Genomic DNA, 57007 nt, shown 5'->3' with positions numbered 1-57007 from the left:
TGACGTCACGCTGGATATTGTGGAGGATTTGCCACATGCCATCGACGATCGCAGTATGGAACTGGCGTTGAATCATCTGCGCTATACCGTGCCGCGTCGCTACTTTGACGAAGCGCTGAGCGGTGCGAAACCCGGCGATGATGATGTGGTGATGATGGTGTAACTCATGGTCCCGTAGCGGTGCGATTTCTCGCGCGGTTTGGTGCGTGATGCGGGAAAAAACTGCGCGATAAATCGCGCCGCTACGATGGTGCCAGATGTTATTTCTTTTTGGGCCAGTCGTCGTCATCGTCCCACTTGTCGTTGAAATCACGATGTGGCGGCAGATCCGGTTTGTTTTCCATAAATTTTTTATGGTCGATACGTTTCAGGTCTTTGTAGACGTTCATCAAAATACCGACCATCAGCAGGATCACCAGGATCCACCAATACTCTTTCAACCATTCCATTTGCCCACTCCTTATGCGTGTCTCAGGCGATCAGCTGTTCCATGATGCGCTGATACATACGGCTCAGCATCTGCAAATCTGACGCCTTCACGCATTCATTGATTTTATGAATGGTGGCGTTCACCGGGCCGAGTTCCACCACCTGCGCTCCCACGCGGGCGATAAAACGTCCGTCGGAGGTGCCGCCGGTGGTCAGCAACTGCGGCTTGATTTCATTATAGTGTGCCACCGCGTTCACCACGGCATCCACCAGCTTGCCGCGTGATGTCAGGAACGGCTGACCGGAAAGATTCCACTCCAGCGTGTAGCGTAACTGGTGGCGATCCAGCAGAGCGGCAACACGCTCACGGATCATCTGGTCGGTCAGTTCGGTACTGAAGCGAAAGTTGAACTGAACGAAAAATTCGCCAGGAATCACGTTGTTGCTGCCGGTGCCTGCCTTGACGTTGGCAATCTGCATGCTGGTTGGTGGGAAGAATTCATTCCCCTGATCCCACTCGGTGGCCACCAGTTCATTTAACGCAGGCATGGCGCGATGCACCGGGTTGTCCGCCAGATGCGGATAAGCCACATGCCCCTGCACGCCGTGAATGGTCAGATTGGCGGTGATGGAGCCGCGACGGCCATTTTTCACCACATCGCCGACCACTTCGGTGCTGGATGGCTCACCCACCAGGCAGTAGTCCATGCGTTCATTGCGCGCCATCAGGCGTTCAACCACCTTCACCGTGCCGTTAACGGCGCTGGCTTCTTCATCGGAGGTGATCAAAAAGGCCAGACGCCCCTTATGATTGGGATGGGCCGCAACAAAGCGTTCTGCCGCCACCACCATCGCCGCCAGCGATCCTTTCATATCGGCGGCACCGCGACCAAACAACATGCCGTCACGAATGGTGGGTTCAAACGGGGGGTTAATCCAGCGGTTAGCATCACCGGGCGGCACCACATCGGTATGACCGGCAAATGCCAGAGTTTCACCCTCACCACGCGTTGCCCAGAAGTTAAGGGTATCACCAATGTGCATTGGCTCCACCCGGAAGCCAATCGCCTCCAGTCGGGCAATCAGCAGCGCCTGACAACCCGCATCATCCGGGCTGAGGGAAGGGCGGCGAATCAGCTGCTGAGCCAGCTCAATAACCGGACAAAACATGTTATGACTTCTCCTGGATAAACGCGTGATAAAGGGATTCATTAAAGCCCACCAGCAGGTCGCCATTGGCCGCGGCCAGCACCGGGCGCTTGATGATGGCAGGTTGCGCCAGCATCAGGGCTTTGGCGCTGTCAGCATCCTGTACCGCTTCGCGTTCTGCTTCTGGCAGTTTGCGCCAGGTGGTGCCACGGGTATTGAGCAACGGCTCATAACCCAGCGTGTCAATAAACGACTGCAACAGCGCATCGTCCACGCCATCTACCCGATAATCATGGAAGCGATAATCAATGCCAGAAGCCTCTAAATATCGGCGGGCTTTTTTAATGGTGTCACAATTTTTAATGCCGTAGAGCTGGAACATAGTATTTGACTACTCTTTTAGCGTGAAGATGGATTGCGTGGTCGGCCAGGGATTGTAACAAGGTTGCCAGACGGGATAACAGCGATCTTGTATCCTCACTGGCAATTAAGCGCAGGCCCACTATTGTATAAAGATAATAACTATCAAATCGTTTGATCTAAATGAGTATTACCTATCAATTGAGGTGTTTTAATCTAGTCGCAAATTAAAAAAGCGGAGAGCAACATGAGCAATTCAAACGAAACAAACCCGACAGCAGCCAAATGCCCCTTTCATCAGGGTGCAGACCTGCCTGCTGCGGGGGGCGGAACCAACAACCGTGACTGGTGGCCCAAGCAGTTGCGTGTCGATTTACTGAATCAGCATTCCAATCGTTCGAATCCACTCGGTGAAGACTTCAACTATCGTGAAGCCTTTAGCCAGCTTGACTATTTTGCCCTGAAAGCCGATCTGAAAGCGCTGCTCACCGACTCTCAACCCTGGTGGCCTGCCGACTGGGGTAACTATGCCGGTTTGTTTATTCGTATGGCCTGGCATAGCGCGGGGACTTACCGTATGACCGACGGGCGCGGTGGTTCCGGTCGCGGTCAGCAGCGCTTTTCGCCGCTGAACTCCTGGCCGGATAACGTCAGCCTGGATAAAGCGCGCCGCCTGCTGTGGCCGGTAAAACAAAAATATGGTCAGAAAATTTCCTGGGCTGACCTCTATATCCTCGCCGGTAACGTGGCGCTGGAAAATGCGGGTTTCCGCACTTTCGGTTTCGGTGCCGGACGTGAAGATGTCTGGGAACCGGATCTGGATGTGAACTGGGGCGATGAAAAAACCTGGCTGGCCCACCGCCATCCAGAAGCGCTGGCAAAAAATCCCCTCTCTGCCACCGAAATGGGTCTGATTTACGTCAACCCGGAAGGTCCAAACGCCAGTGGCGATCCAGCCTCGGCGGCCCCGGCTATCCGTGCCACCTTCGGCAATATGGGTATGGATGATGAAGAAACCGTGGCGTTGATCGCCGGTGGTCATACGCTGGGTAAAACCCACGGTGCCGGTGCTGCCAGCCATGTCGGTGCTGAGCCGGAAGCGGCTCCGCTGGAATCTCAGGGTTTTGGCTGGCAAAGCAGCTACAACAGCGGTGTCGGTGCGGATGCCATCACCTCGGGCCTTGAAGTGGTCTGGACGCAAACGCCGACCCAGTGGAGCAACTACTTCTTCGAGAACCTGTTCAAATATGAGTGGGTGAAAACCCATAGCCCGGCGGGGGCGATTCAGTACGAAGCCGTGGATGGACCGGATATCATTCCAGATCCCTTTGACCCGGCGAAAAAACGTAAGCCGACCATGTTGGTGACTGACCTGACGCTGCGTTTTGATCCAGAGTTCGAGAAGATCTCGCGTCGTTTCCTGAACAATCCGCAGGCATTTAATGAAGCCTTTGCCCGCGCGTGGTTCAAACTGACTCACCGCGATATGGGGCCGATTGCACGTTACTTAGGCCCGGAAGTGCCGAAAGAAGCACTGATCTGGCAAGATCCGCTGCCGAACCCGTCACACAATCCAACCGCAGCCGATATCGACAACCTGAAAACGGCGATTGCCGATTCCGGTCTGACCGTAGGTGAGCTGGTTGCGGTGGCCTGGGCTTCCGCGTCGACTTTCCGAGGTGGTGACAAACGTGGTGGTGCCAATGGCGCACGCGTGGCTCTGGCACCACAGAACAGCTGGGAAGTGAATGCCGGTATCCAGCCTGCGCTGGCGAAACTGAAGGCAATCCAACAGGCCTCCGGTAAAGCATCGCTGGCGGATGTGATTGTGCTGGCCGGGGTGGTCGGTGTTGAGCAGGCGGCGCAAGCGGCGAATGTTGCGGTTAAGGTGCCGTTCACTGCCGGTCGTGTCGATGCCACCCAGGAGCAGACGGATGTCGAGGCATTTGCCCTGCTGGAGCCGGGTTACGATGGTTTCCGTAATTATCAGCGTGCAGGCACTACGCAAGAGGCGGAAACGCAACTGATTGATAAAGCGCAACAACTGACCCTGACCGCACCGGAAATGACGGCACTGGTAGGTGGCTTACGTGTGCTGGGTGCCAACTTTGATGGTAGCGAACACGGCGTGTTTACCGCCAACAAAGGCGTGTTGAGCAATGACTTCTTTGTCAATCTGCTCGACATGGGGACCGAATGGAAAGCGGTAGATCAGGCGAAAGGTCTGTACGAAGGGCGTGACCGTAGCAGCGGCGTCGCCAAACACAGCGCCACCCGTGCTGACCTGGTGTTTGGTTCTAACGCGATTCTGCGCGCGCTGGCGGAAGTGTATGGCAGCAGCGATGGCCGCGAGAAGTTTGTGCATGACTTTGTGGCTGCCTGGACCAAAGTGATGAACCTTGATCGTTTCTGATGCTTAAAGTGGACTTCCGGGGCGACCCGGAGGTCTGGATCTTATGTGTTCGAAGCAGCGCGATTTATCGCGCTGTTTTTGTTTTTCACTCCTGTTGTGCGATTAATCGCGCCGCTACTCAACAGGATATATTCAGGACCAGTAACCGCTTTCATTAACGTCCTGAATAGTTCCCTTCCGTACCATAAGCCTGATCAGAATTATCCTAAGCCGAAAAATGTGCTACGCCTTGTCACCTGGAATTTTCTCCCGTTGCGTTAGGGGTTTGCTGAAATGTGCGTCAGTACGCAATTTGAGCAAATTAACGCTTTTGCCTGCTTTTGCCGATACAGATAACAGGTGGAAACGTATTCACCTGTAGAAAAAAACGGCGTATTATCGCCAGCACAATAAGAGAGGGTATTATGGTTGACACTGAACTGGGGAACTGGAAAGAATTTATTGACGCGATGTTGCGCAAGTAACACGCGAAGAGAAAAGCAGGGCAAATCCCCAACTTGCTGTAATTCTTACCAAACATAAATTAAGGCAGCCAACGGCTGCCTTAATTTTTTTATCGCCCATGACCAGAACACATTGCTTCATCCAGTAGCGGCGCGATCAGGTCTTAATCATGTGGCTTCTCTTTCAGCGGGAAGCGGCGGCGCACCAGCACAAAGAACAGCGGCACAAAGAAGATGGCCAGCACCGTTGCGGAGATCATGCCCCCCATCACGCCGGTACCCACCGCGTGCTGGCTGCCAGAACCCGCACCCGCGCTGATCGCCATCGGCAGCACGCCGAAGATAAACGCCAGCGAAGTCATCAAAATCGGACGCAGACGCTGACGCGAGGCTTCCAGTGTAGCCTCAATCAGCTCACGACCTTTGCTGTTGATCTCATTGGCGAACTCCACGATCAAAATGGCGTTCTTCGCCGACAGGCCAATGACGGTCAGTAACCCGACCTGGAAATAAACATCGTTTTCCAGTCCACGCAGCCAGGTGGCAATCAATGCCCCCACCACGCCCAGTGGCACCACCAGCATCACTGAGAACGGGATCGACCAGCTTTCATACAGCGCCGCCAGGCTCAGGAACACCACCAGCAGCGAAATGGCATACAGCGCCGGGGCCTGCGAACCGGAGAGCCGCTCCTGATAAGAGGCACCGGTCCACTGGAAACCGACGCCCAAAGGCAGCTGACTGACCAGTTTCTCCATCGCATCCATTGCCGTCCCGCTGCTGACGCCATTCGCCGCTTCACCGACGATTTCCAGTGAGGAGTAGCCGTTGTAGCGCTCCAGGCGTGGCGAGCCGACTTCCCAACGGCTGGTGGCAAAGGCCGAGAAGGGCACCATAGTGCCGCTGCTGTTACGCACATACCATTTATTGATATCGTCTGGCAGCATGCGGAATTCCGGCGCGGCCTGGACATAGACTTTCTTAACACGACCGCGGTCGATAAAGTCATTCACATAGGATGAGCCCCAGGCGGTGGTGAGGGTGTCATTGATGGTATCGATCGAAACGCCCAGTGCCTGCGCTTTGCGCTGGTCAACATCAATCTGCAACTGCGGGCTGTCATCCAGGCCATTATGGCGTACGCGTGATAACGCCGGGTCATGTGCTGCCGCATCCAGTAATTTATCGCGCATTGCCATCAGGGCGGTGTGACCCATTCCACCATGATCCTGTATTTCAAGGTCAAAGCCAGATGAACTGCCGAGGCCGGTAATCGCCGGGGGGCTGCTGGCAATCACCCGGGCTTCCCGGATTTTATTAAAGGCTTTGGTGGCGCGGTCAATGATGGCAAAAGACGTACGGTCAGCTCCCGGACGCTCATCCCAATCCTTCAGACGGATAAACATACGCGCCACGTTCTGACCGTTACCGCCAGGGCCAGCACCAATGGTGGAAAACACCGATAAGACGTTATCTTTCTCGGCGGTCATATAATATTTTTCCACCTTAGCGACCACGTTAGAGGTTTGCTGGAGTGTTGATCCCGCCGGAAGTTGTACCTGCGTCAGAAATACGCCACGGTCTTCCTGCGGCAGGAACGACGTGGGCAGACGGATAAACATAAATGCCATCAGGCCAATGATCGCCAAATAAAGCAGCATCCAGCGGCCGCTTTTAACCAGAATCCGCGCCACACCCCGTTCATAACGTGCCGCATTGGTGTTGAAATGACGGTTGAACCAGCCAAAAAAACCACGCCGACCGTGATGTTGCCCTTGTTCCATCGGTTTGAGCAGAGTGGCACAAAGGGCGGGGGTCAAAATCAATGCCACCAGTACCGACAGGATCATGGCGGAGACGATGGTAATGGAGAACTGGCGGTAAATCGCGCCAACGGTGCCACCGAAAAACGCCATCGGGACAAATACCGCCGACAGCACCAGCGCGATGCCAACCAGAGCACCCTGAATCTGTCCCATTGATTTACGCGTGGCCGCGCGGGGTGAAAGACCTTCTTCACTCATAATACGTTCGACGTTTTCTACCACCACGATGGCGTCATCCACCAGCAGACCAATGGCCAGTACCGTGGCAAACATGGTCAAGGTGTTAATGCTGTAGCCGCAGGCATACAGCACCGCAAAGGTACCGAGTAACACCACGGGAACTGCGATGGTGGGGATCAGCGTGGCACGGAAGTTCTGCATAAACAGATACATCACCAGGAACACCAGCAGAATCGCTTCCAGCAACGTTTTCACCACATCGGTGATCGACGCTTTGACGAACGGCGTGGTTTCGTAGGCGATTTTTGCTTCCAACCCGTGTGGAAAGTATTGTGATAATTCGGCGATGCGGGCGCGTACCAGTTTGTCGGTGTTCATCTCATTGGCGCCGGAAGCCAGTTTAATGCCCAATCCGGACGCTGCCTGGCCGTTGTAACGGCTGAGATAGTCATATTTCTCTGCCCCCATCGCGACATCCGCCACATCACCCACGGTAACCACAGAACCGTCAGTGTTGGTTTTTAGCGTAATGGCTTTGAACTGTTCCGGGGTTTGTAGCATCGACTGGGCATTGACCGTCGCATTCAGCGCCTGTTTTTCAACCGAGGGCAAGCCTCCCAACTGACCTACCGCAACCTGGGCGTTTTGCGATTCAATAGCACTGACGACATCATCGGTTGTTAACGCGTAGGCGTTCAGTTTGTTCGGATCGAGCCAGATACGCATGGAATATTGCGAACCGTAGGCATCAACTTCACCGACACCATCGATACGGCTGAGGGGATCCTCAATGTTACTGGCGACATAATCTGAAATATCCTGTTTGTCCATACTTCCGTCGGTAGAAACAAACGCAATCATCAGGATGTTGCTGTCACCCGTTTTGTTGACGGTGACGCCCTGGGATTGCACTGCCGAGGGCAACTGGCGCAGGGCTGTCTGTAGCTGGTTCTGAACCTGCTGGCGTGCTTCGTCCGGATCGGTGCCTGCGGTAAAGGTGAGGGTAATTTGGGCCTGACCGGTATTGCTGCTGTTCGATGACATATACATCAGGTTGTCGATGCCGGTCATGTTCTGCTCAATCACCTGGGTAACGGTGTTTTCCAGCGTTTCCGCTGAAGCACCAGGGTAGTTGGCGGTGATGCGCACGTTCGGTGGCGCGAGGTCAGGATATTGCTCAATCGGCAGCGAGATGATCGCCAGAGTGCCGCATAAGCAGAGTAAAATCGCCAGAACCCAGGCAAAAATGGGGCGGTCGATAAAAAAATTCGACATGGAACCGACACTCCTCAGCTGCGTATTTTTTACTTTTATTATCAGAAGCGTGAACCCGTGTGGGCCCACGCTGGCGGAGGGGATGCGCTATCTCGGGAGAATCTCCTGCCGCTGCTTACTCTACGCGGCGCAAATTAGATAATCGTGGAGAAATTATGGAGAAAGTGTAAATGTCCCGACGGTTTTATGTGATGTGCTAGACGTTCCGGCTCTCCAGCCAGAGCACGGTGGCGGCCACGCGTGAGCGTACATCCAGTTTGCGCAGCAGATTGCGAATATGCACTTTGACCGTCTCTTCAGAGATATGCAGCGTGGTGGCAATCTCTTTATTCGACAAACCACGCGCCACTTCCTGTAGTACGTCTAGTTCGCGCTCGGTCAACTGGCGGAACGGATTGGAGCTGTGTGGGCGATTGGCGAGATACTCCTCCACCACCTCACTGAATACGTTCTCCCCCTGGGCGCCGGACAGGATTTGTTGCAGCAATTGCTCCGGTTCACTGTCCTTTAGCAAATAGCCATCAGCACCGGCATCAATCATGGCGTAGATATCATTACGCGCATCGGAAACGGTCAACACCAGGATGCGGGCGGAGATCTCCTCATGGCGTAACGCTTTTAGCGTATCCAGCCCGGACATCCCTTTCATATTCAGGTCGAGCAGAATCACATCCGGCGACAGACGACGGGCCTCTGCCAGCGCTTCCGTGCCATTATTGGCCTCGGCCACCACCTGAAGCCGTGGCTCCAGCGCCAGCAACTGGCGAACGCCACGGCGCATCAGGGGATGGTCATCAACTATCATGATTGTCAGTTTTGGCTGGTCCATATTCTCTCCAATAAACAGTCCATGTATCACGTTATTCCAGCAGGTAGGTCGGGCGAGGCGGGAAACGTAAGGTGACACGCGTGCCGCGTTCCTGCGGGGTAATCAGCAGCGTGCCGGCAAGGCGCGCTGCCCGTTCTGCCATAATTGTCAGGCCATAATGGCCCGGCGGTTCTTCCGTGCTGCGGATACCAATACCGTCATCTTCGATGGTTAACAGATGATCCTCCTCAGCGAGACGCTGATAGCAAATGCGAATCTGCTGTGCACCGGCATGGCGAATGGCGTTCAGTAAGGCCTCGCGCGCAATCTGTAAAACATGCACCTGTTGTTGAGCATCAAGGCTTTGCAGTCCCGGTTGATAGTCAAACTGGATCGCCGCCTGGGATTGTTCCTGCAAGGGTACGATCATTGCCTGCAATGCTGCTACCAAATCTGCCTGCTCAATGGTCAGGCGGAAGGTGGTCAGCAATTCGCGTAATTGTTGATAAGCGTCTGCCAGTGCCCGGTCAAACTCGCTGATAATACTTTGCGCTGCCAACTGGCTGCCATCGACCGTGCGTCGCAGCAGCGTAAGCTGAATCCGTAAAAAGGAGAGTGACTGCGCCAGCGAATCGTGAAGTTCGCGGGCAATGGTCGCGCGCTCCTCAATTAACAGCATTTGCTGATACTGCTTCTGCGTCTGCCAGACCCACAGGGCGCGAGCCAACATATTCGCCAGGCTCTGCATCAATTCCCCGGACGACGCGCGTTGCGGCGATTGCCAACGCAATTCGCCGAAGGGCTGCTCATCCTGACGCAATGTGATGCGCTGCCAGCGGCAGTTGGCATCACTGCTTCCGGTCTGGAATGTCTGGTTGTCACTCTCCAGCACCACCACGTTAAAACCTTCGCGCTGCTGAAGTTGCTCGATAAAACCCTGAAATACATCGGGATTGAGGGCGCTGCTGGTAAGCATTTGCGAGCTTTCATAGAGCAGAGACAGTGTGCGGTTAGCCTGCGTCAGGCTCTCGGTTTTCTCCTGCACCGCATCTTCCAGCAGGCGATAGTGTGATTGTAGTCTGGCCGCCATCGCCGTGAAGGCATGGGCCAGCACACCAAGTTCGTTAGGCTGTGCCACGGGCAGGGGAGGAAAGCTGAAGCGAGTTTGTTCGACAAACTGACTGGCGGTGACCAGCGCGTTGAGCGGTCCCACCACGTTGCTGCGAATAAAACGGATGGTCCAGAGTGCCAGCCCGACAATCGCCAGAAAACCAAACAGGCTACTGGCAACCACCAGATGCATTTTTAGCTCGGCGTAATGCTGTACGGACAACACAAAACGATTGATTTCACTGACGTAGCTGGCGACCTGCTGTTGATAAATCAGGGTGTTCTGCGTTTGTAACCGTTGCTTCAGTTCCGGCCAGTTATCGCGCAGATAGTGGTAACGGTTGCGAACTTCGATCGGCACCCACGCGCGCTCCAGATTGCTCAATGCCGGAGCGTCCAGGGTTTGTTCATATAAACCAATATGATGAGTTAGCTGTTGGGGATCGCGCGTGCTGTCCCAGGCCAGGCGATAAATTTGCATTCGCAGCGACCCGGCGACATTGACTGTCTCAGCATCGCGTAAGCTACTGGACAGTGTCATCAACGCCAGCCCGGAAGTGAGCAGCGAAAGCAGGACAATTGCGCTCAGCGCGCGAGCGATAGTGCGTATTACGGGACGTTTAACCATCACGATAAAAACCCTGTTGCGAGCGCGGAATTATAAAGCAGCGTTGTCATGTCGGCGACGTTATCTCGCTACATCAGGTTACTCTTCGCACATAAAGTAACCGCAATTTACATTTCCCAGGATAAATCTGAAACCTCTGTCGAAAAATTGAACAGTTTTACCGCTTGTGTCATCCCGCTTTTGCCTGGCTGACTAATACTTTTTGCGTAGGCCGTCGGTTTCCCCGCAAGATAACAGGAGCATCCCATGAAGACTCGATATGCTGTTCTGGCTGGTGCACTGCTAGCCGCCGCAAGTTTTAGTTCGCTGGCCGCGACAGCGTTAAACGCGGAACAAGCTCAAAATATGCAAAGTATCGGTAGCGTCTCCGTCAGTGGCGTCAGTGGCTCACTGGATGATGCGACCCGTCAGTTGTCACAGAAAGCGCAAGAGATGGGTGCCAGCCATTACCGCGTCATCGGCGTGCAAAATCCAGGTGACTCCAGCATGTGGAGTGGTACCGCCGAGATTTATCGTTAATTTCCCCGATTTTTTCCTGCCACAATCTTCACCGGCCAGACGCTCTGGCCGGTTTTTTTGTGCACTGTGAAGGATAATCTCAATTCATTCTGTGCAATCTGGCGGTATATTTTGCTTCGTTCTTGCAGAACGGGTAGGATTCATCGCCGTAATTTCCCGGATCGCTGCGCGACATCGTTCCGCCGCCTGCAACCGGGGTTTTACCCCATTTCGCACCGTGCTACGCAAACGTTTGGTAAGCCGGTGATTGATGGTCAGGATAAACAGGAAAGCTATGAAACCTACTAAAAAAACCGCGGCCGAACAACGCGCTGCGAAACGACGCTGGCTGAATTCCCACGACACCGGTTACCACAAAGCTATGGGTAATCGTCAGGTTCAAATGATCGCCATCGGCGGTGCTATTGGTACGGGGCTATTTTTAGGCGCAGGCGCGCGCTTACAGATGGCAGGTCCGGCTCTGGCACTGGTGTATCTGGTGTGCGGTATCTTCTCTTTCTTCATTCTGCGTGCGTTGGGCGAACTGGTTTTACATCGTCCTTCCAGTGGCAGCTTTGTTTCCTATGCGCGTGAATTTCTTGGTGAAAAAGCGTCATATGTGGCGGGCTGGATGTACTTTGTTAACTGGGCGATGACCGGTATCGTCGATATCACGGCTGTTGCGCTGTATATGCATTACTGGGGCGCGTTTGGTGATGTTCCACAGTGGGTGTTTGCCCTTGGTGCGCTGGCGATTGTTGGCACCATGAACATGATCGGCGTGAAGTGGTTCGCCGAGATGGAGTTCTGGTTTGCGCTGATTAAGGTGCTGGCCATCGTGGTGTTCCTGGTGGTTGGCGTGGTGTTCCTCGGCAGCGGTAAGCCGCTGGACGGCAATGCCACCGGTTTCCACCTGATAACCGATAACGGCGGCCTGTTCCCACATGGTCTGCTGCCTGCGCTGGTGCTGGTGCAAGGGGTGGTGTTTGCCTTCGCCTCGATCGAGCTGGTAGGCACGGCGGCGGGGGAGTGTAAAGACCCGAAAACCATGCTGCCAAAAGCGATCAACAGCGTGATTTGGCGTATCGGCCTGTTCTACGTAGGTTCGGTGGTGCTGTTGGTGCTGCTGTTGCCGTGGAATGCTTATCAGGCCGGGCAGAGTCCGTTCGTGACCTTCTTCTCCAAACTGGGCGTGCCTTATATCGGTAGCGTCATGAATATCGTGGTGCTGAGTGCGGCGTTGTCCAGCCTGAACTCCGGTCTGTACTCCACCGGTCGTATTCTGCGTTCGATGTCGATGGGCGGTTCTGCACCGAAGTTTATGTCGAAGATGAGCAACCAGCAGGTGCCGTTTGCCGGTATCCTGGTGACCATTGCTGTCTATGTGGTGGGCGTGGTGCTGAACTACTACGTACCCTCTCAGGTATTTGAGATCGTCCTGAACGTGGCGTCGCTGGGTATCATCTCTTCGTGGGGCTTTATCGTGGTATGCCAGATGCGTCTGCGCAAAGCCATCAAAGAAGGCAAAGCGGAAGATGTCAGCTTCAAGCTGCCGTGGGCACCGGTCACCTCCTGGTTGACGCTGCTGTTCCTGGTCAGCGTGCTGGTGTTGATGGCGTTTGACTACCCGAATGGCACCTACACCATTGCCTCCATCCCGCTGATTGCGGTGGTGTTGGTGCTGGGCTGGTTTGGTGTGCGTAAGCGCGTACACGAAGAAGCGATGAAAGAGCATGATCATCATGTCGATGAGTCGGATGACGCACCGCGTATCCTGGCGGAAGATTCTTCACGCTAAACGCGCATGATGTGTTATCAGAAGGCCGTCTCTCCGACGGCCTTTTTTGTTTTTGCCACCCTAATGCCGCGTTTTTTCTGGCACCTGGACCCGTCTGATCACCATCTGCTCCCCCCTTGATCCCACTCCGGGAATTACTCCTTTCGGGTGATATAGCCCTCCATTATGTCAGGTTATTTTAAGCCCTAATTTCTAACCCGGATTAAGGTGTACCGATGGGGCTGTCACGACGCCAATTCTTCACCGGACAGCGTAAAGCTGTCACGGGGGCAATTGCATTGCCGTGGTGGCGCCATCAGACCGGGTGTGACGGTTGTGGCAACTGCGTAACCGCCTGCGAAACGCAGATTGTGCAGCTTGCGCCAGGTGCGGTACCGCAGATCGATTTTCAACGGGGTGAGTGTACCTTCTGCGCCGCCTGCGCCGATGTCTGCCCACAGGCGCTGTTTTATCCGCGCGAGCAGCAGCCGTGGCAGCAACGTATCCGCATCAGCCGTGATTGCATCACCTTTCAGGGGGTGAATTGTCGCAGTTGTCAGGAAAGTTGTGATCAGCAGGCCATCGTTTTTCGCCTTACTGCCAACGGTATCGCACAACCCGAAACCACGCCGCAGCATTGCACCGGTTGTGGTGCGTGCATCGCGCCTTGCCCGGTTTCAGCCACAGGATTACATCATGAACTCGAATAACAGTTGGCACGTCTGTGGCCTGGTGATTCAGGCGCGACCGGCGGCTTGTGCTGCGGTCACGCAGGAGCTACTGACCTGGGCCGACAGCGACATCGCCGCTCAAGACGCCGCACGCGGCACCCTGGCAGTCACGTTGGGCGCGTCCGATAGCGCCACGCTGCTTAGCAACATTGAAGCCACGCGCAATATCCCAGGCGTGTTGGCGGTATCGCTGGTGTATCACCAGCAGGACGAATTTGAAGAACTTGCCAAGGAAACCTCATGCAACTGAGTCGTCGTGATTTTATGAAAGCCAATGCGGCGGCGGCAGCTGCAACCGCTGCGGGATTAGTCATCCCTACCGTTACCAAAGCCGCCACGGCATTGGCGGCACCGATTCGTTGGGAAAAAGCGCCCTGTCGCTTTTGCGGAACGGGCTGCGGCGTGCTGGTGGGCACTCAGGATGGTCGTGTGGTTGCTTCACAGGGCGATCCGCAGGCGGAGGTGAACCGTGGCCTGAACTGCATTAAAGGCTATTTTCTGCCCAAAATTATGTACGGCAAGGACCGTCTGACCCAGCCGCTATTGCGGATGACCGAAGGGCGTTTCGACAAAAATGGCACATTCACGCCGATTAGCTGGGAACAGGCGTTCGACATCATGGAGGAGAAGTTTAAGGCTGCGCTTAAGGCCAACGGACCGGAATCCATTGGTATGTTCGGTTCTGGCCAGTGGACCTTGTGGGAAGGTTACGCGGCCTCCAAGCTGATGAAAGCCGGTTTCCGCAGTAATAACCTCGATCCCAATGCGCGTCACTGCATGGCGTCGGCGGTGGTTGGGTTTATGCGTACCTTTGGCATGGATGAACCGATGGGCTGCTATGACGATATCGAGCAGGCTGATGCTTTTGTGTTGTGGGGATCGAACATGGCCGAGATGCACCCGATTCTCTGGTCCCGTATCACGGCGCGTCGTCTCAGCAATGAAAACGTCAAAGTTGCCGTGCTGTCGACCTATCGCCATCGCAGCTTTGAGCTGGCGGATAACGGCATGGTGTTCGTGCCTCAGACCGATCTGGTGATCCTCAACTTTATCGCCAACTACATCATTCAGAACGGCAAGGTGGATAAAACCTTCCTGGAAAACCACGTCACGCTGCGTCAGGGTGCGACTGACATCGGTTATGGTTTGCGTCCGACCGACCCGCGTCAGGCGAAGGCGAAAAATCCGGACAGCGATGCTTCGACACCAATCAGTTTCGACGAGTACGCGAAGTTTGTCGCGGAGTATACGCTGGAAAAAGCCAGTGCCATGAGCGGTGTCGAGCAAGATCAACTGGTGAAACTGGCCGAGTTGTATGCCGATCCCAACATCAAGGTGGTGTCGTACTGGACGATGGGTTTCAACCAACATACGCGTGGCGTGTGGGCCAATAATCTGGTCTACAACCTGCACTTGCTGACCGGCAAAATTTCACGCCCTGGTACCGGCCCCTTCTCTCTGACCGGGCAACCCTCAGCCTGTGGTACGGCGCGTGAAGTAGGGACGTTTTCCCATCGTTTGCCTGCCGATATGGTGGTGACTAACGACAAGCATCGCGCGCTGGCAGAAAAACTGTGGAAGTTGCCGTCCGGCACCATCCCGGCCAAACCGGGCTACCACGCAGTGGCGCAGGACCGCGCGCTGAAAGACGGCAAAATCAATGCCTACTGGTCGATGTGCAACAACAATATGCAGGCCGGACCGAACCTGACACAGGAACGTATGCCGGGTTGGCGCGATGAGCGCAACTTTGTAGTGGTGTCGGATCCCTATCCGACCGTCAGCGCGCTCTCAGCCGACCTGATTTTGCCCACCGCTATGTGGGTGGAAAAAGAGGGTGCCTATGGCAATGCTGAACGCCGCACCCAGTTTTGGCATCAGCAAGTCAAAGCGCCTGGGGACGCCAAATCCGATCTGTGGCAACTGGTGAACTTTTCGAAGCGATTCCGCGTGGCGGAAGTTTGGCCGGAGGCATTGATCGCCCAACAGCCGGAGCTACGTGACAAAACCCTCTACGACGTGTTGTTTGCCAATGGCCAGGTTAACCAATTCCCGCTGAGTGAGGTCGCCGACGACCAACTGAACGATGATGCCCGTGCTTTCGGCTTCTATCTGCAAAAAGGATTGTTCGAAGAGTACGCCAGTTTTGGTCGTGGTCACGGCCACGATTTGGCACCGTTCGACACTTATCATCAGGCGCGTGGTTTGCGCTGGCCGGTGGTTGACGGCAAAGAGACGCGCTGGCGTTATCGCGAAGGTCATGACAGCTACGTCAAAGCAGGCGAGGGCGTGCGCTTCTACGGCAAACCAGACGGCAAAGCGACCATTTTTGCCCTGCCGTACGAGCCGCCTGCTGAATCACCGGATGCGGAATACGATCTGTGGTTCTGTACCGGCCGCGTGCTGGAACACTGGCATACCGGCACCATGACGCGCCGTGTGCCGGAGCTGCATCGCGCGGTGCCGCAGGCGTTGCTGTATATCCATCCGCTGGATGCCAAAGCGCGTGGTCTGCGTCGGGGCGAGAAAGTGCGCGTGGTTTCCCGCCGGGGTGAAGCGATGGCCACCGTCGAAACGCGTGGCCGTAATCAGCCACCGCAGGGGTTGGTGTTTTCACCGTTCTTCGATGCCGGGGTGCTGGTCAACAACGTCACGCTGGATGCCACCGACCCGCTTTCGAAACAGACCGATTATAAAAAATGCGCCGTTAAGCTGGTGAAAATTTAAGGCAGGATGCAATGAAACCTCTTATCACACTTCTTACATTGGCTGCCCTGACATTGGGCGGCGCGGTCTGGGCCGATAACGGCGTGGACTTGCAACAGTCACCGGAGGTGACGGCCACGCAGCAGGGCACGATCCATCAGCCCAAAGAGCAGAGCCGCAAGCCGCTGAACTATGTCAATCAACCACCGGTGATCCCGCATAGCGTTGATGGCTACCAGGTGACGAAAAACGTTAACCGCTGCCTGCAATGCCACGGTACGCAAAGTTACCTCACCACCGGTGCGCCCCGCGTCAGTCCAACACACTTTACCGATCGTGATGGCCTGGTCAGCAGTACGGTTTCACCGCGCCGCTATTTTTGTCTGCAATGCCATGTGCCGCAGACCGATGCCAAACCGGTGGTGGAAAACACCTTCCGTCCGGCTGAGGGCTTTGGTCAATGAAGCAGATGATTCTCCGCATCTGGCGCTGGTGGCGTCGTCCCAGCCGCCTGGCGCTTGGCACGTTGCTGCTGATTGGTTTCGCCGGAGGCATCATTTTCTGGGGCGGATTTAATACCGGCCTGGAGATGACCAACCGCGAGCAATTCTGTATCGGTTGCCATGAAATGCGTAACAACGTCTATCAGGAATATATGCAGACGGTGCACTACAACAACCGCAGCGGCGTGCGTGCGACCTGCCCGGATTGCCATGTGCCACACGAGTGGGGGCCAAAAATGTGGCGTAAGTTACAGGCCAGCAAAGAGGTGTATGCCAAGGTGTTCGGCATTGTCGACACGCCAGAAAAGTTTGAGGAAAAGCGGCTTGAACTGGCGCAAAACGAATGGCGCAGGATGAAGAACAACAATTCGCAAGCCTGCCGTAACTGCCATAACTTTGAATATATGGATTTTACCGCGCAGAAGACGGTCGCGGCGAAGATGCACACCAAAGCGGTGGAGGAAGGCAAAACCTGTATCGACTGCCATAAAGGGATTGCGCATCACCTGCCAGATATGAAAGAGGAAAAGAACGGATTTTGATGTTTACAGCGCGGTAAACCGCGCCGCTACGACAAAGGTGCGTAGCGGCGCAATTTATTGCGCTCTTTTGTTCTCTGTGACAAACAATTCAGATAGTTTTCCCCGCCATAACGTTTTACTCTTTCAGGCTCCCTCAAAATTTGCAGTGGAGTGGTCATGCCGTTAAAGATCAATATCATCAAAGACAAGTTGCTGTCAGAAAACTGGTTTGTGCTGCGCAACTTTACCTACGAACTTACCCGCAACAATGGTGAAGTGCTGCGTCACAAACGTGAAGTCTACGACCGTGGCAACGGCGCAACCATCCTGCTCTACAACCGTGAAAAAAATAGCGTGGTGCTGACGCGCCAATTCCGTATTGCCACCTACCTGAACGGTAATGAGAGTGGCGAGCTGATTGAGGCCTGCGCGGGCCTGCTGGACGACGATACGCCTGAAGACTGCATCCGTAAGGAAGCGATTGAGGAAACCGGTTATCAGGTGGGTAAAGTGGAAAAACTCTGGGAAGCCTATATGTCACCAGGGGGCGTTACCGAGATTCTGCACTTCTTCGCTGCTGAATACAGCGAAGCTCAACGTGCGAACAAAGGCGGCGGTGTTGAAGACGAAGAAATTACCGTGCTCGAACTGGCGTTTCCTGAAGCGCTGGCGATGGTGAAAAATGGTCGTATCCGTGATGGTAAGACCATTATGTTACTGCAACATGCGCAGCTGGTGGGCTGGCTACGGGCCTGATGCAGACGGTTTCTGTAGTGGCGCAATTTATTGCAAGATTCCTCGCACGGCGTCGGGAAAAAACACGGTAAATCGTGTCGCTACAGCTTAAAGACCGTCTACACATAATTTATCCTCTTCTATGTCGATAATGTGACGCTTTCTCGACTCCAGACAATCTCTCTCATAATCCCTGACCGTGTGCCGGGCTGGCTGGCGCATTGTGCGACAAATCCGATTGAGCGCGCGGCGTTGGACAAGGATGATGACCCCTCGCACCACCCGCACAGATCGCTCCCAGGCGACGTCTTTTTCGGCAGTTAGTACCGCTTTTAGGGCCAGCTCACAGATTAGGCCCGGTGTCAGCGCTGCCACTGCGCTATCATCTTCTCTCTAAGATTTTGGGGATCGGTTTTCTTAATGTCGTATTGGATGAAATCGCTGCTTTTATTGCTTTTTCTGTTTGCTGCGGGAGTGCAGGCGGATCCACTGCAAAAGTCATTTTCTGACTGGCAGCTGACCTGCAACAATGCGGCTTTTTGCGTAGCGCGCAGTTTTCCTGGTGATAATGGCCTGGTCATGACCCTCTCCCGTCATGCGGGTGTCGATGATCGTCCTTTGCTGCGCATTGATTATGGCAGCGCTTACACTGGTGAACTTCCCGGTGCGTCCTTACAGGACAATCTGTTGCTCGATCAGCGTCTGTTGAAACCCGATCTCAAACACTGGAGCGTGGAACCACATCATCTCGCTACCAGCAATCCCATCGCCATTGATGAGTTTCTGGCACAAACGCTGGACGCGGATACCCTCCAGCTCACCTGGCAGGCCAAAGCAGCCGTTTCATTGCACGGGATGAAAGCGGCGTTGCTGCTGATGGATGAGGTGCAGGGCAGGGTGAACGGTTTGAGTGCCTGGGTAAAGCGCGGCGATCGTGTGGTATGGGATGTACCGCCGCAGCCAGCGTTACCCCGGTTGCCTGCGCCTTTGCCGCAGCCTGCGCCACTCACCCATGACGAAGCCAGTGGGTTGATCGACTATGGTACCTGGCGCATCAATACCGACAGTTGTTCACTCGATCCGATGCGGCGTGAAGTGAGCGTCGCGCCGCTCACCGACGATAAAGCGTTGCTGCTGGTGAGCTGTGAAACCGGGGCGTATAACGTGATTGATCTGGCCTTTGAAGTTACACGTAGTCAACCCTATGTGGCGCGCGGTCTGACGCTGACCTTACCCTTCACACCAGCGTCACGCAGTGATAATCAACTGGAGTTGGTGAATGCCGAATACGATGCCAGCAGCGGCTTCCTTTATACCTTTAGCAAGGGGCGTGGCCTGGGGGATTGCGGCATCGCTACGCGCTGGCAGTTTGATGGCAATGAATTTGTGCTGGCGGAGTATGCGGAAGAGAAGACCTGTGATGCCTGGCACAGCAGCGATGACTGGCCAACCTTGTGGGTCAGCCAGTCGGAGTCGGCACCGCAATCGCGTTAACGGATTGCCTGTACCATCATCGGTGAGCCATTCTGGTTACCCACCAGTTCGGCCAGCAGATCATTGACGCCATCGCTCATCGGCGTAAAGCGGGTTAGCGGCGAGCGCGTCACCACCACAAACACCCCGACATTTTGCTGCGGTATCATCGCCATATAGGTTATGAACCCACCCGCGCCACCGGTTTTCTGAATAATGCCTGGGCGACCGTTTTTCGGCCCCATATAGACCCAGCCCATACCCAGCGCATCGGCACGTCCGGGGACATCCATCCCTTCCACTTTATTCAACTGGTCACGGCGATAAATCAGCGTTTGCAGACGATCGATTTGCGGCGTGCGCTTGTTGACGGCGGAGTTGAGGAACTGTTGCATCCAGCGGCCCATATCGTCCGGCGTTGAATAGACGCCGCCGCTGCCAATCGCTGCGAGGGTGTTGTTACACGGACTGGCACCTTTTTCAGCAATCATCAGACGCTTGCATTGATCTGGCGAGGGGGTATAGGTGGTGTCCTTCATCCCCAGTGGACGGGTGATCAACTGCTGGAACAGAGCTGGATAGGGTTGACCGCTTGCTTTCGCCAGCGCATCGCCCAGCAGGTCATAACCGAGGTTGGAGTAGGCTGCATTGGTACCTGGTGCCGCTTTCAGCGCAGCACGCGACAGCCACTGCCAGCGATCACTTCGGGTTGGCCAGACAAACACCGGACGATGCGGTTTGCCACCGGGCTGCTCACGCGGCAGACCACTGGTATGGGTCGAAAGATTAATCAGGCGAATCGGTTGGCCGTTGAAGTTTGGCACACGCACGCCCGCTGGTGCGTATTTGCTTAAAGGATCGTCGAGGCGAATCTGACCACGCTCCGCCATTTTCACCATCACTTCGCTGGTCATCAGCTTGCTGAGCGAGGCAATACGAATCACCGAGTCTTGCTGTGGCCGGGTGTTGTTGCCGGGGCTGGTTTCGCCGAAGCTGGCGAAAACACGCTGGTTGCCATCAATCGCCACCAGTGCCATGCCAACGGCACCGCTGCCGTAAAAGATATGTTCAGCGTAACGATCAACGATTTGTGAAGCGAGCAGGGGGTCTGGAGACGCCTGCGCCATGCTTTTTAACGGAAGCAGCGAAACCAGTAAGCTCAGTAAAAAGGGTGTACGTTTTTTCAACGGGAAAGCGTCCGCCAGGCTAATTAAAGGAACGTCTTATAGTAATCAGTTTGCGAGGGGCGGAAAGAGGTCAAGTAAGATTTTTTTCTGTTTCAGGCTGTGATCAAAAACGGCCCCACAGCGGGGGCCGGGTCAATTAGTGCGGCTTGAGTAAGGCTTCGGTATGGCTGACGATATTTTCCACAGTAAAGCCAAATTCCGGGAACAGTTTACCGGCTGGTGCCGACTCACCAAAGGTGGTCATGCCGACGATGGATCCGTCAAGGCCAACATACTTGAACCAGTAATCGGTAATACCGGCTTCCACCGCCACGCGTGCCTTAACGGCAGAAGGCAGCACCGATTCACGATAAGCCGCATCTTGTTTATCGAACACGTCGGTGCAGGGCAGGGATACCACGCGGATACGATGACCATCCGCCGTCAGTTTATCCGCTGCACCAAGAGCGATTTCGATTTCCGAACCGGTGGCGATGATGATCGCTTCCGGCGTGCCGTCGCAATCCTGCAATACATAACCACCCCGCGCGATATCTGCAACCTGCGCAGGGGTGCGTTCCGGTTGCAGTAAATTCTGACGCGACAGAATCAGCGCGGTTGGGCCGTGCTGACGTTCCACCGCCGCCTTCCACGCCACCGCCGTTTCTACCTGGTCGCACGGACGCCACACGCTCATATTCGGCGTGACGCGCAGGCTGGCGAGTTGTTCCACCGGCTGATGCGTCGGGCCATCTTCCCCCAAACCAATCGAGTCGTGGGTGTAGACCAGCACCTGACGCGCCTTCATCAATGCCGCCATGCGCACCGCGTTGCGTGCGTATTCGACAAACATCAGGAAGGTGGCGGTATAAGGCAAAAAGCCGCCGTGATTGGCAATACCGTTGCCGATCGCCGTCATACCAAACTCGCGCACTCCGTAATGAATATAGTTACCGGCAATATCCTCTTTGATCGATTTAGAACCGGACCAGATAGTGAGATTGCTGGGGGCCAGATCGGCAGATCCCCCAAGGAATTCCGGTAACAGCTTGCCAAACACTTCGAGGGTATTTTGCGATGCTTTACGGCTGGCAATTTTCTGTGGATTTGCCTGGAGTTGTTCAACAAACGCCTGAACCTCACTTTGCCAGTTAGCGGGCAACTCACCGCTCAGGCGACGTGTGAACTCTTTCGCCAGATCGGGATGCGCCGATGTATAGGCCGCCAGTTTTTCGTCCCACGCTTTTTCGCGCGCGGCCCCGGCTTCTTTGGCATCCCACTGCTGATAAATCTCTTTTGGGATCTCAAACGCCGGAGAGTTCCAGCCCAGTTGTTTACGCGCCAGCGCCACTTCCGCTTCGCCGAGCGCGGCACCGTGCGACTCCTCTTTACCGGCCTTATTGGGCGAGCCAAAGCCAATGATGGTGCGACAGATAATCAGCGAGGGTTTGTCGGTGACGCTCTGCGCCTCTTTGATAGCGTTGCTGACGGCGGTCGGATCATGGCCGTCAATGTCGCCAATCACATGCCAGTTGTAGGCTTCAAAGCGTTTGTGGGTATCGTCGGTAAACCAGCCTTCGGTTTCACCGTCGATGGAAATGCCGTTGTGATCGTAAAAACCGATCAGCTTGCCAAGTCCAAGGGTACCCGCCAGCGAGCAGGCTTCGTGAGAAATCCCTTCCATCAGGCAGCCATCACCCATAAACACGTAGGTGTAATGGTCGATGATCTCATGCCCCGGCTGGTTAAATTGTGCCGCCAGCGTGCGTTCGGAAATCGCCATCCCCACGGCATTCGCCAGCCCCTGACCGAGTGGTCCGGTGGTGGTTTCTACCCCTGCGGTATAACCCAGCTCCGGGTGTCCCGGCGTTTTCGAATGTAGCTGACGGAAGTTTTTCAATTCCTCCATCGGCAGGTCATAACCGGTGAGATGCAGCAGGCTGTAAAGCAGCATCGAGGCATGGCCGTTGGAGAGAATGAAACGGTCGCGATCGGGCCAGTGCGGGTTGGTCGGGTTATGTTTGAGAAAATCGCGCCACAGCACTTCGGCGATATCCGCCATGCCCATCGGGGCACCCGGATGGCCGGAATTTGCTTTTTGTACGGCGTCCATGCTCAGGGCACGAATCGCATTAGCCAACTCTCTGCGTGAAGACATAGGGTTCTCCCTTGTGATTTGGCAAAAAGGACGGGCAAGACGCCCGTCCGGGATGAGGTGATGGTCGGTCAGAGGCGAGCAGCCAGCACGTCCTCCAGTTTTTGCTGGTCAATGGCAAACTGACGGATCCCATCGGACAGTTTTTCTACCGCCATCGGATCCTGATTATGTTCCCAGCGGAACTCCGCTTCAGACAGCGGCGCAGGCTGATGGAAGCCTTCGGTTGACGGTTCCAGCTTACGTTCCACTGGCGCATTGCTGTTGGCCAGTTCTTCCAGCAGATTTGGCGAGATGGTCAGTCGGTCGCAACCCGCCAGCGCCAGAATCTGCTCCACTTTACGGAAGCTGGCACCCATGATGACGGTGTTGTAGCGATGCTTTTTGTAATAATCGTAGATGCGACGCACGGACTTCACGCCCGGATCTTCATCTGCCACATACGGGTCGAGCGGTTTACGGCTGTTGTACCAGTCATAAATACGACCAACGAACGGGGAGATCAGGAACACACCCGCTTCGGCGCAGGCGCGGGCCTGAGCGAAGGAGAACAGCAGCGTCAGGTTGCAATGGATGCCGTTTTTCTCCAGCTCCTCGGCAGCGCGGATGCCTTCCCAGGTTGATGCCAGTTTGATCAGGATACGCGAACGGTCAATGCCGTTCTCTTCGTACAACCGCACCAGTTTTTCGGCTTTGGTAACACACATGCCCCGATCGAAAGAGAGGCGCGCATCCACTTCGGTCGAGACACGGCCTGGTACGCTTTTCAGAATTTCCATACCGAGGTTGATCGCCACTTTGTCGCTGGCGTTGATGATCTGCGTTTCTTTACTGCCGCCCTGTTTTTTTGCGTAGTCGATGGCGTCATCAATCAGGTGTTTGTAGGCGTCAAGTCCGGCGGCTTTGAGGATTAATGAGGGGTTGGTCGTGGCGTCTTCCGGGTGGTATTGGCGAATGGATTCAATATCGCCACTGTCCGCCACCACGGTGGTGAACTGTTTTAATGCATCGAGCTGGTTCATCGCTTAACTCCTTGATTAGCAATCATTATGGCAAATAGAAAACCTCAGGCAGCTTTGGCCTTATTACGCCATTTCCAGGTGAGTACCGGTCCAACACATTGCTACAGACGTCAGGTGAAGAAAATGCGTTTTCTCTGATTGTGACGCTGGGGCGCCCACTGCGCGCGCTTGTGATTAGGGGCCAGCCTGAGATGACAGCTGCGCGTTTTACCACCACTAAGCATAGCAGTCTGTGACCGGGGCGTTGATCTGGCTGTGGCAATCTGTGCCCTTGTAAACCGCGTATTCTTTGAGCGCCTTCACCCTCTTTTGGGCGGTTGATTTCTATACTGAACGCTCTTTCTCCGCGCAACAGGATGCCCAATGGACGATCAACTGAAGCAAAGCGCTCTCGATTTTCACCAGTATCCCACCCCCGGAAAAATTCAGGTGTCACCCACCAAGCCGCTGGCGACGCAGCGTGATTTGGCCCTGGCCTATTCACCCGGCGTGGCAGCTCCGTGCCTTGAAATTGCCGTGGACCCTCTGGCGGCACATAAATACACCGCACGAGGCAACCTGGTGGCGGTGATCTCTAACGGCACTGCGGTGCTTGGTCTCGGCAATATCGGCGCGCTGGCGGGGAAGCCGGTGATGGAGGGCAAGGGCGTGTTGTTTAAGAAGTTTGCCGGGATAGACGTGTTCGATATCGAAATCGACGAACACGACCCGGATAAACTGATTGAGGTGATTGCCGCGCTGGAACCGACTTTTGGCGGCATTAACCTTGAAGATATCAAAGCGCCGGAGTGCTTCTACATCGAGCAGAAGCTGCGCGAACGTATGAAAATCCCGGTGTTCCACGACGATCAGCACGGCACCGCCATTATCTGTACCGCTGCGGTGCTGAACGGATTGCAGATTGTGAAAAAAGCCATCTCCGATGTGCGGCTGGTGGTCTCGGGAGCGGGCGCTTCAGCCATCGCCTGTCTGAACCTGCTGGTAGCGCTGGGGATGCAGCGTCACAACATCGTGGCCTGCGATTCCAAAGGCGTGATTTGGCGTGGTCGTGATGCCGAGATGGCAGAAACCAAAGCGCTGTATGCCATCGAGGACAACGGTAAACGCACGCTGGAGGAGGTGATTGCCGGCGCGGATATTTTTCTTGGCTGCTCCGGGCCGCAGGTGCTGACGCCGGAAATGGTCAGCCAGATGGCAAAAGATCCCCTGATTCTGGCGCTGGCAAACCCGGAACCTGAAATCATGCCGCCCTTAGCCAAGGCGGTGCGGCCCGATGCCATCATCTGCACCGGACGTTCGGATTTCCCTAATCAGGTCAATAACGTGCTGTGTTTCCCGTTTATCTTCCGTGGCGCTCTTGATGTCGGGGCTACCGCGATCAACGAGGAGATGAAACTGGCGGCGGTGCACGCCATTGCGGCGCTGGCGCAGGCGGAGCAAAGCGATGTGGTGGCGTCGGCCTATGATGATCAGGATCTGAGTTTTGGCCCGGAATATCTGATCCCCAAACCTTTTGATCCGCGTCTGATTGTGCAGATTGCGCCTGCGGTGGCGCAAGCCGCGATGAAATCTGGCGTCGCCACGCGACCGATTGAGGACTTCGATGCCTATCGCGAGAAACTCACCGAGTTTGTCTATAAAACCAACCTGTTTATGAAACCGATTTTCTCGCAGGCACGCAAAGAGCCGAAACGGGTGGTGCTGGCGGAAGGAGAAGAAGTGCGGGTGCTGCATGCCACTCAGGAACTGGTGACGCTCGGACTGGCGAAACCCATTCTGATCGGTCGTCCTAACGTAATCGCCATGCGCCTGCAAAAGCAGGGACTGAAAATCGAAGCCGGAAAAGATTTTGAGGTGGTGAACAACGAATCCGACCCGCGTTTTAAAGCCTACTGGAGCGAGTATTACCAGATTATGAAACGGCGTGGCGTTACGCCGGAGATGGCACAGCGTGCGGTGATAGGCAATCCTACCCTGATTGGGGCGATCATGGTCCATCGTGGTGAAGCCGATGCGATGATTTGCGGCACCGTTGGCGATTATCATGAACATTACGAAGTGATTGAGAAGGTGTTTGGCTTCCGTCCTGATGTACGCGTCGCCGGGGCGATGAACGCGCTATTGCTGCCGAGCGGCAACACCTTTATTACCGACACCTACGTCAACGAAGATCCGACACCAGAACAACTGGCAGATATTACCTTGATGGCTGCGGAGACGGTGCGACGCTTTGGTATCGAACCGCGTGTGGCGCTGCTGTCGCACTCCAGCTTTGGCACCTCGAATGCGCCGGGCGCGCGCAAAATGCGTGAAGCGCTGGCATTGATTCAGCAGCGTGCGCCGGAACTGGAGATTGACGGAGAAATGCACGGCGATGCGGCGCTGGTGGAAAATATCCGCCGGGAATTGATGCCGGACAGCCCGTTAAAAGGCACTGCCAATCTGTTGATTATGCCAAATGTTGAAGCGGCGCGTATCAGCTACAACCTGCTGCGCGTCTCCTGTTCGGAGGGGGTGACGGTTGGCCCGGTGTTGATGGGTATCAGCAAACCGGTACATGTATTAACACGTATCGCTTCGGTGCGACGCATCGTCAATATGGTGGCGCTGGCGGTGGTGGAGGCGCAGACCGAGCCGTTGTGAGATCGTAGCGGCGCGATTTATCGCGCAGGTTTAAAACGCGCGCGATAAATCGCGCCGCTACGAAATGGCCATTATCTGGACGCGATACTCAGCCAATCCTTCACCGGCAGGAAATCGCGGTACAACGCCGCTTCTGGCGTTCCCGCTTCCGGTTGATAATCATATTCCCAGCGCACCAGCGGGGGCATCGACATCAGGATCGATTCGGTTCGTCCACCGGTTTGCAGACCAAACAGGGTGCCGCGATCCCACACCAGGTTGAACTCGACATAGCGACCACGGCGGTATAACTGGAACTGGCGCTCGCGCTCGCCCCACGGCAGCGCTTTGCGTTTTGCCACAATCGGACGATAGGCTTGCAGAAAACCGTTGCCTACCGCTTGGGTAAAGTCGAAGCAGTGGTCAAAATCGGGGGTGTTGAGATCGTCGAAGAACAAACCGCCAATGCCACGCTGTTCCTCACGATGCTTGATATAGAAATAGTCGTCGCACCATTTTTTAAAACGTGGATAGACGTCCTCGCCAAACGGCTGGCACAACTCAAAGGCTGTCTGATGCCAGTGCACGGCATCTTCTTCAAAACCGTAATACGGGGTGAGGTCGAAGCCGCCACCAAACCACCACACCGGATCGGCTCCCGGCTTCTCTGCAATAAAGAAACGCACGTTGGCGTGGCTGGTCGGTACATACGGGTTTTCCGGATGGATCACCAGCGATACGCCCATCGCTTCGAAACTGCGGCCAGCCAGCTCCGGACGATGCGCAGTCGCGGAAGCGGGCATCTGGTCGCCATGAACGTGGGAGAAGTTAACGCCAGCCTGCTCAAACACCGCGCCGTTGCGCAGTACGCGGCTGCGTCCGCCACCACCGCCGGGCCGCTGCCAGTTATCTTCAGCGAAGTCTGCTTTACCATCTTCCGCCGCCAGTTGGGCGCAAATGTCATCCTGGAGCGCCAGCAAAAAGGCTTTAACGCGGGAAATATCGGGATTGCTCATGAGTCACTCGTTCCGGAAATTTGCCGCGATTATACCTAAGCCTGACGACGATCGTACTCATCAAAGTAATTGACGATGCCATCGGCAATTGCGCTGGCGATTTTACGGCGGAACGCCGGGGTGCCGAGCAACTGCTCTTCGTGCGGGTTGGTGATAAACGAGGTCTCCACCAACACCGAAGGAATGGATGGCGACTTCAGTACCGCAAACGCGGCCTGTTCGGTGTGCTGGCTGTGCAGATGATGCACCGGGCGAATCTGATCCAGCACATGTTTACCCAGCGTCAGGCTGTTACGAATGGTGTCGGTCTGCACCAGGTCGAACAGAATCTGGTTCAGATACTGATCCTTCGCCGCCACTTCGGCACCACCAACTTTGTCGGCATCGTTCTCTTTTTGCGACATATAACGCGCCATCGCGCTGCTTGCTCCGCGATTCGACAAGGCGAACACTGACGCGCCATTGGCATCCGGGCTGGTATAACCATCGGCGTGAATAGACATAAACAGATTTGCGCCGTGCTGATGGGCGATTTCAACGCGCTGATAGAGCGGAATAAAGTAGTCAGTGTCGCGTGTCAGACGCACTTCCACCTTCGGATGATCCTGCAACAACTGACGTACGTTGTTGGCGATATCCAGCACGATATGCTTCTCTTCCGAACCTTGCTCGCCAACCGCACCGGAATCGATGCCGCCGTGACCAGGGTCGATCATCACAATACGTTTGCCGCTGCGGGCTGGGGGCGCAGGTTTGCTGTGGCGTGGCAGCATGCGTAAATCTGCGCTCTCTTCTTTGGCCTGGACCAGACGCGGTGACAGCACCGCCAGCGCCAGCCCGGACAGCAGCAGCTGACGGCGATTGGTTAAGCGTTTGAGCAGTGAAATCTTTTTCATCAATGAATCCCTGACAGGTAAACCTGCGAAGTGTTATAGCGTAACACCCTGTCGCGTGCGACCTCACAACTATTTCAGGGCTTTACTTTGTATTTCAGGTCGCTAACAGGAAATTTGCCGCTTTTTTCCGCCACTGAGCGGTGCAAGGTTTGCACCTGGCAAAGAATGCGTGATAATCAGCGAATTGTGGCCAACTGTAGGGTAACGCCGATGGAAATCCGTTCTTTCCGCCAGGAAGATTTTGAAGAAGTGATCACGCTCTGGGAGCGTTGCGATCTGTTGCGCCCGTGGAATGACCCGGAGTTGGACATCGAACGCAAAATGAACCATGACCCGGATCTCTTCCTGATAGCCGAAGTCGGTGGCGAGGTGGTGGGGACGCTGATGGGCGGCTACGATGGTCATCGTGGTGCCGCATACTATCTGGCGGTCCACCCGGATTATCAGGGACGCGGCTTTGCCAATGCGCTGATGAACCGTCTGGAAAAGAAACTGATTGCGCGTGGCTGCCCGAAAATTCACCTGATGGTACGTGAAGAGAACGACCAGGTGGTGGCGTTCTATGAAAAGCTCGATTACGAACCGGTGGACTCGCTGCTGTTTGGTAAACGGTTGATTGAAGATCGCGAGTATTAAGTGGTCACGCTGAAATATCCACCCGAAGAATATGATGCGAAAGGGCAGCTACGGCTGCCGTTTCTTTTCTGGTTGATCCTGTTATTGCAGGCGCGCACCTGGCTGCTGCTGGTGATGGCTGGCGCTTCACGTCAGCAGGGCAATGACCTGTTGGCGCTGTTTTATCCGGACCGGCAAAGTTTCTGGCTCGGTCTGGCGCTGGGTGTTCCGTCGGCCATCGGTTTATTACTAACCGGTTATCGCCAGCGTTGGCCCCGGGTGTGGCAAAGCTGGCGCTGGGTGTTGAGTCTGTCGCTACTGATTAACCTGCTGTGGCAGGGGGGTAATCTGTGGCAGGGCGAGATGCCTGACTCGCCATTTCCGCTGTTGCTGACGTTGTTTGACCTGCTGGCGTTATATTGGCTGCAAACCCATCGCCGCCTGCGTGACTGTTTTTTGCCCGAACATCAGCATCACGAATAAACTTTTTGTCGCTTTGCGACTCCAACAGGCACGCCAACCGGCAAAGAAGATCAAGGAGTTTTCATGAACGTTGTTCGTCCCGCGCTGCTGGCGACGGCTCTGGTGCTGGCAGGATGTGCCAGTTCGGGTTCCTCTTCCCAGGCTGATGAAAGCCACTGGTATAACCCACTCAGTTATCATTGGTCAGCGCTGAATCCGCTGAACTGGTTTGGTGGTTCGCTTATCGTGACGGAGCAGGGGGTAGCAGGCCTTTCCAGCAGCACCGCGATGACGCAAACTGCCATCGATAAAGCCCTGGATGGGGATTACAAATTGCGCCAGGGCATGCGCACCCAGAACGGCCAGGTGGTGGAGTTCTGGCAGGCGTTGGATGATGGCAAGGTCAAAATGGTGATTCACGGCCAAAGCAGCGTGGAGCGTATCGAAGTCGTGGATAGCAACGCAAAAAGTGCCGATGGCAGCAAAATCGGTGACCTGTTCAGCGCGAAATTCAGCAAAGCTTTCGATAACTGCAAAATGGTGCCGGGCCTGGATAGTCGTGATGTTGAGTGCCGGGCACCCAACAGCCAGCACATCGCTTACATCTACAGCGGTGAATGGCACGGGCCTGAAGGTCTGATGCCGTCTGACGATACTCTGAAAAACTGGAAAATCAGTCAGATCGTCTGGCAACGGTAACCCTGAAAAAAGTGCGGTGATACGGGCTATCACCGCCGCTTTCCGGTATGATACGGGCGAAAAAAACGTCGTTTAACCCCCATCGCCGGAGAGCATGTCGATGTCTCAATTTCAGAGCGGGATCCTGCTGGAACACCGCCGTTTCGCCATTTGGCTGGAAGCTCGTGTCACGGGCGATCTCGATGCGCTGCGTCTGGGCAGCAAAACTTTTCTGCAACACCTCGAATCACTGCAACAACAATTTACCGATGCGGGTCTGGGAGCGGTTATCGCCTTTGGCGACACGCTGTGGCGCGATTTGCACGGAACGGATAGCGCGCCGGAGCTGAAAGCCTTTCGCGAACTGGGTAAGGGCATTGCGCCCGCAACCCAGCATGATTTGCTGATCCATATTCAGTCGCTACGCCATGACGTTAACTTCTCCCTGGCCCAGGCGGCGCTGGTGGCTTTTGCTGACGCCGTTAGCGTTGAAGAAGAGACGCACGGCTTCCGCTGGGTGGAGGAGCGCGATCTCTCAGGCTTCATCGATGGCACCGAGAACCCCCAGGGCGAACAGCGTCAGCAGGTGGCGATTATCGCCGATGGCCCGGATGCCGGGGGCAGTTACGTCTTCACTCAGCGTTGGGAACATAACCTGAAGCTGTGGAACCGCATGGCGGTTGAGAAGCAGGAAGCGGTGTTCGGGCGTACCAAAGTGGAAAATGAAGAGATACCGGGTGAGGCGCGCCCGGCGACGTCGCATCTCAGCCGTGTCGATCTCAAAGAAGAGGGAAAAGGGCTGAAGATTTTGCGTCAGAGTCTGCCTTACGGCACCGTCAGCGGCACCCACGGCCTGTTTTTTATCGCCTACTGCAATCGTCTGTATAACATCGAACAGCAGTTGCTAAGTATGTTTGGCGAGCGCGACGGCAAAATGGACGCCATGCTGCGTTTCACCAAACCAGTGACCGGCAGCTACTATTTCGCACCGTCCCTCGACGCGTTGCAGGCGCTGTAATTCTGCTACGGACGGCCACGCTGCCGTCCGTGCCCAATCCCGCCAGCCGCATATTCTTCCCCGTCGTCTTATGCCTTTTTAGACTTTGAAATCAGCAAACGATATATAAAACCGTTACTGGTTTCCCCTGAGTTATAAATACACTGACAACATCTAATGGCATCAGCCGTAACTCCATATCTCTGGGTGCAGCATGACACTTCCCGTTTTGAAAAAGTTGGTTGGCGGTATCGCGCTTTCGCTGGCAATGGCGGGTGCTGTGCAGGCGACAGAACTGCTCAACAGCTCTTATGACGTCTCGCGCGAGTTGTTTGTTGCGCTGAATGCGCCGTTTGAGCAGCAGTGGGATGCCAGCCATCCGGGTGACAAGCTGACCATTAAACAATCTCATGCCGGTTCTTCAAAACAGGCGCTGGCGATCCTGCAAGGATTGCGTGCTGATGTGGTGACTTACAATCAGGTGACGGACGTGCAGGTGCTGCATGATAAAGGCAATCTGATCCCGGCGGACTGGAAAACTCGTCTGCCGAATAACAGCTCACCGTTCTATTCCACCATGGCATTTCTGGTGCGCAAGGGCAATCCAAAGAACATTCACGACTGGGCTGACCTGGCGCGCGATGATGTGAAGCTGGTGTTCCCCAATCCAAAAACCTCCGGTAATGGCCGTTATACCTATCTGGCTGCGTGGGGTGCGGCGGATCAGGCTGATGGTAAAGATCAGGCCAAAACCGCAGCCTTTATGACTAAATTCCTGAAGAACGTCGAAGTGTTTGATACCGGCGGTCGCGGTGCGACCACCACCTTCGCCGAGCGTGGTCTGGGGGATGTGTTGATTAGCTTTGAATCTGAAGTGAACAACATCCGTAACCAGTACGCCAAAGACGGTTATGAAGTGATTGTGCCCAAAACCAACATCCTCGCCGAGTTCCCGGTGGCCTGGGTGGACAAAAATGTTGAGCACAATGGCACCGCCGATGCAGCGAAAGCCTACCTGAATTTTCTCTATAGCCCGGAAGCACAGAAAATTATCACCAGCTTCTACTATCGCGTAAACAACCCGCAGCTGATGGCGGAGCAGAAAAATCGCTTCCCGCAGACGGCGTTATTCAACGTTGATCAGGCGTTCGGCGGCTGGGATAACGTGATGAAAACCCATTTCGCGTCTGGCGCTGAGCTGGACAAACTGCTGGCAGCGGGGCGCGGTTGATGTTTGCCTCTACGCAAAAACGGGTGCTGCCCGGATTCGGTCTCAGCCTGGGTACCAGCCTGCTGTTTACCTGCCTGATCCTGCTGCTGCCGATCAGCGCGCTGCTGATGCAGTTGTCAAAGATGACGCTGGCGCAGTACTGGGAAGTGATCACCAGTCCGCAACTGGTGGCTGCTTACAAGGTGACGCTGTTGTCTGCCGGTGTTGCCTCCATCTTCAATGCGGTGTTTGGCATGTTGATGGCGTGGATCCTGACCCGTTATCGCTTCCCTGGCCGCACGTTGCTTGATGGCCTGATGGATTTACCGTTTGCGCTGCCTACCGCTGTCGCCGGTCTGACGCTGGCCGGGTTGTTCTCGGTCAACGGCTGGTATGGGCAATGGCTGGCGCAGTTTGATATCAAAGTTTCTTACACCTGGCTTGGTATCGCAGTGGCGATGGCCTTCACCAGCATTCCGTTTGTGGTGCGTACTGTGCAGCCGGTGCTGGAAGAGTTAGGCCCGGAATATGAAGAAGCGGCAGAAACGCTCGGGGCCACGCCGTGGCAGAGCTTCCGTCGCGTGGTGCTGCCGGAAGTCGCACCGGCGCTGCTGGCCGGGACCGCATTGTCTTTTACCCGCAGCCTCGGCGAGTTTGGCGCGGTGATCTTTATTGCCGGTAACATCGCGTGGAAGACCGAAGTCACCTCGCTGATGATTTTCGTGCGTTTGCAGGAATTTGATTACCCGGCCGCCAGTGCGATTGCCTCGGTGATCCTTGCCGCATCGCTGCTGCTGCTGTTCGCCATTAATACCTTGCAAAGCCGCTTTGGCCGTCGTTTAGGAGGCCACTGATGGCAGAGATTTCGCAAATCAATCGTGTTGACCGTTCACCGATTAACTGGGGCAAATGGCTGCTGATTGGCATTGGTGCGCTGGTTTCGCTGCTGTTGTTGGTGGTGCCGATGATCTCCATCTTTTGGGAGGCATTGGGCCAGGGGCTGGGCGGCGTAATCAGCAATCTGAAAGATGGCGACATGCTGCATGCCATCTGGCTGACGGTGATGGTGGCGTTGATTACCGTGCCGGTAAACCTGGTGTTCGGTACACTGCTGGCGTGGCTGGTGACGCGTTTTAACTTTCCTGGTCGCCAGCTGTTGCTCACGCTGTTTGATATTCCGTTTGCCGTGTCACCGGTGGTGGCAGGCTTGATGTATCTGTTGTTCTGGGGCATCAACGGTCCGGCTGGCGGATGGCTGGATGCGCACAATATCCAGATTATGTTTGCCTGGCCCGGTATGGTGCTGGCAACCGTTTTCGTCACCTGTCCGTTTGTGGTACGTGAGCTGGTGCCGGTGATGCTGAGCCAGGGCAGCAATGAAGACGAAGCGGCGGTGCTGCTTGGCGCGTCCGGCTGGCAGATGTTTCGCCGCGTGACGCTGCCCAACATCCGCTGGGCGCTGTTGTACGGCGTGGTGCTGACCAATGCGCGTACCATCGGCGAATTTGGTGCGGTCTCGGTGGTATCGGGATCGATTCGCGGCGAAACCTATACGTTGCCGCTTCAGGTTGAATTACTGCATCAGGATTACAACACCGTCGGTGCGTTTACCGCCGCCGCGCTGCTGACCCTGATGGCGATAGTGACACTGTTTCTGAAAAGCGTGCTGCAGTGGCGTTTAGAGCATCAGCAGAAACGCCAACAGGAGGAAAATCATGAGCATTGAGATTAAACAAATTAACAAAGCGTTTGGCCGTACCCCGGTGCTGAACGATATCTCTCTGGATATTCCTTCCGGCCAGATGGTGGCGCTGCTGGGGCCATCCGGTTCCGGTAAAACCACGCTGCTGCGGATTATCGCCGGACTGGAGCATCAGAACAGCGGGCAGATCTATTTTCATGGCAAAGACGTCAGCCGCATTCATGCTCGCGATCGTCAGGTCGGTTTTGTCTTCCAGCATTATGCGCTGTTCCGCCATATGACGGTGTTCGACAACATCGCCTTTGGTCTGACAGTGTTGCCGCGGCGTGAGCGTCCTTCCAGCGCCGAAATCAAACAACGGGTGACCCGCTTGTTGGAAATGGTGCAACTGGCACACCTTGCTAACCGTTTCCCGGCACAACTGTCGGGCGGCCAGAAACAGCGTGTTGCGCTGGCGCGTGCGCTGGCAGTGGAACCGCAGATTTTGCTGCTGGATGAACCCTTCGGCGCGCTGGATGCGCAGGTGCGTAAAGAACTGCGCCGCTGGCTGCGTCAGTTGCATGAAGAGTTAAAATTCACCAGCGTATTCGTCACCCATGACCAGGAAGAGGCGATGGAAGTCGCTGACCGGGTGGTGGTGATGAGTCAAGGTAACATTGAACAGGTGGGGACACCGGATGACGTGTGGCGCGATCCTGCCACCCGCTTCGTGCTGGAGTTCCTCGGTGAAGTAAATCGCTTCGACGGTGAAGTGCACGGCTCGCAGTTCCATGTCGCCGCGCATCGCTGGCCGCTGGGCTACACGCCTGCCCACCAGGGCAAGGTCGAGTTGTTCCTGCGTCCGTGGGAGATTGATGTCTCGCGCCAGAGCAGCCTGGAAACCCCGTTGCCGGTGCAGGTGTTGGAAGTCAGCCCGCGTGGTCACTTCTGGCAGTTGGTGGTGCAGCCCACAGGCTGGCAAAGCGAACCCTTCACCCTGGTGTTTGATGGCGAGCAAACCGCACCGATTCGCGGTGAACGCCTGTTTGTTGGCCTGCAACAGGCACGACTTTACCAGGGAACAACGCCGCTGCGCGCGGTTGCCTTTGCCGAGAGCGCCTGATATTTTTGACACTCCTTCGGGCGGGATTTTCCCGCCCGATTTCTTTGCCCCTCTTTCTACGCCGGGAATCTGACCGTGACCACACTGGAAAATACCATCGGCAACACGCCGTTGATTAAGTTGCAGCGCCTGACGCCTGACAACGGCAGCGAAATCTGGTTAAAACTGGAAGGTAACAATCCGGCGGGATCGGTTAAAGATCGCGCGGCCTGGTCGATGATTCACCAGGCGGAATTGCGTGGCGAGATTAAACCGGGTGATACGTTGATTGAAGCCACCAGTGGCAACACCGGCATCGCGCTGGCGATGATTGCGGCGATGAAAGGCTATCGTCTGCGTTTGCTGATGCCAGATAACATGAGCCAGGAACGCCAGGATGCGATGCTTGCCTACGGGGCTGAACTGGTGCTGGTAACGCGTGAGCAGGGCATGGAAGGGGCACGCGATTTGGCGCAGGAGATGGCGACGCGTGGAGAGGGGAGGGTACTGGATCAGTTCAACAACCCGGATAACCCACTCGGCCACTACCTGACCACCGGCCCGGAAATCTGGCAGCAGAGTCAGCAACGGATGACGCATTTTGTCTCCAGCATGGGCACCACCGGTACCATTACCGGCGTGGGACGTTACCTGCGTGAGTTTGCTCCTGCGGTGAAAATCATTGGCTTACAACCGCAGGAAGGTAGCAGCATTCCCGGTATCCGCCGCTGGCCGAGTGCCTATCTGCCGGGGATTTTCCGTCCGGAATTGGTGGATGAGGTGATGGATATGTCTCAGCAGGAAGCCGAAGAAACCATGCGCGCGCTGGCGCGGCGCGAAGGTATTTTCTGCGGTGTCAGCTCCGGTGGGGCGGTGGCAGGCGCATTACGTGTTGCCGCAGCGCAACCAGGCAGTGTGGTGGTGGCGATTATTTGCGATCGCGGCGACCGTTATCTCTCCACCGGTGTTTTCCACTAAACTATCCTCTTGTAAAAATGCGTAACGGCGCGATTTATCGCGCTGTTTTCCTGTGTTTTAAATTCGCGCGATAAATCGCGTCGCTACGGAGTATCGTCACTGTAAGGATCGAGTAAAACCGGCTGCGCTCAGGACGAACTCAGGACAAAATAGCGGCAATTTTGTACGAGAGATAAAGATGAAAATTCTGCTTGTTGATGACGATTTAGAGCTTGGTACTATGCTGAGCCAATACCTGATTGCTGAAGGCTTTGATGCACAACTGGTTTTAACCGGAAGTGCCGGGGTTGAAGGTGCGCTTTCAGGCAATTACACCGCCATGATCCTCGATATCATGCTGCCGGATATGAGTGGAATTGATGTGCTGCGTCAGGTACGCCAGAACAGCCGTCTGCCAGTGATCATGCTGACCGCCAAAGGTGACAACATCGATCGCGTCATCGGTCTGGAAATGGGCGCTGACGATTATGTTCCAAAACCTTGCTATCCCCGTGAACTGGTCGCGCGCCTGCGTGCTGTGCTGCGTCGTTTTGAAGATCAGGCCCCGCTGCCGGACAAAAAAGAGATACTGCGTTGGGGGGATTTAAGCCTCAATCCTGCCACCCGTATCACCGAATGGCAGGGTAAGGCGTTTGATCTCACCGCTTCGGAATTTAACTTGCTCGACCTGCTGATGCGCGCCCCCGATCGTGTGGTATCGAAAGATGAACTGTCGGAAAAAGGGCTGGGGCGTCCGCGTGAAGCCTACGATCGCAGCGTCGATGTGCATATCAGCAATATTCGCCAGAAACTGGCAGCGTTAACTGCTGACAACGTCAATATCGAAACTGTGCGCAGTATTGGTTATCGCATTCGATGAAGCACAGCTACCGTGGCCGCATGTTCTGGAAGATCCTGCTGGGCTTCTGGATTGTATTTGTGATTATCAGTCAGCTGCTGTGGCTCGGTTTTTCGCTTTCCGGTAACCGCCATGAACCGCCAGAAATCGTGGCGATCCGTCGTATTGTGAATTTACAGATGGCTTCAGCCGTCTCGGTGCTTGAGCGCGGTGGGCCGAGCGCACTCGACGACATGATGGCTGACTGGGAACCGAACGATCGCCAGTTTTTCTCGGTGATCCAGCACAGCAAACCCGTCGCTACGGTGAATGCGCCACCGGAAGTATTGCCGCCATCAGGCTTTAACGAGCCGTTCCACGGTCCCTTCCCGGATGTGATTGTACGTTGGGTAAAAGGGGCTGATGCTAAAGAGTATGAACTGCGTTACGACGTCAAAGCACTGCGGGAAGATAGCTCAATGGGTGTGGGTGGTCCACGCCGCATCCTGAATATCCCGGAACCGATGTTCACCTTTGCGGGTGCGCTGGGTTTGCTGTTTAGCCTGTTGTTGGCCTGGAACCTGACGCGTCCGATGCGTCAGCTCCGTGAGGGCTTTGCCCGCGTCAGTAGTGGTGACTTAAGCGTGCGGCTCTATCCGGTAATGCGCAAACGCCATGACGAGCTTTCCAGCGTCGCGCAGGATTTTGATGCGATGGTGGAACGGCTGGATACGCTGGTGAAAGCGCGTGAGGAGCTGCTGCATGATATCTCCCATGAGCTGCGTTCGCCGTTAGCCCGTCTTCAGCTGGCCACCGGTCTGGCGCGCCAGACGCCGGAAAGTGTCGAATCCTCGCTTAATCGTATCGACGAAGAAGCGCGTCGACTGGACAAGATGATTGGTGAACTGCTGACGCTCTCGCGTGCTGAGCACGAGAGTATGCCGGGTGAACAGTACTTCGACCTGACCGGTCTGCTGCATGCGATAGTGACGGACGTCCGTTACGAGGCGCAGATTCCGGGGGTGAAGGTTGATTTTCAGGTCGATGAAAATGCGGATTACACCGTACACGGCAATGCTGAGTTGATACGTCGTGGTGTGGAAAATGTGCTGCGCAACGCGCTGCGTTTCTCTCATAAGGGGCAGCATATTCAGGTGCGCTTGCAGGCGGAAAACCAGTGGCTGGCGATTCGTGTGCGCGATCAGGGACCGGGAGTCGATGACGAAAAGCTCTCCAGCATTTTTGACCCCTTTGTGCGCGTCAATTCGCCGCTGATGGGTAAAGGCTATGGGCTGGGACTGTCGATTGTGCGGAAGGTAGTGCTGGCACATCATGGCGAAGTCCAGGCGGTAAATCGTCCGGAAGGTGGCCTGGAGCTGACGATCAGGCTACCACGCTGGAAACAGGACTAGATTATCGTGGAAACAAAAACGGCACCCATCGGGTGCCGTTTTACTATCCAGACTGCGAATTACTTCTTGATACGAATCACCGGGGTCTCGCCCACAGTGACCGGACCAGAGAGTTTGATCAGGTCTTTGATCTCGTCCATGTTCGAGATCACAACCGGCGTCAGCGTGGATTTTGCTTTCTCTTCCAGCAGCGGCAGATCAAACTCGATCACCACGTCGCCTTTTTTCACTTTCTGGCCTTCTTCAGCGATACGTTTGAAGCCTTCACCTTTCAGTTCAACCGTGTCGATACCGAAGTGGACAAACAGCTCGATGCCGTTGTCAGACTCGATTGAAAATGCGTGGTTGGTTTCGAAAATTTTACCGATGGTGCCGTCAACCGGGGCAACCATTTTGTTGCCGGTCGGTTTGATCGCAATACCGTCACCGACAATTTTCTCCGCGAATACCACATCTGGTACGTCTTCAATATTCACGATTTCGCCTGACAGAGGCGCTACAATTTCAATAGTCCCTGATGCGCTCTCTGTTTTATCGCCAAAAAGTTTAGAAAACAAACCCATGATCTTCTCCTAAGCAGTAATTTGGGGCCAGCGTCTCGCGTATCAGCAGAGTGTTTTTTCTTTGATGAACTTGTTAACCAGCGTCATCAAATCTTCCGCTGTGGGTTGAGCCAGAGCCTGCTCCGCCAATGCCTTCGCATCTTCAAAATTGGTATTACGGATAATTTTCTTGATGCTTGGGATTGAAATGGCACTCATGCTGAATTCGTCCAGCCCCATTCCCAGTAACAGTAGTGTAGCACGTTCATCACCAGCCAGCTCACCACACATGCCGGTCCATTTCCCTTCGGCATGTGATGCATCGATCACTTGCTTGATGAGGCCCAGAACGGAAGGCGACATTGGGTTATAGAGGTGAGAAATCAAATCATTACCACGATCGACCGCCAGAGTATACTGCGTCAGGTCGTTTGTCCCAATACTGAAGAAGTCGACTTCTTTTGCCAGATGACGAGCAATAACCGCTGAAGCCGGTGTTTCCACCATAATGCCCACTTCAATGGTCTCATCAAAGGGTTTGCCTTCTTCACGCAGTTGCGCTTTCAGGGTTTCCAGTTCAGCTTTCAGGAAGCGAACTTCTTCCACAGAAATGATCATCGGGAACATGATACGCAGTTTGCCGAACTTCGAGGCACGCAGAATCGCACGCAGCTGAGCATGCAGAATCTCTTTGCGGTCCATTGCGATACGAATCGCACGCCAGCCGAGGAACGGGTTCTCTTCTTTCGGCAGGTTCATGTACGGCAGGTCTTTGTCACCGCCGATGTCCATAGTACGCACGATAACCGCTTGTGAGCCCATGGCTTCCGCAACGGCTTTGTAGGCCTGGAACTGTTCTTCTTCGGTCGGCAGTGAATCGCGGTCCATGAACAGGAACTCAGTACGATACAGGCCCACGCCTTCCGCACCGTTACGCTCGGCACCGGCGACGTCACGTACCGTACCGATGTTGGCGCAGACTTCAACCTGATGACCATCCAGCGTGATTGCCGGCAGATCTTTCAGTTTCGCCAGTTCATGTTTTTCTGACAGATATTGCGTCTGGATGGCTTTCAGCTCTTCCAGTACATCAGGGGTCGGGTTGACATAAACTTTGTTGTTTACGCCATCCAGAATCAGGAAATCACCGTTGTTAACAGTCGCGGTCACGTTACCGGTACCGACAATCGCTGGCAGTTCAAGTGAACGCGCCATGATGGAGGTATGCGAGGTACGGCCACCGAGATCGGTGATAAAGCCCAGCACCTTTTTCAGGTTCAGCTGTGCGGTTTCTGACGGCGTCAAATCTTTTGCCACCAGAATGGATTCGTCTTCGATAGCGCTGAGATCGACGATATGCAGGCCGAGGATGTTTTGCAGCAGGCGTTTACCGATGTCACGCACGTCAGCGGCGCGTTCTTTCAGGTATTCATCGTCCAGCTCTTCCAGGGCTTTCGCCTGGCCATCAATAACCGAATGGGCAGCAGCGTCAGCAGTCGCGTGATCTTTTTTGATCAGGTCGATGATTTCCTGCTCCAGCTCTTCGTCTTCCAGCAGCATGATGTGACCTTCAAAGATCGCCGCTTTCTCTTCACCGAAGGTTTCACCGGCTTTAACTTTGATGGCTTCGAGCTGGGTAGCAGCCTTGCTGCGTCCGTCGAGGAAGCGCTGTACTTCCTGCTCAACCTGATCGTCAGAAATTTTTTTACGGTTGATGACGATCTCATCTTCCTTCAGCAGCAGTGCTTTGCCGAAGGCGATACCCGGTGATGCTAAAATGCCTGAAATCATAACCCTACCTTTTAATCACGATGGCTCGTTGACCCAATGCATTGCCATTGTCGCGGACGTGTAATCTACGGAAGCAATAACGCGGACAAGTTGTCCGCGATCAAGATGTTTGCACTCAATGGGGCAAAGGAGTCGGTTTAGTCACAAACTGAGTGGATTACTCCAGCTCAGCCATCAGTTTTACCAGGTGTTCAACCGCTTGCTGCTCATCTTCACCTTCGGCAGACAGCGTAACAACCGTACCCTGAGTCAGACCCAGTGTCTGCAGTTTGAACAGGCTTTTCGCGCTGGCAGATTTGCCATTCGAGGTCACAGTGATTTCTGACTGGAAAGCCTTGGCTTCTTTAACGAACTGAGCTGCAGGACGAGTGTGGAGGCCGTTAGGTGCGGTAATGGTAACTTCTTGCTGGAACATTCTATTTCCCCAACTTTATCAGGTTTGGTGTTATGGATCTAAAGTCTAGCCTGGAGCCGTAACTTTAGCCTGTGTAGGTGCACTGGATGGCATCACGCTAACCAAAAAAATGCGCATGCGATGTGAGCGTCATATCCAGCGGAAGGATCAAAAGCAGAGATGATCGCTCCATCTGCTCATTATGCCGTGATTCGCCGTATCGCCAAATCAGTAAATCGATTCAGCTTGATCCACTTCAAAGCCTGATTAATTTCAGGCATCGAAATAATTGGTTGCTTAAATACCAGACCCACGTCACTGAAAGCAATCTGCCAGGTGGTAAAAGTGAGATCTGAGCCACAAAAAAGCACCCATTTGGGTGCTTTTTTCGTCATTTCAGACTTTGACCGGTCACTGTTGCAGCTCTTTTTCAGTGAACAGATCGGCAAACAGCGCGGTACTCAGATAACGCTCGCCAGAGGAGGGCAGAATCACCACGATGTTCTTATTGGCGAAGGCTTCATCTTCCTGCAACTTAAGTGCAGCGGCGACTGCAGCACCTGAAGAGATACCGGCGAGAATACCTTCCTCTTCCATCAGAAGACGTGCGGTGCTGATCGCTTCGTCATTGGTGATGGCGACCACACGGTCAATCAGCTTCAGGTCAAGGTTGCCCGGGATAAAACCGGCACCGATGCCCTGGATTTTGTGCGGGCCAGGTTTGATCTCTTCGCCTGCGAGTGCCTGGGCGATAACCGGCGAGTCGGTTGGCTCTACCGCGACGGTGATCAGGTCTTTCTTGCCTTTGGTGTTTTTGATGTAGCGACTGACGCCAGTCAGCGTACCGCCAGTACCGACACCGGCAATGAACACGTCAACGTCGCCGTCGGTGTCTTCCCAGATTTCCGGGCCGGTGGTTTTTTCGTGAATTTCCGGGTTTGCCGGATTGCTGAACTGCTGCAACAACACATATTTGTCCGGGTCACTGGCAACAATTTCTTCAGCTTTGGCGATGGCACCTTTCATGCCTTTCGCGCCTTCGGTCAGCACCAGGTTGGCACCCAGTGCTTTAAGGAGTTTACGACGTTCGATCGACATGGTTTCCGGCATGGTCAGCGTTAGCTTGTAACCGCGAGCAGCCGCAACGTAAGCCAGGGCAATACCGGTATTGCCGCTGGTCGGCTCAACCAGTTCTACACCTTCTTTCAGGATACCGCGTTTTTCTGCGTCCCAAATCATATTGGCACCGATACGGCATTTGACGCTGAAGCTCGGGTTACGGGACTCGACCTTCGCCAGAATGCGGCCGTTACCGATGCGGTTCAGTCGAACCAGCGGCGTATGACCAATTGTCAGCGAGTTGTCTTCATAGATCTTACTCATAGCTCGTCCTTAACTGTATGAAATATTGGGAACCCTCAGAGCATACCTTTTCTGCCCGTGTGCGGAAGGAAAGAAATCGTATATCTATATAGCCCTTGACCATAAGCCCCATGCAAAAAAGCATAAGGCTTTTTGATGGTTTAATGACGACCATTTTGCTGGCGATAACGATCGACCCACATGGCGGTGGCACCACACACGGCAACGGGCATGATGGCCAGATTGAGGATGGGGATCATGGTAAAAAGGCTGACCAGCGCCCCAAATTGCATATTGGCGCTTTTATGGCGACGTAACGCATGGCGCATCTGTTGAAAACTTACTTTATGGTTATCAAATGGATAATCGCAATATTGGATTGAGAGCATCCAGGCGCTGAACAAAAACCATAAAACCGGAGCCACCGTTTGCCCGAAACCCGGAATAAAGTACAGCAGCAATAACCCAAGCGCGCGGGGCAAATAGTAGCCCAGCTTCTGCATTTCACGCTTCATGATGCGGGGAATGTCTTTGAACATGGCAACCCAGCCACTATCGGGCAAGGGTTTACCGGTCAGACGTCCTTCCAGTTGTTCTGCCAGCAGTCCGCAAAAGGGGGCCGCAATCAGGTTCGCGATGGTGGAAAAGAAGTAACTGAACACCAGCACAATCGAAATCACCGACAACGGCCAGAGCAGGTAACTCAACCATTGCAGCCAATCGGGGATATGTGCCATTAGCTGGGGAATCCACTGGCCGAGGCGGTGGAAGAGCCAAATAAAGGCCCCCCCCAACAGCAGGATATTGACCAGCAGCGGGATGATGACATAGCGACGAATACCGGGTAGACGCACCAGCTTCCATCCCTCGGCGAAGTAATGAATACCATTCAAAGATGAGACCGATTTCTCAACGGGCATAACAAGCCTTTCTCCAATGTGTACGGGCGCGAACATCATAACCTGGCTTTTTATCGGCAACAGGGTCGCTTTGCACGAAAAAACAGCAAAAAAGCGTGGGGGAGCTATCTTATTTGTCAGAAAATACTGCACAGACTTGCACTTGTGTAGCAGGGCAAATACAGTTAGAGGATAAAGTTTGCCGTGGTGGCAAGGTATTGGAACAACAGAGAATACAATGATGCAGGATTTGCGTCTGATATTAATCGTTGTTGGCGCGATCGCCATAATAGCGCTGCTACTTCACGGACTGTGGACCAGCCGTAAAGAGCGCTCCTCCGTGTTTCGCGATCGCCCGCACAAACGTCTGAAACAACGCGAAGAAGCGGATGATGATCTGCTGGGCGACGATGATGAAGGCGTCGGCGAAGTACGGGTTCGTCGCGATACGCATGATGAACCTGAGCTGGGTGGCTATTCAGAAAAGCCGGTCAGTGCGCCGCGTGCGCCTGAACCTGTTCGTCAGCCTGCACCGCGTCAGGAACCTTCAGTTGCACGCGATCCGCTGTTTGATGCGGAGCCGGAAGTGCGCCAGCAACCCGTACCGCCTGTTCCTCCAGTGGTAAAACCTGTTGTGCAGCCGCAACCACAGCCGCAACCGATTCAGGCAGATCCGTTGCTGGATAACGACCCGCTGGTTAGCGCCGCACCGGTCGTGGCCCAACAGCCTGAGCCGGAAGAAGAGACGCCCGTTGCCCACGAAGAACAACCGCAGCCAGCCGCTGCGGGCAGCAAAAAAGAAGCCGTGCTGGTACTGCACGTTGCGGCTCATGCTGGCGGCGTGCTGAATGGTGAAGCGTTGTTGCAGGGGATTTTGCAGGCAGGCTTCCAGTTTGGCGAAATGAATATTTTCCATCGCCATCTGAGTCCGGCCGGCAGCGGTCCGGTGCTGTTCAGCCTGGCGAATATGGTAAAACCCGGTTCGTTCAATCCGGATGAAATGGGTGATTTCAGCACGCCAGGCGTATCCATCTTTATGATGGTGCCGTCGTACGGCGATGCGAACCAGAACTTTAAACTGATGCTGCAATCCGCACAGCGTATCGCTGATGATGTCGGCGGCGTCGTGTTGGATGATGAGCGTCGAATGATGACGCCACAAAAGCTGGAAACTTATAAAGCACGTATTCGCGAGGTTATCGGCTGATAACCCGTGCAGGCGTCAACAATCTCTACTTATAACCCCCGCCTGTCGGGGGTTTTTTATCGGATGAGGCACTATGAAATCGGTTCAGGAGCAGATCACCGCGCTGCGCACCACGTTACGTCACCACGAATATCTCTACCATGTGATGGATACGCCGGAAGTCCCGGATGCAGAATATGACCGACTCATGGCACAGCTGCGTGAGCTGGAAAGTGCACATCCCGAGCTGATCACGCCGGATTCACCGACGCAACGTGTCGGTGCCGCACCGCTGGCCGCCTTTGAACAGGTTCGTCATGAAGTGCCGATGCTGTCGCTGGATAACACCTTCGATGAAGCCGGTTTCCTCGCTTTCAACAAACGCGTTCAGGATCGTCTGAAAAGCAGCGATGACCTTGTCTACTGCTGCGAACTCAAACTGGATGGTCTTGCGGTAAGCCTGTTGTATGAAGATGGCTTATTGGTCAGTGCCGCCACGCGCGGCGACGGCACAACCGGAGAAAATATCACCGCCAACGTGCGCACTATTCACGCGATTCCGCTGCGCCTGCACGGCGACAATATCCCGGCCCGCGTTGAAGTACGTGGCGAGGTGTTTATGACGGAAAGTGGCTTCGAAAAATTGAATGAAGAAGCTCGCCGTACCGGGGGGAAAGTTTTCGCCAACCCACGTAACGCCGCTGCGGGTTCGCTGCGTCAGCTCGATCCGCGCATCACCGCGAAGCGCCCACTCACGTTCTTCTGCTACGGCCTTGGCCTGCTGGAGGGCGGTGAGATGCCTGCCAGCCACCTCGGCCGTCTGCAACAATTTAAGGCTTGGGGTTTACCGGTCAGCAACCGTATCCGTCTGGCCAATAATGCCGATGAAGTGTTGGCGTTTTATCGCGAGGTTGAAGAGGCGCGCCCAACGCTGGGGTTCGATATCGATGGTGTGGTGATCAAGGTTGATTCGCTGGCATTACAGGAACAACTGGGCTTTGTCGCCCGCGCACCGCGTTGGGCTGTTGCGTTTAAATTCCCGGCGCAGGAGCAGATGACCGTGGTACGTGACGTGGAGTTCCAGGTGGGCCGTACCGGCGCCATCACGCCAGTTGCCCGTCTGGAGCCGGTGCAGGTGGCCGGCGTAGTGGTCAGCAACGCCACGTTGCATAACGCCGATGAAATTGCCCGTCTGGGGCTGCGCATTGGTGACAAAGTCGTGATTCGTCGTGCCGGGGATGTGATCCCGCAGGTGGTGAATGTTGTGGAATCGGAACGCCCGGAAGACACGCGTGAGATTGTGTTCCCCAGCCACTGCCCGGTGTGCGGCTCTGATGTGGAGCGTGTGGAAGGTGAAGCGGTGACGCGTTGTACCGGAGGCCTGATTTGTGGTGCGCAACGCAAAGAGGCGCTCAAGCATTTTGTGTCGCGCCGCGCGCTGGATGTCGAGGGGATGGGTGACAAAATCATCGATCAACTGGTGGAAAAGGAGTACGTCAAAACGCCTGCCGACCTGTTTCGCCTGACCGCCGGTAAGCTCACCGGGCTGGACCGTATGGGGCCGAAATCGGCGCAGAATGTGGTCGATGCGCTGGAGAAAGCCAAACTCACCACGCTACCGCGTTTCCTCTATGCCCTTGGCATTCGTGAAGTCGGGGAGGCCACCGCGGCTAACCTTGCCAATCATTTTGGTGAGCTGGAAAAAGTGATGGATGCCGACCTCGATGCGCTGATAGCGGTGCAGGATGTCGGTAAAGTGGTTGCCAGCCATGTACGCAACTTTATGGATGAAGAGAGCAACCGTGAGGTGATCCGCGAACTGACCGTGGAAATGGGCGTGCACTGGCCGCAGGTTGAGGTGGTAAATGCAGCAGAGATCGATAGCCCGTTTGCCGGTAAAACCGTGGTATTAACCGGTTCGCTGTCGCAGATGAACCGTGATGATGCCAAAGCGCGTCTGACGGCCCTGGGTGCCAAAGTCAGTGGCAGCGTATCAAAGAAAACCGATTTGCTGATTGCCGGTGAAGCTGCCGGTTCCAAACTGGCGAAAGCACAGGAGCTGGGCATTGCGGTGATCGACGAAGCAGAGATGATTCGCTTGCTTGGAGCCTGATATGGAAAAGCAGCAGCTGATTGAGATTGCCAACACGCCAATGCCGTTTGGTAAATACAAAGGCAGGGTGTTGATTGATTTGCCGGAGGAGTATCTGCTGTGGTTTGCCCGCAGCGGTGAGTTTCCCGCCGGTAAACTGGGTGAGCTGATGCAGCTCACCCTGGCGATTAAGATTGAAGGGTTACAGGGTTTGGTGAAGCCGCTGAAACGGACATGATGTAAGGCGACACGGTTTATCGCGCCGTTTTTTTACAACCCGCGCGATAAATCGCGCGGCTACGAATCAGGATTTCTGCACTTCAACCTGTTGCTGCTGCGCCAGCCGTTTCGCATTGCTGGTTTTATAACGTTGGGCAATGAAAGAACACACCATCAACTGCACCTGATGGAAGATCATCAGCGGCAGCACGATAATCCCCACGCTGCTGGCCGGGAACAGGATATTGGCCATCGGCACGCCGTTGGCCAGGCTCTTTTTCGAACCACAGAACAACACGGTAATTTCATCGGGACGCTTGAAGCCAAACAGGCGTGATGCGCCAAGGTTGATCAACAACACCACAGCCAGCAGCAGCAGGCTACCGGCCAGAATCCACAGCAACGTATCCACGCCCACGCGGTGCCAGATGCCGTTGACTACAGCTTCACTAAAGGCGGAATAAACCACCAACAGAATGGAGGTCTGGTCGGTTTTACCAATCAGGCTGCGATGCTTCTCCACCCAGCCGCCAATCCAGCGACGTGAAATATGACCGAGCACAAAAGGCACCAGCAACTGCAACATGATTTTGCCAATCTGCTCCAGCCCGTTGCTCGGACCATCGCTGTGCACATTCATCACCAGATTCACCAGCAACGGCGAAACAAATACGCCGAGTAAGCTGGATGCTGAAGCGCTACATACCGCAGCCGCCACGTTGCCTCCGGCCATAGAGGTAAAGGCGATTGCCGACTGCACGGTTGCAGGCAGAATGCACAGGTAAAGAAAACCGGTATAGATTTCAGCGCCTACATCAACCGGATGCCACCACACCAGCAGCAGGCCAAGGATCGGGAACAGCACGAAGGTGCTGCACATAATCCATAAATGCAGTCGCCAGTGGCTGCTACCGGCGATGATTTTTTCGCGTGACAGCTTGGCACCGTGCATAAAGAACAGCAGGGCGATGGCAGCGGTGGTTAGCCATTCAAAGAAGTCGACAAACCCGCCTTTGGCCGGTAAGAAGCTGGCCAGCAGCACGGTGATGATGAGTTTGACCATCATCGGGTCGAGGCGTAAAAATCCCATTGTTACAATCCGGTTAATTAAAATTTGATGTTGCTGATTGTGCGCCAATCGGGTTTAGAAATAAAATTGATTTATTGCATTAATCTATGAGTGATATCGATGAATTACACGCTGCGCCAGTTGCGCACTTTCGTCGCTGTGGCAAAACACGGCAGCTTCAGCCTGGCCGGGCAGGTCATTGGCCTGAGCCAGTCGGCGGTCAGCCACAGTATTAAAGAACTGGAAGCGGAAATGGGGGTGCGTTTGCTGGATCGCACCACGCGCGAGGTGCTGCTGACTGGTGCGGGGCAGCAGCTGGCCACGCGGTTGGAGCATCTGCTGGAAGAACTTAACACCACGGTGCTGGATGTCCGTAGCTACGGTGAACAGCGTAGCGGTACGGTGCGGGTGGCGGCCAGCCAGACGCCTTCTGCGCATCTGATGCCGCAATGTCTTGCCAGCAGCCAACAACGCTATCCCGATATTCGTGTGATCTTGCATGACCGCGCGCAGCAGTGGGTACTGCAAAGCGTGCGTAACGCGGAGGTAGACTTCGGCATCATCATCGGGCCATTGCGTGATAGCGATTTTGACTACCAGACCATTATGGATGAACCCTTTTTATTGCTGTGTCGGGAAGATGATGTCCTGGCACAGGCGCTTCAGCCACAGTGGTCAATGCTGGATGGGCGAACTATGGTGCTTCAGGACTACGCTTCGGGCAGCCGTCTGCTCATTGACGCCGCGCTACACCAGCAGGGGATCTCGGTCAACGTGGTGCAGGAGATAGGGCATCCGGCAACGCTATATCCGATGGTTGAAGCAGGGATTGGCATCAGCATTCTTCCGGCGCTGGCGTTGCCCTTACCGTCCGGGCGCAAACTGACGGTGCGACGTCTTTACCCGGAAATAAACCGTAGCCTGATGCTGATTAAACGCCGAAACCGATCGTTGACGCCCGCAGCAGAGGCGATCTGGCAGGAAGTGCGTCAGCAGGCAGCGCAGCTGACGCAACAACGTTCTCTTAAACCGGCGTTTTAAACGTAAACGTTGATCTTATTGGTATCCGTCGGGCGGTTGATACCATCAGCTTTTGCCGTGGTGCTGGCGGTTTCCTGTTTTTGCTGCTGCTCCTGCTGTTGTTGCGCTTTTTCAGCCGCTTGCTGCTCGATTTGCGCAATCTGCGCTTCAATCATCTGAATCTGCGACTCCAGTAACTGCTCCTGTTCAGATTTTTGTTCATCTGTGAGGGTGTCATCACTGGACAGATCTTTGAGTTCTTTGGTCAGGCTCTGAATTTGTTTATTCAGGCTGGCGATTTGCGACGTGTTGCCGCTACTGCTGGCACTGGTGGTACTACTGGATACACTGGAAATGGTACTCATGGTTTTCTCCTTGCAATAGTTCACAGTCGTTATCGGCAAGGGGATAAAATCACATGAGGGTTCAAAGCGTTAAGGTTGTGAAAGGAATCTGTAAAACGCGCAAAGCAAAAAGGCGCCTTTAGGGCGCCTTTCTACATAATGGTGGGTCGTGCAGGATTCGAACCTGCGACCAATTGATTAAAAGTCAACTGCTCTACCGACTGAGCTAACGACCCGAAGTGGTGGGTGATGACGGGCTCGAACCGCCGACCCCCTCCTTGTAAGGGAGATGCTCTACCAACTGAGCTAATCACCCACTTCGGTACTACTTAACAAGAGTGTCATCAGACTAAGATATGGTGGGTGATGACGGGCTCGAACCGCCGACCCCCTCCTTGTAAGGGAGATGCTCTACCAACTGAGCTAATCACCCATATCTTATCTCTTGTTCACTGCGGGCCACCTTAAGAGTGGTGGGTGATGACGGGCTCGAACCGCCGACCCCCTCCTTGTAAGGGAGATGCTCTACCAACTGAGCTAATCACCCCCGCTGTGTGGAGTCGCATTATAGGGATCCTTCGAAGTGAGTCAACGCTTTTTAAAACATAAATGTGCGTTCGCTTTAAAATTAAACATCTCGCGGCGCTTTTAGCCAATATGCTGGTTTTATTAGCAGAAAAACCACTATCTATTGTGACGCGTACCGCGACAATGATTGAGGAATCATGGTCAGCTGCTAGAATATGCGCACTGTTTTTTCGCGTTAACCTGTTTTTTGTCATCCAGACAACGAACCTCCGCGCATTTAAGGCAATGCTGAATGAAAATCAAAACTCGCTTCGCACCCAGCCCCACTGGTTATCTGCATGTGGGCGGTGCTCGTACCGCGCTTTACTCCTGGCTTTATGCTCGTCATAACAAGGGCGAATTTGTTCTGCGTATCGAAGATACCGATCTGGAGCGATCCACGCCGGAAGCCATCGAAGCCATTATGGATGGCATGAACTGGTTAAGCCTGGACTGGAATGAAGGCCCGTACTACCAGACCAAACGTTTTGATCGCTATAACGCGGTGATCGACGAAATGCAGGAAGCAGGCACTGCCTATAAATGCTACTGCACGAAAGAACGTTTGGAAGCATTGCGCGAAGAGCAGATGGCGAAAGGCGAAAAACCGCGTTATGACGGTCGTTGCCGCGACAGCCACGAACATCATGCCGCTGATGAACCTTGCGTGGTGCGTTTCCGTAACCCACAAGAGGGTTCGGTAATTTTCGATGACCAGATCCGCGGTCCGATTGAATTCAGCAACCAGGAGCTGGATGACCTGATCATTCGCCGCACCGATGGTTCGCCGACCTACAACTTCTGTGTGGTGGTGGACGACTGGGATATGGGGATCACCCATGTGATTCGTGGTGAAGACCATATCAACAACACGCCGCGTCAGATCAACATCCTGAAAGCGATTGGCGCTGAAGTGCCGATTTATGCTCATGTCTCGATGATCCTCGGTGACGATGGCAAAAAACTCTCCAAGCGTCATGGTGCGGTAGGGGTGATGCAGTATCGTGATGACGGCTATCTGCCGGAGGCGCTGCTCAACTATCTGGTGCGTCTGGGCTGGTCACATGGCGATCAGGAAATTTTCAGTGTGGCGGAGATGACGGAGTTGTTTACCCTTGATGCGGTCAGCAAGTCAGCCAGTGCCTTTAACACAGAAAAATTGCAGTGGCTGAACCATCACTACATTAATACGCTGCCGCCGGAATATGTCGCGACTCATCTGCAATGGCACATTGAACAGCAGAACATTGATACCCGTACCGGCCCGGAACTGGCGAAGCTGGTTACGTTGCTGGGTGAGCGTTGCAAAACGCTGGTGGAGATTGCTGCTTCCTGCCGCTACTTCTATGAAGAGTTCGACGCGTTTGATGCCGATGCCGCGAAGAAACACCTGCGTCCGGTGGCGCGTCAACCCCTGGAAGTGGTGCGTGACAAACTGGCCGCCATCAGCGACAACGACTGGACAGCTGAGAACGTGCATCACGCCATTCAAAGCGCGGCTGATGAGCTGGAGCTGGGGATGGGGAAAGTTGGTATGCCGTTGCGCGTTGCCGTGACGGGTGCCGGGCAGTCGCCCGCGCTGGATGTGACGGTACAGGCGATTGGCCGCAGCCGCAGCGTGGCGCGCATTGAGAAAGCGCTGGCATTTATTGCGGAACGTGAAGCGCAGGCCTAAACCTGACGTGAGTAAAAAAGCCGGAAGCGTTGCTCCCGGCTTTTTTATTTTTCCTGAATTCCCAGCCGTTGTAATACGCCTCTGATTCCTTCCCGCAACAGAAGTGCCACCAATTGTTCCTGTTCGGCGACTGTCATTTGCTGGATAGAATTTATTAATAACGCAGGTAACGTATTTTGCTGAGCACCGTAATGAGCTGCCGGTTCACTCGCGTGTCGGGTAGATTGGATAAAGCTTTTAACGCGTTCATCAATGTGGATTAAACGCGCCTTGCCGCCCTGTACACCGGGCTTTGGCGTGGTTGTCCAGTTTTCGCGTTTAATCCATTTGTTAACAGTCTGGCGACTGTATCCGGTTTCCAGCGCGAGTTCTTCGGGTGTTAGCCATTCCTTTTTCACGACGCTTTCCCTGTTAAATACATTAGAATTACATATTACAACAAAACGTTTCAGGTGAAAGTCATCACGCAGCAAAATGCCTTTTGCCCACCGGCAAAAGGCACCATTCGATTAACGTGCTTCGCTCGCTGCCGCCATCGCCGGGCGGAAGGCGATAAAGTAGGTCAGACCGACAAAAATCGCCCCGCCAACGCCATTACCGAGGAACACGGCGACAAAATTCGGCAGGTACTCAGTCCAGCTCAACTGTCCGGCGAAAATCGCGGCCGGCACGATAAACATATTCGCCACGACGTGCTGGAAGCCAATCGCCACGAAGGCCATTACCGGGAACCACATACCAAAAATCTTGCCTACCACGTCTTTACTGGCAAACGCCAGCCACACCGCCAGGCACACCAGCCAGTTACAGCCAATGCCGGAGATAAAGGCATGCAGGAAATCAGCATTCACTTTGGCGGTAGCGATGGCGACCGTTTTCTTCAGGTAGTCTCCCTCCGTCATACCCAACATATGACCAAAGAACCAGGCGACGGCGATACTGCCGAGGAAGTTGGCGATGGTGACCCAGAACCAGTTGCGCAGCACGCTGAAGCCACTGATACGGCGTGCGAACCAGGCAATCGGCATGGTCATCATATTGCCGGTCAGCAGTTCACCACCGGCCAGCACGGTCAGAATCAGACCGACCGGGAAAACCGCCGCGCCCAGCAGCCCACCGAAGGAGCCCCAATCGGCTGGCAGTTGATTAATGACGTGCAGATCAAGCAGAAAGCCGGTAGCAATAAATGCGCCCGCCATAAAGCCGAGGATCAATAAGGTAGATACCGGCGCCTGGCTCTTAACCACGCCAGACTGAATCGCCAGTTGGGCGATCTCTTTTGGTGTATGCAGTGACATAAATTCGCATTCTTATTAATAACAAGGGAAGGGATGTGCTGGCCGATCAAAAGAGGCAAAACCCCTGGTCGATGACCGGTTAATTAGCGTGCGAAGTTTTACACCGACCATTAACAAAAAACAAGCGTTCTTACGATAGCAATTAACGATGGTTTAACCAGGTGGCATCAGAAAACGGGCGATGATGCTGAAAAAAAAGCCACAGCAACACGGGTTTGCCGCCTTTTTCAGCGATTGAACACAGAACGGAAATTTGACGTTGACACCCAGGAAGGGGTTTCATATTATGCCGTCCGTCGAGGTGACTCGGCGGTTTTTTCGGTTCGGGGCTATAGCTCAGCTGGGAGAGCGCTTGCATGGCATGCAAGAGGTCAGCGGTTCGATCCCGCTTAGCTCCACCAAACTTCTTCCCAAAAGTTTGGCACTGAAAAAACGATTCCAGATGTGGGGGTATAGCTCAGCTGGGAGAGCGCTTGCATGGCATGCAAGAGGTCAGCGGTTCGATCCCGCTTATCTCCACCATTTCTCTGTTCGTTCCGAACAAATTTTTAAAAAAATCATACTATTGGGTACAAATACCCCGTAGCGGCGCGATATATCGCGCGGTATTTTTCTGCAACAAATTAAAAACAGCGCGATAAATCGCGCCGCTACCAATCAGACGGTCACTGCCAGTGACACTGGCTTGAGTACCCTGAATCCATGCGTTCCATCGCGATCCAACTGCGCCACCAGACCATATTCCCAGTCGAGATAGGCCTGCATCACCGCCGGCTCAATATCGGTGCCCTCATAGGGACGGCGATAGCGGTCAATCGCTGGTGACAGCAACCGCTGTTCTCCTTGTTCGGTTGGCTGGCCCGCCGCGCGCCAGGCGGCGTTACCGCCTTCCAACACATATACCGGCTTTCCGCTCAGCTCTGCAATCTGTTCGACCGCATAGCCCGCCAGCAAACTGCTGCCGCAGGTCAGGACATAACGTCGCGCTTCAGGCAATAAGGCGTTGCCCTGTTGTTGCAGGGTGGAGCGCAGCAGCCAGGCTGCACCGGGAATATGGCTGTTGAGGTGATTGACGCGCGTGGTGAAATCCAACACCTGGGTTTGTCCTTCAGCCAGCCAACTGGCAAGCTGTTGCGGTGAGACAAATTCTGGCTGTGCGACAGGCGGAACCTGAGCTTGCCAGTTGCCCGTCACACTGAAATCACTGACCTGCAAACCCTCCAGCACCGCCACCTGCCAACCCAGTTGCGCCAGCCAGGAGGCAGCCATATTGGCACGCACGCCGTCATCGTCAATCAACACAATGCGCGCGCCACGCACGCTGGCGTAGTGATCGGTTTCCTGCACCAGTTGACCACCCGGAACATGACGACTGCCGGGGACATGACCGGCGGCATATTCCTGTGCATCGCGCACATCAAACAGATAAGTGGTGCGAGGCTCCTGTCGCAAACGATGCAGTGTGTCGAGCGTAATGCGTTCCACGCCCGCGCGATCCGCCAGTTCACGCGCTTTTGCCGCCGCCTGGCGCTGTACGATTTCGCTGGTTGCACCATAACGGCGGTCCTGTCCCTTATCCAGCGGATGTCCCGCCAGTGTCCAGCCGATAGTGCCGTTCCGTAGTGCAAACACTGGATTACGGATTCCGGCATTCACCAGTGACTGCGTGCCGATGATGCTGCGCGTGCGGCCTGCGCAGTTAACGATCACTGTGGTTTCCGGAGAAGGGGCGAGGTCGCGCACCCGCAACACCAACTCACCGCCCGGTACACTGGTAGCGTGTGGGATGCTCATGGTCTGGTATTCATCAAAGCGGCGTGCGTCCAGCACCACCACATCGTGGTCGCCGTTCAGCAGGCTATGTACCTCATCGGCGGAGAGCGACGGTGTCTGGTTATGATGTTCCACCAGTTCACCGAAAGCTTTACTGGGGGAGTTCACGTCAATAAACAGCTCCCCTCCGGCGGCCTGCCAGCCTGGCAGATCATCCGCCAACAACGCGACATTGTGGTAACCCAATGCTGCAATGCGTTCCGCAGCCGTTTGCGCCAGACCCTCGCCATTGTCGTATAAGGTAATGGCGGTAGCACGCTGCGGGATACGATCCAGCCACTCCAGTTCAAGTTTGGATAACGGGATGTTCACCGCAAACAACGGATGACCCGTGGCATACAGCGCTTCATCGCGCACATCGACCAGTGCCACTTCCTGCTGCTGACGCAGCGCGGTCAGAATGTCGGCCGCCTGGCGTAACGGAAAAACCGGTTTAGTCATGTGAAAGATCCCAAATGTTTGGTAAATAACGGTTGCTGTAGCCGGAGATAAACTCTTTTTCGCTGCCGTCTTCGCGATACACCGCGCGCTTAACCGCGCCGATATTGGCGCCATAGACGTGGATGCTGATGGAGACGCGGTCATCAAAGGCGTTGCTGACACGATGGATATCGCCCACCGTAGGGGATACCGCCTCAACGCTGCCTGGCTCAAGTCGTACCGGCGGGCCTTCCGGTTGTAAACCGTTGGGGCCGGGTTGCCATGACTGGGATACCTCGGCGCCACGCAGCATGCCAATTAAGCCCCAGACGCGATGGTCGTGTATCGGCGTCTGCTGCCCCGGTCCCCAGACAAAGCTCACCACCGAGAAGCGCTGCTGCGCATCGGCGTACAATAAATATTGCTGATAATGTTGGGGATGCGGTTGGGTAAAGGCTTCGTCCAGCCAGTCGTCATGGCGGATCAACTCGCCCAGCAAGGCACTGCCGCGTTGTAACAGGGATTGCTCATCAGGATGGCTATCGAGCAGTTGCGCCAGATTGCCGACAAAGGTGCGTAACCGGTGGTGCTGAAGTTCACTCATGATTTATCCCCCTGAACGCTTTTTGCCACCTGATTGGCCCCGGCGGCGAGGCTGAAATCAAAGGCTTTGCTGACATCAACCTGCTTTGGCAACACCTGGTAACGGTGGAAGAAATCCGCCGATTTTTGCAGCGTACCAATCAGGCTGGCATCGAATACCAACGGACGGATGCGCGCATCAGCGATCCAACTGGCGGTAATGCTGGTTGGCATATTGAGGGTTTTTCCCAGAACCTGGGCGAACTCAGTGGGATGCTGCTGAGCCCAAACCTGCGCTTTGGCTAAGCGCACCAGCAAATCGGCGATGGCTTTGCGTTTTTCCGGGTTACTCAGGGCTTCATCACGCGCCAGCGCATAGGAATATCCCGACATAATGCCCTTGCCACCGCCTTGTGGCACTCGCACCGTACCATCGACGGCGGTAGAGGTTGCGATATAAGGTTCCCACGGTGCCCAGGCGGCCACGGCACCCGAGGTTAACGCGGCACGTCCATCCACCGGGCCGAGGAAGCGCAGCGTAACGTCGCTGGGCTTAAGGCCCGCGCGTTCCAGCAAGCCGAGAATCAGATAATGACCCCAGCCGCCGCGATTCACCGCAATTTGCTTGCCTTTCAAATCCTGCAAGCTGTGCACCCCGGCATTGGGTCGAGTGAGCAGGGCGATACTATCCGGATTGTTCTGCCACGCGCCAACCGCTTTCACCGGAGCCCCCGCAGCATAGACAAACAGGAAAGGCAGATCGCCGGTGAAACCGACATCCAGCGCCCCGGCGTTCAGCGCTTCCTGCACCGGCGCACCGGAGTCAAACGCCGTGAGCTTAAGGTCATAAGGCAGGTTGTTTAGCTCGCCAGACGCCTTCAGCGCTGCAAAGCGGTCACCTTTTACATCACCGAGGCGCAAAGTGACTTTCTCGGCGGCAAACAACGGATTAAGCGATAGCGCCAGCGTCAGACCGGCAAATAAAGCAGCCAGCCGCATCAGGCACTCCTTTTTTCATGGCGATCGACAGCCGCGACTTTTTCGCGCGTCAGTGGCAGCAATTCGCGGCCATATTCCACCGCATCGTTGAGAGGATCAAAACCACGAATCAGCACGTTATGGATGCCGAGGCGGTAGTAATCCAGCAGCGCGTCAGACACCTGCTCGGGCGTGCCAACCAATGCGGTGGAGTTGTAGCCACCCTGCACCAGTTTGGCAACGCCGGTCCACAGCACTTTATCGTGGCGTTCGCCCTCGTTGGCGGCAGCTAACAAGCGCTGTGCACCGACGCTCTGTGGTTTTGGCAAGCCGAAGGTATAA

The 57007-nt window shown here is 54.9% G+C and carries 53 protein-coding genes and 6 tRNA genes (2 of these 59 cut by a window edge); 31 read left to right on the top strand and 28 right to left on the bottom strand.

The annotated features are described in order from the left end of the window. On the top strand, window positions 1–163 hold the final stretch of the coding sequence (ypfH, locus tag AC6I8N_RS14785; protein ID WP_497829370.1) for an esterase. The gene continues 536 nt to the left of window position 1, outside the view; only the last 163 of its 699 coding nucleotides appear in the window; its start codon lies beyond the left edge, outside the window; its stop codon occupies window positions 161–163. 97 nt (window positions 164–260) lie between these two features. Here the strand turns inward: ypfH and AC6I8N_RS14780 are convergent, their stop codons facing one another. Genes AC6I8N_RS14780 through AC6I8N_RS14770 form a run of 3 tightly spaced genes read right to left on the bottom strand, consistent with a single transcriptional unit; the run spans window position 261 to window position 1960 of the window. After that, on the bottom strand, window positions 261–449 hold the full coding sequence (locus AC6I8N_RS14780) for a YpfN family protein (RefSeq protein ID WP_208723844.1): 189 nt from the start codon (window positions 447–449) through the stop codon (window positions 261–263). Between the two features lie 22 nt (window positions 450–471). Then, window positions 472–1599 (bottom strand): succinyl-diaminopimelate desuccinylase, encoded by a 1128-nt coding sequence (gene dapE / locus AC6I8N_RS14775; RefSeq protein WP_497829369.1) that lies wholly within the window; start codon window positions 1597–1599, stop codon window positions 472–474. A gap of 1 nt (window position 1600) precedes the next feature. Next, a complete protein-coding gene (locus tag AC6I8N_RS14770) occupies window positions 1601–1960 on the bottom strand; it encodes an ArsC family reductase (RefSeq protein WP_021184298.1) in 360 nt (119 codons plus the stop codon). A gap of 225 nt (window positions 1961–2185) precedes the next feature. On the opposite strand from AC6I8N_RS14770, the gene katG reads away from it, so the two are divergent. After that, window positions 2186–4351: a catalase/peroxidase HPI gene (gene katG / locus AC6I8N_RS14765; RefSeq protein ID WP_497829368.1), complete on the top strand. Its 2166-nt coding sequence runs from the start codon at window positions 2186–2188 to the stop codon at window positions 4349–4351. Window positions 4352–4755: 404 nt separating this feature from the next. After that, the gene (ypfM, locus tag AC6I8N_RS14760) at window positions 4756–4815 is read left to right on the top strand and encodes a protein YpfM (RefSeq protein ID WP_139810981.1); all 60 of its coding nucleotides are present in this window, start codon (window positions 4756–4758) and stop codon (window positions 4813–4815) included. Between the two features lie 143 nt (window positions 4816–4958). On the opposite strand, the gene acrD is transcribed toward ypfM, so the two are convergent. The 3 genes from acrD to narQ form a co-directional block, all read right to left on the bottom strand. Beyond that, complete coding sequence (gene acrD / locus AC6I8N_RS14755; RefSeq protein ID WP_497829367.1) at window positions 4959–8075, bottom strand: multidrug efflux RND transporter permease AcrD; 3117 nt, start codon at window positions 8073–8075, stop codon at window positions 4959–4961. Window positions 8076–8271: 196 nt separating this feature from the next. After that, the gene (narL, locus tag AC6I8N_RS14750; RefSeq protein WP_208723847.1) at window positions 8272–8904 is read right to left on the bottom strand and encodes a two-component system response regulator NarL; all 633 of its coding nucleotides are present in this window, start codon (window positions 8902–8904) and stop codon (window positions 8272–8274) included. A gap of 31 nt (window positions 8905–8935) precedes the next feature. Next, a complete protein-coding gene (gene narQ, locus AC6I8N_RS14745) occupies window positions 8936–10624 on the bottom strand; it encodes a nitrate/nitrite two-component system sensor histidine kinase NarQ (protein ID WP_497829366.1) in 1689 nt (562 codons plus the stop codon). 243 nt (window positions 10625–10867) lie between these two features. Between narQ and AC6I8N_RS14740 the strand changes: the two genes are divergently transcribed. The 9 genes from AC6I8N_RS14740 (at window position 10868) to AC6I8N_RS14700 (ending at window position 19586) form a co-directional block, all read left to right on the top strand. Further along, window positions 10868–11140 carry a YdgH/BhsA/McbA-like domain containing protein gene (locus tag AC6I8N_RS14740; RefSeq protein ID WP_021184293.1) on the top strand — a complete coding sequence of 91 codons (273 nt, stop codon included), beginning with the start codon at window positions 10868–10870 and terminating at the stop codon, window positions 11138–11140. Window positions 11141–11414: 274 nt separating this feature from the next. Beyond that, window positions 11415–12917, top strand: a complete 1503-nt coding sequence (ansP, locus tag AC6I8N_RS14735) for an L-asparagine permease (protein WP_021184291.1) — start codon at window positions 11415–11417, stop codon at window positions 12915–12917. A 215-nt stretch (window positions 12918–13132) separates the two neighbouring features. Continuing rightward, on the top strand, window positions 13133–13606 hold the full coding sequence (napF, locus tag AC6I8N_RS14730; protein ID WP_497829365.1) for a ferredoxin-type protein NapF: 474 nt from the start codon (window positions 13133–13135) through the stop codon (window positions 13604–13606). Continuing rightward, window positions 13593–13877, top strand: a complete 285-nt coding sequence (locus AC6I8N_RS14725; protein ID WP_497829364.1) for a chaperone NapD — start codon at window positions 13593–13595, stop codon at window positions 13875–13877. Before napF ends, AC6I8N_RS14725 begins: the two co-directional genes overlap by 14 nt. Beyond that, on the top strand, window positions 13868–16354 hold the full coding sequence (napA, locus tag AC6I8N_RS14720) for a nitrate reductase catalytic subunit NapA (RefSeq protein WP_497829363.1): 2487 nt from the start codon (window positions 13868–13870) through the stop codon (window positions 16352–16354). Before AC6I8N_RS14725 ends, napA begins: the two co-directional genes overlap by 10 nt. Window positions 16355–16365: 11 nt before the next feature. After that, the gene (gene napB / locus AC6I8N_RS14715) at window positions 16366–16797 is read left to right on the top strand and encodes a nitrate reductase cytochrome c-type subunit (protein WP_021184286.1); all 432 of its coding nucleotides are present in this window, start codon (window positions 16366–16368) and stop codon (window positions 16795–16797) included. Beyond that, on the top strand, window positions 16794–17378 hold the full coding sequence (napC, locus tag AC6I8N_RS14710) for a cytochrome c-type protein NapC (protein ID WP_208723851.1): 585 nt from the start codon (window positions 16794–16796) through the stop codon (window positions 17376–17378). Before napB ends, napC begins: the two co-directional genes overlap by 4 nt. A 156-nt stretch (window positions 17379–17534) precedes the next feature. After that, window positions 17535–18113 (top strand): GDP-mannose pyrophosphatase NudK, encoded by a 579-nt coding sequence (nudK, locus tag AC6I8N_RS14705; protein WP_497829362.1) that lies wholly within the window; start codon window positions 17535–17537, stop codon window positions 18111–18113. A 399-nt stretch (window positions 18114–18512) separates the two neighbouring features. Further along, window positions 18513–19586, top strand: a complete 1074-nt coding sequence (locus AC6I8N_RS14700) for a DUF1176 domain-containing protein (protein ID WP_497829361.1) — start codon at window positions 18513–18515, stop codon at window positions 19584–19586. Here the strand turns inward: AC6I8N_RS14700 and ampH are convergent. From ampH to tal, 3 genes are all read right to left on the bottom strand, one after another. After that, on the bottom strand, window positions 19583–20752 hold the full coding sequence (gene ampH / locus AC6I8N_RS14695) for a D-alanyl-D-alanine-carboxypeptidase/endopeptidase AmpH (protein WP_208723855.1): 1170 nt from the start codon (window positions 20750–20752) through the stop codon (window positions 19583–19585). The genes AC6I8N_RS14700 and ampH overlap by 4 nt on opposite strands. A gap of 136 nt (window positions 20753–20888) precedes the next feature. Beyond that, entirely contained in the window at window positions 20889–22889 is a 2001-nt protein-coding gene (gene tkt, locus AC6I8N_RS14690) for a transketolase (protein WP_497829360.1), read from the bottom strand. A 68-nt stretch (window positions 22890–22957) separates the two neighbouring features. After that, complete coding sequence (gene tal / locus AC6I8N_RS14685) at window positions 22958–23908, bottom strand: transaldolase (RefSeq protein WP_497829359.1); 951 nt, start codon at window positions 23906–23908, stop codon at window positions 22958–22960. A gap of 363 nt (window positions 23909–24271) precedes the next feature. Here tal and maeB point away from each other — a divergent pair, with 363 nt between their 5' ends. Next, window positions 24272–26551, top strand: coding sequence for an NADP-dependent oxaloacetate-decarboxylating malate dehydrogenase (gene maeB, locus AC6I8N_RS14680; RefSeq protein WP_021184278.1), 2280 nt, complete (start codon window positions 24272–24274; stop codon window positions 26549–26551). 71 nt (window positions 26552–26622) lie between these two features. On the opposite strand, the gene hemF is transcribed toward maeB, so the two are convergent. Further along, a complete protein-coding gene (gene hemF / locus AC6I8N_RS14675) occupies window positions 26623–27546 on the bottom strand; it encodes an oxygen-dependent coproporphyrinogen oxidase (protein WP_497829358.1) in 924 nt (307 codons plus the stop codon). Between the two features lie 35 nt (window positions 27547–27581). Next, complete coding sequence (amiA, locus tag AC6I8N_RS14670) at window positions 27582–28442, bottom strand: N-acetylmuramoyl-L-alanine amidase AmiA (RefSeq protein ID WP_021184276.1); 861 nt, start codon at window positions 28440–28442, stop codon at window positions 27582–27584. A 210-nt stretch (window positions 28443–28652) separates the two neighbouring features. Here amiA and AC6I8N_RS14665 point away from each other — a divergent pair, with 210 nt between their 5' ends. From AC6I8N_RS14665 to AC6I8N_RS14615, 11 genes are all read left to right on the top strand, one after another. After that, complete coding sequence (locus AC6I8N_RS14665; protein ID WP_021184275.1) at window positions 28653–29078, top strand: GNAT family acetyltransferase; 426 nt, start codon at window positions 28653–28655, stop codon at window positions 29076–29078. Next, window positions 29079–29540 carry a DUF2919 domain-containing protein gene (locus AC6I8N_RS14660; protein WP_497829357.1) on the top strand — a complete coding sequence of 154 codons (462 nt, stop codon included), beginning with the start codon at window positions 29079–29081 and terminating at the stop codon, window positions 29538–29540. A gap of 63 nt (window positions 29541–29603) precedes the next feature. Next, window positions 29604–30218: an RpoE-regulated lipoprotein gene (locus AC6I8N_RS14655; RefSeq protein WP_497829356.1), complete on the top strand. Its 615-nt coding sequence runs from the start codon at window positions 29604–29606 to the stop codon at window positions 30216–30218. A gap of 100 nt (window positions 30219–30318) precedes the next feature. Then, window positions 30319–31215: a Dyp-type peroxidase gene (locus AC6I8N_RS14650; protein WP_497829355.1), complete on the top strand. Its 897-nt coding sequence runs from the start codon at window positions 30319–30321 to the stop codon at window positions 31213–31215. A gap of 193 nt (window positions 31216–31408) precedes the next feature. Continuing rightward, a complete protein-coding gene (locus AC6I8N_RS14645; RefSeq protein ID WP_497829354.1) occupies window positions 31409–32425 on the top strand; it encodes a sulfate ABC transporter substrate-binding protein in 1017 nt (338 codons plus the stop codon). Further along, window positions 32425–33258, top strand: coding sequence for a sulfate/thiosulfate ABC transporter permease CysT (gene cysT / locus AC6I8N_RS14640; protein WP_021184270.1), 834 nt, complete (start codon window positions 32425–32427; stop codon window positions 33256–33258). Before AC6I8N_RS14645 ends, cysT begins: the two co-directional genes overlap by 1 nt. Further along, window positions 33258–34130, top strand: a complete 873-nt coding sequence (cysW, locus tag AC6I8N_RS14635; protein WP_021184269.1) for a sulfate/thiosulfate ABC transporter permease CysW — start codon at window positions 33258–33260, stop codon at window positions 34128–34130. The genes cysT and cysW overlap by 1 nt, the downstream gene beginning before the upstream one ends. Beyond that, entirely contained in the window at window positions 34120–35208 is a 1089-nt protein-coding gene (gene cysA / locus AC6I8N_RS14630; RefSeq protein WP_208723862.1) for a sulfate/thiosulfate ABC transporter ATP-binding protein CysA, read from the top strand. The genes cysW and cysA overlap by 11 nt, the downstream gene beginning before the upstream one ends. 75 nt (window positions 35209–35283) lie before the next feature. Further along, a complete protein-coding gene (gene cysM, locus AC6I8N_RS14625) occupies window positions 35284–36165 on the top strand; it encodes a cysteine synthase CysM (protein ID WP_497829353.1) in 882 nt (293 codons plus the stop codon). A gap of 178 nt (window positions 36166–36343) precedes the next feature. Continuing rightward, window positions 36344–37024 carry a response regulator transcription factor gene (locus AC6I8N_RS14620; protein ID WP_021184266.1) on the top strand — a complete coding sequence of 227 codons (681 nt, stop codon included), beginning with the start codon at window positions 36344–36346 and terminating at the stop codon, window positions 37022–37024. Next, window positions 37021–38394 (top strand): ATP-binding protein, encoded by a 1374-nt coding sequence (locus tag AC6I8N_RS14615; RefSeq protein WP_021184265.1) that lies wholly within the window; start codon window positions 37021–37023, stop codon window positions 38392–38394. The genes AC6I8N_RS14620 and AC6I8N_RS14615 overlap by 4 nt, the downstream gene beginning before the upstream one ends. A 59-nt stretch (window positions 38395–38453) precedes the next feature. On the opposite strand, the gene crr is transcribed toward AC6I8N_RS14615, so the two are convergent. The 5 genes from crr to cysZ form a co-directional block, all read right to left on the bottom strand. Next, window positions 38454–38957, bottom strand: a complete 504-nt coding sequence (gene crr / locus AC6I8N_RS14610; protein WP_013509993.1) for a PTS glucose transporter subunit IIA — start codon at window positions 38955–38957, stop codon at window positions 38454–38456. Window positions 38958–38999: 42 nt separating this feature from the next. Continuing rightward, complete coding sequence (ptsI, locus tag AC6I8N_RS14605) at window positions 39000–40727, bottom strand: phosphoenolpyruvate-protein phosphotransferase PtsI (RefSeq protein ID WP_021184264.1); 1728 nt, start codon at window positions 40725–40727, stop codon at window positions 39000–39002. Between the two features lie 157 nt (window positions 40728–40884). Beyond that, window positions 40885–41142 carry a phosphocarrier protein Hpr gene (gene ptsH, locus AC6I8N_RS14600; protein WP_007889063.1) on the bottom strand — a complete coding sequence of 86 codons (258 nt, stop codon included), beginning with the start codon at window positions 41140–41142 and terminating at the stop codon, window positions 40885–40887. A gap of 390 nt (window positions 41143–41532) precedes the next feature. Continuing rightward, entirely contained in the window at window positions 41533–42504 is a 972-nt protein-coding gene (gene cysK / locus AC6I8N_RS14595) for a cysteine synthase A (RefSeq protein ID WP_208723863.1), read from the bottom strand. A 140-nt stretch (window positions 42505–42644) separates the two neighbouring features. After that, window positions 42645–43403: a sulfate transporter CysZ gene (gene cysZ, locus AC6I8N_RS14590; protein ID WP_497829352.1), complete on the bottom strand. Its 759-nt coding sequence runs from the start codon at window positions 43401–43403 to the stop codon at window positions 42645–42647. Window positions 43404–43620: 217 nt separating this feature from the next. Here cysZ and zipA point away from each other — a divergent pair, with 217 nt between their 5' ends. The 3 genes from zipA (at window position 43621) to AC6I8N_RS14575 (ending at window position 46898) form a co-directional block, all read left to right on the top strand. After that, on the top strand, window positions 43621–44589 hold the full coding sequence (zipA, locus tag AC6I8N_RS14585; protein WP_208723865.1) for a cell division protein ZipA: 969 nt from the start codon (window positions 43621–43623) through the stop codon (window positions 44587–44589). 73 nt (window positions 44590–44662) lie between these two features. Then, complete coding sequence (gene ligA, locus AC6I8N_RS14580; protein WP_497829351.1) at window positions 44663–46681, top strand: NAD-dependent DNA ligase LigA; 2019 nt, start codon at window positions 44663–44665, stop codon at window positions 46679–46681. Between the two features lies 1 nt (window position 46682). Continuing rightward, the gene (locus AC6I8N_RS14575; protein WP_021184259.1) at window positions 46683–46898 is read left to right on the top strand and encodes a DUF3820 family protein; all 216 of its coding nucleotides are present in this window, start codon (window positions 46683–46685) and stop codon (window positions 46896–46898) included. 66 nt (window positions 46899–46964) lie between these two features. Here the strand turns inward: AC6I8N_RS14575 and AC6I8N_RS14570 are convergent, their stop codons facing one another. Further along, window positions 46965–47969: a bile acid:sodium symporter family protein gene (locus AC6I8N_RS14570; RefSeq protein ID WP_021184258.1), complete on the bottom strand. Its 1005-nt coding sequence runs from the start codon at window positions 47967–47969 to the stop codon at window positions 46965–46967. 99 nt (window positions 47970–48068) lie between these two features. Here AC6I8N_RS14570 and AC6I8N_RS14565 point away from each other — a divergent pair, with 99 nt between their 5' ends. After that, window positions 48069–48989 carry a LysR family transcriptional regulator gene (locus AC6I8N_RS14565; protein ID WP_497829350.1) on the top strand — a complete coding sequence of 307 codons (921 nt, stop codon included), beginning with the start codon at window positions 48069–48071 and terminating at the stop codon, window positions 48987–48989. On the opposite strand, the gene AC6I8N_RS14560 is transcribed toward AC6I8N_RS14565, so the two are convergent. From AC6I8N_RS14560 to AC6I8N_RS14540, 5 genes are all read right to left on the bottom strand, one after another. After that, window positions 48986–49333 (bottom strand): FlxA-like family protein, encoded by a 348-nt coding sequence (locus tag AC6I8N_RS14560; RefSeq protein ID WP_208723868.1) that lies wholly within the window; start codon window positions 49331–49333, stop codon window positions 48986–48988. The genes AC6I8N_RS14565 and AC6I8N_RS14560 overlap by 4 nt on opposite strands. Before the next feature lie 139 nt (window positions 49334–49472). Beyond that, window positions 49473–49548: transfer RNA gene (locus AC6I8N_RS14555), tRNA-Lys, on the bottom strand. Between the two features lie 4 nt (window positions 49549–49552). Further along, window positions 49553–49628 (bottom strand) — tRNA-Val (locus AC6I8N_RS14550). A gap of 41 nt (window positions 49629–49669) precedes the next feature. Further along, window positions 49670–49745: transfer RNA gene (locus AC6I8N_RS14545), tRNA-Val, on the bottom strand. 38 nt (window positions 49746–49783) lie between these two features. Beyond that, window positions 49784–49859, bottom strand: a tRNA-Val gene (locus AC6I8N_RS14540). 273 nt (window positions 49860–50132) lie between these two features. On the opposite strand from AC6I8N_RS14540, the gene gltX reads away from it, so the two are divergent. Continuing rightward, window positions 50133–51554, top strand: coding sequence for a glutamate--tRNA ligase (gltX, locus tag AC6I8N_RS14535; protein WP_497829349.1), 1422 nt, complete (start codon window positions 50133–50135; stop codon window positions 51552–51554). A 44-nt stretch (window positions 51555–51598) separates the two neighbouring features. Here gltX and AC6I8N_RS14530 read toward each other — a convergent pair whose 3' ends face one another. Both AC6I8N_RS14530 and AC6I8N_RS14525 read right to left on the bottom strand, forming a co-directional pair. Beyond that, on the bottom strand, window positions 51599–51952 hold the full coding sequence (locus tag AC6I8N_RS14530) for a YfeC-like transcriptional regulator (protein WP_208723870.1): 354 nt from the start codon (window positions 51950–51952) through the stop codon (window positions 51599–51601). A 111-nt stretch (window positions 51953–52063) separates the two neighbouring features. After that, window positions 52064–52852 (bottom strand): formate/nitrite transporter family protein, encoded by a 789-nt coding sequence (locus AC6I8N_RS14525; protein ID WP_208723871.1) that lies wholly within the window; start codon window positions 52850–52852, stop codon window positions 52064–52066. Between the two features lie 325 nt (window positions 52853–53177). On the opposite strand from AC6I8N_RS14525, the gene AC6I8N_RS14520 reads away from it, so the two are divergent. Further along, window positions 53178–53253: transfer RNA gene (locus AC6I8N_RS14520), tRNA-Ala, on the top strand. A gap of 45 nt (window positions 53254–53298) precedes the next feature. Continuing rightward, window positions 53299–53374 (top strand) — tRNA-Ala (locus tag AC6I8N_RS14515). A gap of 135 nt (window positions 53375–53509) precedes the next feature. Here the strand turns inward: AC6I8N_RS14515 and AC6I8N_RS14510 are convergent. The 4 genes in view from AC6I8N_RS14510 to AC6I8N_RS14495 are tightly spaced (each overlapping or abutting the next) and all read right to left on the bottom strand, a layout consistent with a single transcriptional unit that may run on beyond the window. Beyond that, window positions 53510–55126 (bottom strand): rhodanese homology domain-containing protein, encoded by a 1617-nt coding sequence (locus tag AC6I8N_RS14510; protein ID WP_497829348.1) that lies wholly within the window; start codon window positions 55124–55126, stop codon window positions 53510–53512. After that, complete coding sequence (locus AC6I8N_RS14505) at window positions 55119–55709, bottom strand: cysteine dioxygenase family protein (protein WP_497829347.1); 591 nt, start codon at window positions 55707–55709, stop codon at window positions 55119–55121. The genes AC6I8N_RS14510 and AC6I8N_RS14505 overlap by 8 nt, the downstream gene beginning before the upstream one ends. Further along, complete coding sequence (locus AC6I8N_RS14500) at window positions 55706–56686, bottom strand: ABC transporter substrate-binding protein (RefSeq protein ID WP_415174934.1); 981 nt, start codon at window positions 56684–56686, stop codon at window positions 55706–55708. The genes AC6I8N_RS14505 and AC6I8N_RS14500 overlap by 4 nt, the downstream gene beginning before the upstream one ends. Beyond that, a protein-coding gene (locus AC6I8N_RS14495; RefSeq protein WP_497829346.1) for an LLM class flavin-dependent oxidoreductase crosses the window boundary here: on the bottom strand, window positions 56686–57007 show its 3' end. The gene runs 767 nt beyond the window's last position; 322 of the gene's 1089 nt are visible here — the last part of the coding sequence; its start codon lies beyond the right edge, outside the window; it ends in the stop codon at window positions 56686–56688. Before AC6I8N_RS14495 ends, AC6I8N_RS14500 begins: the two co-directional genes overlap by 1 nt.

It is taken from the genome of Pantoea sp. X-Soil-TKNS-1279 (genome assembly GCF_059730565.1).
Note: the sequence above shows the minus strand (reverse complement) of the source record. Positions and strands in the feature narration are given on the sequence as shown.

Excerpts from the sequence above, each read along its gene's own strand:
- tkt (WP_497829360.1), bottom strand. The coding sequence starts at position 22,889 with ATGTCTTCACGCAGAGAGTTGGCTAATGCGATTCGTGCCCTGAGCATG.
- hemF (WP_497829358.1), bottom strand. The coding sequence starts at position 27,546 with ATGAGCAATCCCGATATTTCCCGCGTTAAAGCCTTTTTGCTGGCGCTC.
- AC6I8N_RS14620 (WP_021184266.1), top strand. The coding sequence starts at position 36,344 with ATGAAAATTCTGCTTGTTGATGACGATTTAGAGCTTGGTACTATGCTG.
- napA (WP_497829363.1), top strand. The coding sequence starts at position 13,868 with ATGCAACTGAGTCGTCGTGATTTTATGAAAGCCAATGCGGCGGCGGCA.
- AC6I8N_RS14560 (WP_208723868.1), bottom strand. The coding sequence starts at position 49,333 with ATGAGTACCATTTCCAGTGTATCCAGTAGTACCACCAGTGCCAGCAGT.
- katG (WP_497829368.1), top strand. The coding sequence starts at position 2,186 with ATGAGCAATTCAAACGAAACAAACCCGACAGCAGCCAAATGCCCCTTT.
- ptsI (WP_021184264.1), bottom strand. The coding sequence starts at position 40,727 with ATGATTTCAGGCATTTTAGCATCACCGGGTATCGCCTTCGGCAAAGCA.
- maeB (WP_021184278.1), top strand. The coding sequence starts at position 24,272 with ATGGACGATCAACTGAAGCAAAGCGCTCTCGATTTTCACCAGTATCCC.
- ptsH (WP_007889063.1), bottom strand. The coding sequence starts at position 41,142 with ATGTTCCAGCAAGAAGTTACCATTACCGCACCTAACGGCCTCCACACT.
- AC6I8N_RS14565 (WP_497829350.1), top strand. The coding sequence starts at position 48,069 with ATGAATTACACGCTGCGCCAGTTGCGCACTTTCGTCGCTGTGGCAAAA.
- dapE (WP_497829369.1), bottom strand. The coding sequence starts at position 1,599 with ATGTTTTGTCCGGTTATTGAGCTGGCTCAGCAGCTGATTCGCCGCCCT.
- AC6I8N_RS14655 (WP_497829356.1), top strand. The coding sequence starts at position 29,604 with ATGAACGTTGTTCGTCCCGCGCTGCTGGCGACGGCTCTGGTGCTGGCA.
- narL (WP_208723847.1), bottom strand. The coding sequence starts at position 8,904 with ATGGACCAGCCAAAACTGACAATCATGATAGTTGATGACCATCCCCTG.
- AC6I8N_RS14665 (WP_021184275.1), top strand. The coding sequence starts at position 28,653 with ATGGAAATCCGTTCTTTCCGCCAGGAAGATTTTGAAGAAGTGATCACG.
- gltX (WP_497829349.1), top strand. The coding sequence starts at position 50,133 with ATGAAAATCAAAACTCGCTTCGCACCCAGCCCCACTGGTTATCTGCAT.
- AC6I8N_RS14615 (WP_021184265.1), top strand. The coding sequence starts at position 37,021 with ATGAAGCACAGCTACCGTGGCCGCATGTTCTGGAAGATCCTGCTGGGC.
- AC6I8N_RS14725 (WP_497829364.1), top strand. The coding sequence starts at position 13,593 with ATGAACTCGAATAACAGTTGGCACGTCTGTGGCCTGGTGATTCAGGCG.
- ligA (WP_497829351.1), top strand. The coding sequence starts at position 44,663 with ATGAAATCGGTTCAGGAGCAGATCACCGCGCTGCGCACCACGTTACGT.
- AC6I8N_RS14525 (WP_208723871.1), bottom strand. The coding sequence starts at position 52,852 with ATGTCACTGCATACACCAAAAGAGATCGCCCAACTGGCGATTCAGTCT.
- AC6I8N_RS14510 (WP_497829348.1), bottom strand. The coding sequence starts at position 55,126 with ATGACTAAACCGGTTTTTCCGTTACGCCAGGCGGCCGACATTCTGACC.
- AC6I8N_RS14780 (WP_208723844.1), bottom strand. The coding sequence starts at position 449 with ATGGAATGGTTGAAAGAGTATTGGTGGATCCTGGTGATCCTGCTGATG.
- AC6I8N_RS14650 (WP_497829355.1), top strand. The coding sequence starts at position 30,319 with ATGTCTCAATTTCAGAGCGGGATCCTGCTGGAACACCGCCGTTTCGCC.
- cysT (WP_021184270.1), top strand. The coding sequence starts at position 32,425 with ATGTTTGCCTCTACGCAAAAACGGGTGCTGCCCGGATTCGGTCTCAGC.
- AC6I8N_RS14500 (WP_415174934.1), bottom strand. The coding sequence starts at position 56,686 with ATGCGGCTGGCTGCTTTATTTGCCGGTCTGACGCTGGCGCTATCGCTT.
- AC6I8N_RS14645 (WP_497829354.1), top strand. The coding sequence starts at position 31,409 with ATGACACTTCCCGTTTTGAAAAAGTTGGTTGGCGGTATCGCGCTTTCG.
- napC (WP_208723851.1), top strand. The coding sequence starts at position 16,794 with ATGAAGCAGATGATTCTCCGCATCTGGCGCTGGTGGCGTCGTCCCAGC.
- AC6I8N_RS14505 (WP_497829347.1), bottom strand. The coding sequence starts at position 55,709 with ATGAGTGAACTTCAGCACCACCGGTTACGCACCTTTGTCGGCAATCTG.
- AC6I8N_RS14575 (WP_021184259.1), top strand. The coding sequence starts at position 46,683 with ATGGAAAAGCAGCAGCTGATTGAGATTGCCAACACGCCAATGCCGTTT.
- zipA (WP_208723865.1), top strand. The coding sequence starts at position 43,621 with ATGATGCAGGATTTGCGTCTGATATTAATCGTTGTTGGCGCGATCGCC.
- ansP (WP_021184291.1), top strand. The coding sequence starts at position 11,415 with ATGAAACCTACTAAAAAAACCGCGGCCGAACAACGCGCTGCGAAACGA.
- nudK (WP_497829362.1), top strand. The coding sequence starts at position 17,535 with ATGCCGTTAAAGATCAATATCATCAAAGACAAGTTGCTGTCAGAAAAC.
- amiA (WP_021184276.1), bottom strand. The coding sequence starts at position 28,442 with ATGAAAAAGATTTCACTGCTCAAACGCTTAACCAATCGCCGTCAGCTG.
- acrD (WP_497829367.1), bottom strand. The coding sequence starts at position 8,075 with ATGTCGAATTTTTTTATCGACCGCCCCATTTTTGCCTGGGTTCTGGCG.
- cysW (WP_021184269.1), top strand. The coding sequence starts at position 33,258 with ATGGCAGAGATTTCGCAAATCAATCGTGTTGACCGTTCACCGATTAAC.
- cysA (WP_208723862.1), top strand. The coding sequence starts at position 34,120 with ATGAGCATTGAGATTAAACAAATTAACAAAGCGTTTGGCCGTACCCCG.
- AC6I8N_RS14570 (WP_021184258.1), bottom strand. The coding sequence starts at position 47,969 with ATGGGATTTTTACGCCTCGACCCGATGATGGTCAAACTCATCATCACC.
- AC6I8N_RS14770 (WP_021184298.1), bottom strand. The coding sequence starts at position 1,960 with ATGTTCCAGCTCTACGGCATTAAAAATTGTGACACCATTAAAAAAGCC.
- AC6I8N_RS14740 (WP_021184293.1), top strand. The coding sequence starts at position 10,868 with ATGAAGACTCGATATGCTGTTCTGGCTGGTGCACTGCTAGCCGCCGCA.
- crr (WP_013509993.1), bottom strand. The coding sequence starts at position 38,957 with ATGGGTTTGTTTTCTAAACTTTTTGGCGATAAAACAGAGAGCGCATCA.
- napB (WP_021184286.1), top strand. The coding sequence starts at position 16,366 with ATGAAACCTCTTATCACACTTCTTACATTGGCTGCCCTGACATTGGGC.
- AC6I8N_RS14700 (WP_497829361.1), top strand. The coding sequence starts at position 18,513 with ATGTCGTATTGGATGAAATCGCTGCTTTTATTGCTTTTTCTGTTTGCT.
- cysZ (WP_497829352.1), bottom strand. The coding sequence starts at position 43,403 with ATGCCCGTTGAGAAATCGGTCTCATCTTTGAATGGTATTCATTACTTC.
- tal (WP_497829359.1), bottom strand. The coding sequence starts at position 23,908 with ATGAACCAGCTCGATGCATTAAAACAGTTCACCACCGTGGTGGCGGAC.
- cysK (WP_208723863.1), bottom strand. The coding sequence starts at position 42,504 with ATGAGTAAGATCTATGAAGACAACTCGCTGACAATTGGTCATACGCCG.
- napF (WP_497829365.1), top strand. The coding sequence starts at position 13,133 with ATGGGGCTGTCACGACGCCAATTCTTCACCGGACAGCGTAAAGCTGTC.